Annotated in this window: 47 protein-coding genes (1 of these 47 running past the window's edge); 17 read left to right on the top strand and 30 right to left on the bottom strand. The window is 65.8% G+C overall.

Translation table 11 applies throughout. The features are described 5' to 3' along the window. The 11 genes from ispG to surE all read right to left on the bottom strand — a co-directional run. Positions 1 to 59, bottom strand: partial view of a flavodoxin-dependent (E)-4-hydroxy-3-methylbut-2-enyl-diphosphate synthase gene (ispG, locus tag ASE52_RS15020; protein ID WP_057227288.1) — the beginning only. 1,204 nt of this gene lie to the left of the window's left edge; 59 of the gene's 1,263 nt are visible here — the first part of the coding sequence; the start codon lies at positions 57 to 59; its stop codon lies beyond the left edge, outside the window. Between the two features lie 20 nt (positions 60 to 79). Beyond that, positions 80 to 994 carry a helix-turn-helix domain-containing protein gene (locus ASE52_RS15015; protein WP_057227125.1) on the bottom strand — a complete coding sequence of 305 codons (915 nt, stop codon included), beginning with the start codon at positions 992 to 994 and terminating at the stop codon, positions 80 to 82. After that, a complete protein-coding gene (gene pilW / locus ASE52_RS15010; RefSeq protein ID WP_057227124.1) occupies positions 987 to 1,823 on the bottom strand; it encodes a type IV pilus biogenesis/stability protein PilW in 837 nt (278 codons plus the stop codon). The genes ASE52_RS15015 and pilW overlap by 8 nt, the downstream gene beginning before the upstream one ends. Before the next feature lie 36 nt (positions 1,824 to 1,859). Next, complete coding sequence (gene rlmN, locus ASE52_RS15005) at positions 1,860 to 2,984, bottom strand: 23S rRNA (adenine(2503)-C(2))-methyltransferase RlmN (RefSeq protein ID WP_057227122.1); 1,125 nt, start codon at positions 2,982 to 2,984, stop codon at positions 1,860 to 1,862. An 87-nt stretch (positions 2,985 to 3,071) separates the two neighbouring features. Next, a complete protein-coding gene (gene ndk / locus ASE52_RS15000) occupies positions 3,072 to 3,497 on the bottom strand; it encodes a nucleoside-diphosphate kinase (RefSeq protein ID WP_010464162.1) in 426 nt (141 codons plus the stop codon). 90 nt (positions 3,498 to 3,587) lie between these two features. Next, positions 3,588 to 5,165, bottom strand: a complete 1,578-nt coding sequence (locus tag ASE52_RS14995; protein ID WP_057227121.1) for a pseudouridine synthase — start codon at positions 5,163 to 5,165, stop codon at positions 3,588 to 3,590. After that, positions 5,165 to 5,902, bottom strand: coding sequence for an SMC-Scp complex subunit ScpB (gene scpB, locus ASE52_RS14990; protein ID WP_057227119.1), 738 nt, complete (start codon positions 5,900 to 5,902; stop codon positions 5,165 to 5,167). The genes ASE52_RS14995 and scpB overlap by 1 nt, the downstream gene beginning before the upstream one ends. A 150-nt stretch (positions 5,903 to 6,052) precedes the next feature. Then, on the bottom strand, positions 6,053 to 7,036 hold the full coding sequence (locus tag ASE52_RS14985) for an RluA family pseudouridine synthase (RefSeq protein ID WP_241777016.1): 984 nt from the start codon (positions 7,034 to 7,036) through the stop codon (positions 6,053 to 6,055). A 65-nt stretch (positions 7,037 to 7,101) separates the two neighbouring features. Continuing rightward, positions 7,102 to 8,016, bottom strand: a complete 915-nt coding sequence (locus tag ASE52_RS14980; RefSeq protein ID WP_010464155.1) for a peptidoglycan DD-metalloendopeptidase family protein — start codon at positions 8,014 to 8,016, stop codon at positions 7,102 to 7,104. A 12-nt stretch (positions 8,017 to 8,028) separates the two neighbouring features. Further along, positions 8,029 to 8,799: a protein-L-isoaspartate(D-aspartate) O-methyltransferase gene (locus ASE52_RS14975; RefSeq protein WP_057227114.1), complete on the bottom strand. Its 771-nt coding sequence runs from the start codon at positions 8,797 to 8,799 to the stop codon at positions 8,029 to 8,031. Continuing rightward, positions 8,799 to 9,587, bottom strand: coding sequence for a 5'/3'-nucleotidase SurE (surE, locus tag ASE52_RS14970; RefSeq protein WP_010464148.1), 789 nt, complete (start codon positions 9,585 to 9,587; stop codon positions 8,799 to 8,801). Before surE ends, ASE52_RS14975 begins: the two co-directional genes overlap by 1 nt. A 138-nt stretch (positions 9,588 to 9,725) precedes the next feature. On the opposite strand from surE, the gene ASE52_RS14965 reads away from it, so the two are divergent. From ASE52_RS14965 to ASE52_RS14950, 4 genes are all read left to right on the top strand, one after another. Continuing rightward, entirely contained in the window at positions 9,726 to 10,700 is a 975-nt protein-coding gene (locus ASE52_RS14965; protein WP_057227112.1) for an NADPH:quinone oxidoreductase family protein, read from the top strand. Positions 10,701 to 10,892: 192 nt separating this feature from the next. Next, positions 10,893 to 12,440, top strand: coding sequence for a GGDEF domain-containing protein (locus tag ASE52_RS14960; protein WP_010464145.1), 1,548 nt, complete (start codon positions 10,893 to 10,895; stop codon positions 12,438 to 12,440). A gap of 152 nt (positions 12,441 to 12,592) precedes the next feature. Further along, positions 12,593 to 14,176 (top strand): alkaline phosphatase D family protein, encoded by a 1,584-nt coding sequence (locus ASE52_RS14955; RefSeq protein ID WP_057227110.1) that lies wholly within the window; start codon positions 12,593 to 12,595, stop codon positions 14,174 to 14,176. 172 nt (positions 14,177 to 14,348) lie between these two features. Next, entirely contained in the window at positions 14,349 to 16,202 is a 1,854-nt protein-coding gene (locus tag ASE52_RS14950) for a gamma-glutamyltransferase family protein (RefSeq protein WP_198928109.1), read from the top strand. Positions 16,203 to 16,349: 147 nt separating this feature from the next. Here the strand turns inward: ASE52_RS14950 and ASE52_RS14945 are convergent, their stop codons facing one another. Both ASE52_RS14945 and ASE52_RS14940 read right to left on the bottom strand, forming a co-directional pair. Further along, positions 16,350 to 16,790: a cupin domain-containing protein gene (locus tag ASE52_RS14945; protein WP_241777009.1), complete on the bottom strand. Its 441-nt coding sequence runs from the start codon at positions 16,788 to 16,790 to the stop codon at positions 16,350 to 16,352. A gap of 535 nt (positions 16,791 to 17,325) precedes the next feature. Further along, the gene (locus ASE52_RS14940; RefSeq protein WP_010464131.1) at positions 17,326 to 18,081 is read right to left on the bottom strand and encodes a sulfite exporter TauE/SafE family protein; all 756 of its coding nucleotides are present in this window, start codon (positions 18,079 to 18,081) and stop codon (positions 17,326 to 17,328) included. Positions 18,082 to 18,184: 103 nt separating this feature from the next. Here ASE52_RS14940 and ASE52_RS14935 point away from each other — a divergent pair, with 103 nt between their 5' ends. Continuing rightward, a complete protein-coding gene (locus ASE52_RS14935; RefSeq protein WP_057227108.1) occupies positions 18,185 to 19,162 on the top strand; it encodes a LysR substrate-binding domain-containing protein in 978 nt (325 codons plus the stop codon). Positions 19,163 to 19,459: 297 nt separating this feature from the next. Here ASE52_RS14935 and ASE52_RS14930 read toward each other — a convergent pair whose 3' ends face one another. Both ASE52_RS14930 and ASE52_RS14925 read right to left on the bottom strand, forming a co-directional pair. Beyond that, the gene (locus ASE52_RS14930) at positions 19,460 to 20,089 is read right to left on the bottom strand and encodes a pyridoxamine 5'-phosphate oxidase family protein (RefSeq protein WP_057227106.1); all 630 of its coding nucleotides are present in this window, start codon (positions 20,087 to 20,089) and stop codon (positions 19,460 to 19,462) included. A gap of 229 nt (positions 20,090 to 20,318) precedes the next feature. Beyond that, the gene (locus ASE52_RS14925) at positions 20,319 to 20,885 is read right to left on the bottom strand and encodes a peroxidase-related enzyme (protein WP_057227104.1); all 567 of its coding nucleotides are present in this window, start codon (positions 20,883 to 20,885) and stop codon (positions 20,319 to 20,321) included. Between the two features lie 149 nt (positions 20,886 to 21,034). Between ASE52_RS14925 and ASE52_RS14920 the strand changes: the two genes are divergently transcribed. From ASE52_RS14920 to ASE52_RS14910, 3 genes are all read left to right on the top strand, one after another. Then, positions 21,035 to 21,940, top strand: coding sequence for an AraC family transcriptional regulator (locus tag ASE52_RS14920; protein WP_057227102.1), 906 nt, complete (start codon positions 21,035 to 21,037; stop codon positions 21,938 to 21,940). Between the two features lie 190 nt (positions 21,941 to 22,130). After that, the gene (locus ASE52_RS14915; protein WP_057227285.1) at positions 22,131 to 22,628 is read left to right on the top strand and encodes a hypothetical protein; all 498 of its coding nucleotides are present in this window, start codon (positions 22,131 to 22,133) and stop codon (positions 22,626 to 22,628) included. After that, positions 22,625 to 22,888 carry a hypothetical protein gene (locus tag ASE52_RS14910; protein WP_057227100.1) on the top strand — a complete coding sequence of 88 codons (264 nt, stop codon included), beginning with the start codon at positions 22,625 to 22,627 and terminating at the stop codon, positions 22,886 to 22,888. Before ASE52_RS14915 ends, ASE52_RS14910 begins: the two co-directional genes overlap by 4 nt. A 9-nt stretch (positions 22,889 to 22,897) precedes the next feature. Here ASE52_RS14910 and ASE52_RS14905 read toward each other — a convergent pair whose 3' ends face one another. The 3 genes from ASE52_RS14905 to ASE52_RS14895 are packed head-to-tail and all read right to left on the bottom strand — an operon-like array spanning position 22,898 to position 27,383. After that, entirely contained in the window at positions 22,898 to 24,556 is a 1,659-nt protein-coding gene (locus ASE52_RS14905) for an acyl-CoA synthetase (protein ID WP_057227098.1), read from the bottom strand. Positions 24,557 to 24,605: 49 nt separating this feature from the next. Then, positions 24,606 to 26,276: a diguanylate cyclase gene (locus ASE52_RS14900; protein WP_241777008.1), complete on the bottom strand. Its 1,671-nt coding sequence runs from the start codon at positions 26,274 to 26,276 to the stop codon at positions 24,606 to 24,608. A 3-nt stretch (positions 26,277 to 26,279) separates the two neighbouring features. Next, positions 26,280 to 27,383, bottom strand: coding sequence for an extracellular solute-binding protein (locus ASE52_RS14895; RefSeq protein ID WP_082606885.1), 1,104 nt, complete (start codon positions 27,381 to 27,383; stop codon positions 26,280 to 26,282). Positions 27,384 to 27,443: 60 nt separating this feature from the next. On the opposite strand from ASE52_RS14895, the gene dnaG reads away from it, so the two are divergent. From dnaG to ASE52_RS14875, 4 genes are all read left to right on the top strand, one after another. Next, a complete protein-coding gene (dnaG, locus tag ASE52_RS14890) occupies positions 27,444 to 29,513 on the top strand; it encodes a DNA primase (RefSeq protein ID WP_057227097.1) in 2,070 nt (689 codons plus the stop codon). 258 nt (positions 29,514 to 29,771) lie between these two features. Next, entirely contained in the window at positions 29,772 to 32,147 is a 2,376-nt protein-coding gene (gene rpoD, locus ASE52_RS14885) for an RNA polymerase sigma factor RpoD (protein ID WP_057227095.1), read from the top strand. Positions 32,148 to 32,638: 491 nt separating this feature from the next. Continuing rightward, on the top strand, positions 32,639 to 33,658 hold the full coding sequence (locus ASE52_RS14880) for a tripartite tricarboxylate transporter substrate binding protein (protein WP_057227093.1): 1,020 nt from the start codon (positions 32,639 to 32,641) through the stop codon (positions 33,656 to 33,658). A gap of 72 nt (positions 33,659 to 33,730) precedes the next feature. After that, on the top strand, positions 33,731 to 35,311 hold the full coding sequence (locus ASE52_RS14875) for a methyl-accepting chemotaxis protein (protein WP_057227090.1): 1,581 nt from the start codon (positions 33,731 to 33,733) through the stop codon (positions 35,309 to 35,311). Positions 35,312 to 35,554: 243 nt separating this feature from the next. On the opposite strand, the gene ASE52_RS14870 is transcribed toward ASE52_RS14875, so the two are convergent. The 3 genes from ASE52_RS14870 to ASE52_RS14860 form a co-directional block, all read right to left on the bottom strand. Further along, entirely contained in the window at positions 35,555 to 36,589 is a 1,035-nt protein-coding gene (locus tag ASE52_RS14870) for a tripartite tricarboxylate transporter substrate binding protein (RefSeq protein WP_057227088.1), read from the bottom strand. Positions 36,590 to 36,671: 82 nt separating this feature from the next. Beyond that, entirely contained in the window at positions 36,672 to 37,886 is a 1,215-nt protein-coding gene (locus ASE52_RS14865) for a CaiB/BaiF CoA-transferase family protein (RefSeq protein ID WP_057227086.1), read from the bottom strand. Between the two features lie 22 nt (positions 37,887 to 37,908). Next, positions 37,909 to 38,835, bottom strand: a complete 927-nt coding sequence (locus ASE52_RS14860) for a hydroxymethylglutaryl-CoA lyase (protein WP_140426248.1) — start codon at positions 38,833 to 38,835, stop codon at positions 37,909 to 37,911. 190 nt (positions 38,836 to 39,025) lie between these two features. Between ASE52_RS14860 and ASE52_RS14855 the strand changes: the two genes are divergently transcribed. The 3 genes from ASE52_RS14855 to ASE52_RS14845 all read left to right on the top strand — a co-directional run bounded on the left by ASE52_RS14855 (position 39,026) and on the right by ASE52_RS14845 (position 40,947). Then, on the top strand, positions 39,026 to 39,931 hold the full coding sequence (locus ASE52_RS14855) for a LysR family transcriptional regulator (protein ID WP_057227082.1): 906 nt from the start codon (positions 39,026 to 39,028) through the stop codon (positions 39,929 to 39,931). A gap of 202 nt (positions 39,932 to 40,133) precedes the next feature. Continuing rightward, positions 40,134 to 40,442 carry a winged helix-turn-helix transcriptional regulator gene (locus ASE52_RS14850; RefSeq protein ID WP_010464095.1) on the top strand — a complete coding sequence of 103 codons (309 nt, stop codon included), beginning with the start codon at positions 40,134 to 40,136 and terminating at the stop codon, positions 40,440 to 40,442. 145 nt (positions 40,443 to 40,587) lie between these two features. Beyond that, complete coding sequence (locus ASE52_RS14845; protein ID WP_010464094.1) at positions 40,588 to 40,947, top strand: FKBP-type peptidyl-prolyl cis-trans isomerase; 360 nt, start codon at positions 40,588 to 40,590, stop codon at positions 40,945 to 40,947. Between the two features lie 119 nt (positions 40,948 to 41,066). Here the strand turns inward: ASE52_RS14845 and ASE52_RS14840 are convergent, their stop codons facing one another. The 4 genes from ASE52_RS14840 to ppsA all read right to left on the bottom strand — a co-directional run bounded on the left by ASE52_RS14840 (position 41,067) and on the right by ppsA (position 46,648). Further along, positions 41,067 to 41,579, bottom strand: coding sequence for a hypothetical protein (locus tag ASE52_RS14840; RefSeq protein ID WP_057227080.1), 513 nt, complete (start codon positions 41,577 to 41,579; stop codon positions 41,067 to 41,069). 175 nt (positions 41,580 to 41,754) lie between these two features. After that, positions 41,755 to 43,845 (bottom strand): VC_2705 family sodium/solute symporter, encoded by a 2,091-nt coding sequence (locus tag ASE52_RS14835; RefSeq protein ID WP_057227078.1) that lies wholly within the window; start codon positions 43,843 to 43,845, stop codon positions 41,755 to 41,757. Further along, positions 43,838 to 44,191 carry a DUF4212 domain-containing protein gene (locus tag ASE52_RS14830; RefSeq protein ID WP_010464087.1) on the bottom strand — a complete coding sequence of 118 codons (354 nt, stop codon included), beginning with the start codon at positions 44,189 to 44,191 and terminating at the stop codon, positions 43,838 to 43,840. Before ASE52_RS14830 ends, ASE52_RS14835 begins: the two co-directional genes overlap by 8 nt. A gap of 66 nt (positions 44,192 to 44,257) precedes the next feature. After that, a complete protein-coding gene (gene ppsA / locus ASE52_RS14825) occupies positions 44,258 to 46,648 on the bottom strand; it encodes a phosphoenolpyruvate synthase (RefSeq protein WP_057227076.1) in 2,391 nt (796 codons plus the stop codon). A 264-nt stretch (positions 46,649 to 46,912) separates the two neighbouring features. Between ppsA and ASE52_RS14820 the strand changes: the two genes are divergently transcribed. Both ASE52_RS14820 and ASE52_RS14815 read left to right on the top strand, forming a co-directional pair. After that, positions 46,913 to 47,734 (top strand): pyruvate, water dikinase regulatory protein, encoded by an 822-nt coding sequence (locus ASE52_RS14820; protein ID WP_010464085.1) that lies wholly within the window; start codon positions 46,913 to 46,915, stop codon positions 47,732 to 47,734. Positions 47,735 to 48,315: 581 nt separating this feature from the next. Further along, positions 48,316 to 48,537: a hypothetical protein gene (locus tag ASE52_RS14815; protein ID WP_241777007.1), complete on the top strand. Its 222-nt coding sequence runs from the start codon at positions 48,316 to 48,318 to the stop codon at positions 48,535 to 48,537. Positions 48,538 to 48,672: 135 nt separating this feature from the next. On the opposite strand, the gene ASE52_RS14810 is transcribed toward ASE52_RS14815, so the two are convergent. From ASE52_RS14810 to ASE52_RS14790, 5 genes are all read right to left on the bottom strand, one after another. Continuing rightward, on the bottom strand, positions 48,673 to 51,876 hold the full coding sequence (locus tag ASE52_RS14810; protein ID WP_057227072.1) for a hypothetical protein: 3,204 nt from the start codon (positions 51,874 to 51,876) through the stop codon (positions 48,673 to 48,675). Positions 51,877 to 52,398: 522 nt separating this feature from the next. Beyond that, positions 52,399 to 52,797 (bottom strand): hypothetical protein, encoded by a 399-nt coding sequence (locus tag ASE52_RS14805; protein WP_010464082.1) that lies wholly within the window; start codon positions 52,795 to 52,797, stop codon positions 52,399 to 52,401. A 47-nt stretch (positions 52,798 to 52,844) separates the two neighbouring features. Further along, a complete protein-coding gene (locus tag ASE52_RS14800) occupies positions 52,845 to 55,964 on the bottom strand; it encodes an efflux RND transporter permease subunit (protein WP_010464081.1) in 3,120 nt (1,039 codons plus the stop codon). A gap of 13 nt (positions 55,965 to 55,977) precedes the next feature. Beyond that, positions 55,978 to 57,099, bottom strand: coding sequence for an HlyD family efflux transporter periplasmic adaptor subunit (locus ASE52_RS14795; protein WP_010464080.1), 1,122 nt, complete (start codon positions 57,097 to 57,099; stop codon positions 55,978 to 55,980). Further along, positions 57,096 to 57,671 (bottom strand): hypothetical protein (locus tag ASE52_RS14790; protein WP_347230961.1); only part of this gene is annotated, 576 nt, incomplete at its 5' end. The genes ASE52_RS14790 and ASE52_RS14795, both read right to left, overlap by 4 nt.

Here is a 57,671-nt window from a genome sequence, read left to right as displayed (position 1 = left end):
ACGATCCTGGCCTGGCGCGACCGCCGAGGCAAAGGGGACGCTATAGCAATGGGATCCATCTCACACGGTAGCTTTTCCACTATTTCACCTCGAAGCGAGCTACGTTTTCACGCGAAACCGTCGTCAAGTCAAAAGGTTTTCCACGCACGAACACCTCCGTTGCGTCTGCACGACCGATGACGACAGCAAAGGGCATCTGTCCAGCGACCGACACCGACTCACCTGCCGCCAGATTGCGCTGTAACGCCACAGCGCCTGCCGAGTCCCGTACCTGCACCCAGGATTCACTGCGCGCGCGCAACACCAACGCACCTGCCGGTGGGGTGGCCGCACTGGCGGCAACAACCGGGGCAGAGGCGACGTCGTTGGCAACCGGAGCAACGGCGGCGGGGCGTGTCAGTTCCGGGCGCCCCACTGCCGGCGATTGAGGACTTTCGGGCACACGCTCCGCAACCGCGGATACTGCACCCGAAGCACCCCCTACGGGGGGGATCGCCTGCTGCTCGACGACATGAACGGCAGGGTTGGCGGGCGCAGATGCCGCAGACGGACTCGTTGCACCGTCCTGTGGCCGAGGGAAAAAGACCAGGACCAGCGCACCCGCCAGCAATGCCAAAACGACCACCGTCACAGACCGTGAGGTTGATCCCGACGAAAAGGACGCCGAGGAGGAAGACGACTTCCCAATACTCCCTTTTACCGGAGCATTCAGTCCTGCGCTGTCAGTTGCCAAGCGCGGGCTTTTACTTTGCGGCAACAGTGACAGAATCGGCGCGGGATCCAGCTTAAGCGTCCTGCACATGCTGGAAGCAAGCGCGCGCACAAACACCGTATCGGGCAAGGCTTCGTAGTTATCCGCCTCCAGCGCCTCCAGCTTGCTGACAGGTACCTTCAGCGCCACAGCCAGGGCAGCGATGTGCATACCAGATGCTTGCCGCGCCTCTCTCAGCAACCCACCCGCGGTGGCCCCGTCACTCTCCAAAACCTCACTCATTGAAAGCCCCACGCTCGAATGCACCCAATTCCCGCGAATCCGGGAAACGCTTGCGCAACTGGTCCGCCAGTTGCTTCATGGCCACGGAGTCGCCCAAAGTGCGCTCCACCTTGATTCCCAACCACAACGACTCGGAGTTGGCAAACTGGCTATTGTTGAGGCGCCGGATATAGAACTGCGCCCGGGTCAATTCATTGCGCCGCAACAAAAGCGCCGCCAAGTGGTAACCCACCACAGGATTCGCCGCATCCAGCTCATAGGCCTTCAGCATGGACTGCTCAGCCTCCGCGAACTGACCAGCACCCGACTGGCAAAGTCCTCGGGCCATCAACGTCTTGCTGCGCGCCGTGTAAGACGGACTGGTGAGGGCCCGAGCAAAATGCTGATCCGCTTCCGCATATTTTTGCTGCTGGCACAACAACCATCCATAGTTGTGCAGCAGATTGGGATCTCCCCCGCGCAAAGCCAATGCTCTGCGAAAACTATCGTCAGCCTGGACAAGGTCGCCCAACCGCATGTAAATGAGACCGCGGAGATTGAAAGCATCGGCATACGTGGGATCGGCCACCAACGCCTGTTTGACTTCGTCGAGCGCTACGGCCGTCTGGCCATTCTCGAAGTAGTTGGAAGCAAGCTCCAGGCGTATGCGGGCGCGGCGCCTCGTTTCTGGCTCGTCGGACGGAGTAATCAATCCGGCATTGGTATCGGCGGCAGGCATCCCATTATTGGTGGTAGCACACCCCTGAAGTGCCGCCACACAGGCCGCCACACTACATGCCGTGAGCGTCCAGCGGCCCCATTGCTGCCAGCGTCCAATCAATCCCACCATGTAGAGCCTCCTTGAAGTATGCCGATTGCTTGCTGATCAAGTCACCGGTTTGAGCACGATTGTCCGCTGCTTTGCCATGCGCTCAGCAGCCCGCGTGCGGTCCTTGACATCCCCCGCGAGTTGGCCACAAGCAGCGTCGATATCATCCCCGCGAGTCTTGCGCACGGTCGTGACAATACCCGCTTCGCTCAAGACTTTGGCAAAGGCCAACACCTGGCTCTGCGGCGAACGCAAAAGCCCCGATGCAGGAAAAGGATTAAAAGGGATGAGGTTGAATTTGCAGCGCACCCCTTCCCCTCGGGCCGGCCTGACCAATTCGATCAACTGCCGCGCATGCTCCACCTGATCATTGACCCCGTCGAGCATGCAGTACTCAAATGTGATGAAGTCACGCGGCGCATGCGCTAGATAGCGATTGCAGGCAGCCAACAATTCGTCAATAGGGTACTTGCGATTCAGCGGCACCAGGTTATCGCGCAGCGGATCGTTCGGTGCGTGCAGCGACACTGCCAGAGCCACAGGACAATCCTGGGAAAGGCGATCCATCATTGGAACCACGCCCGACGTGGACACGGTCACCCGCCGACGCGACAAACCATACCCGTGGTCATCCAACATGGTGCGCAAGGCAGGCACGAGAGCCGAGTAGTTTTGCAGAGGCTCGCCCATCCCCATCATCACCACGTTCGATATGACGCGGTCCTCGGACTTGAGGCGTTGACGCAAGGAATGTTCAGCAAACCAAAGCTGGGCGATGATCTCACCCGTGGTCAGATTCCTGCTGAAACCCTGGTGCCCCGTGGAGCAAAAACGACACCCCACAGCACAGCCGGCCTGCGAGGAAATGCACAGGGTTCCCCGGTCATCCTCAGGAATGAAAACAGCCTCGACCGCATTCCCATCTCCCACGTCAAACAGCCACTTCACCGTGCCGTCCGAGGAAACATGTTCGGAGACGACGGGTAGGGCTTCGACACGAGCGCAGCCTTTGAGCTTGTCGCGCAAGGCCTTGGCCAGGTCGCTCATGGCGTCAAAGTCACTGGCGCCGCGCTGATGAATCCAGCGGAACAGCTGGGTGGCGCGAAACCGCTTTTCACCCAACTGCTGGCAGAAGGCCGCCAGACCGTCGAGGTCAAATTCCAATAGGTTGGTGGTCGTCACTGCGCTCCCCCCTGGGTGGGCCGAACGCAGTCGTCCCCATGGCGCAGGTCTCCCACGTTTGCGGGAACAGGCATGGGGACACCCATATCAGCGCGAGTAGATGTTCAGGCCTGGGAAGAAGAAAGCCACTTCTGCCTGGGCCGTTTCAGCCGCGTCGGAGCCATGCACTGCGTTGGCATCGATGCTGTCAGCGAAGTCGGCGCGGATGGTGCCAGCTTCTGCCTTCTTGGGGTCCGTAGCACCCATGAGTTCGCGATTCTTCAGAATCGCGTTTTCGCCTTCCAGGGCCTGGATCATCACAGGGCCGGAGATCATGAAGTCCACCAGGTCCTTGAAGAAAGGACGCGCTTTATGCACTGCGTAGAACTGCTCGGCTTCCAGGCGCGACAGGTGGGCCATGCGCGCTGCTACAACCTTGAGGCCAGCCGCTTCAAAGCGTGCATAGATCTGACCGATAACATTCTTGGCCACTGCGTCGGGCTTGATGATGGAGAGAGTGCGTTCGATTGCCATAGTAATTTCCTGAATTGATGTTGCTGTATTTTCGTTTGCCCACCGGACAAAGCCCTCGATTCTAACCGGGGAGACCTGCGCTACGCGCGCTTAGCGCCCGCCTCCGCGACGAGGGCCTCCCCCACCGGGGCGTCGCTTGTCCTGGCGGTGCCGCGAGAGACTGTCCATGCCGATATAGCCTACCGATGTTTTCATCGGGTCGGGTTGTGCGGCTCCGCGCTGGCGGTCACCACCACCGCTACCACGGTCGGAACCCTGCCCTCCGTCGCGGCGCGGTTTCTGACCACGGGGACCACCCGATGCCCCCTGCGACATGTCGCGGCGCGGACCATCACCCACACGAGGGCCACTGCGCCCACGGTTGCGCTTGTTGCCACCTCCCCGCCCGCCGGCAGCATCCGAACCTTCGTCCGGACGGCCTTCAACAGCCTCCGGGCGCCCCGCACCAGCCGCCTGTACTAGGGCACGGATATCACCCTCGTCAAGCTCCAGCCAGGCGCCACGCTTGAGTCCACGCGGCAGAACCATGGCACCGTAACGGATACGGATCAGTCGGCTGACCGCGTGACCCACAGATTCGAGCATGCGACGCACCTCACGATTGCGCCCTTCGGAAATGGTGACCCTGTACCAGCAGTTGGACCCTTCGCCGCCACCGTCCTCGATAGAACCAAACGACGCCATGCCATCGTCCAGCCGCACACCATCCAGCAACTTCTGCTTCTCCTCGTTGCTGAGGGCGCCGAGCACACGCACGGCGTATTCGCGCTCCAGCCCGAAACGGGGATGCATCAGCTTGTTGGCCAGCTCGCCCGAACTGGTAAACAGCAGCAGGCCTTCGGTATTCAGATCCAGACGTCCAACCGACTGCCACTTGCCCTGCATGAGCCGGGGAAGCTTGCGAAAGACGGTGGGCCGGTTCTGCGGATCGTCGTGGGTCACCACTTCGCCCACAGGCTTGTGGTACGCAATCACGCGCGCAGGAGGAGGGTCGATGCGGTAGCGGATGGGTTTGCCATTGACCTTGACCTGGTCGCCGAACTGGATGCGCTGCCCGATATGGGCAGGCTCATTGTTCACCGAGATGCGACCTTCCAGAATGAGCTGCTCCATCTCCAGACGCGAGCCCAACCCCGCCTGGGCCAGCACCTTGTGGAGCTTCGGAGTTTCCACCTGGGGCAACAGCACGCGCTTGGCGGGAACCGTCTCTGCAGAGGCATCGTCCTCGTCAAAGCGGCCCGACACCACATCTTCAAACTCATAACCCTGCACAGCGGGCACAACGGCTTTGCGCTTGTCCCGAGCAACCCCTTCAGCGCGTGGTTGCCGCCCCCTGGCGTCCCCACGGTGCTGGCGCTCGCCTTGCCCTGGCGCGTTCATCGCGTCAGGAACACCTGCCTGAACCGTTGCAGGCTCGGCCACAACCAGTGCATCCACAGGCACATTCTGCTGAAGAGACCGGGACAGCAACTCGACGCCCGGGGCTGGTGCCGTGGCAGCATCCCGCCGATCCGCAACAGCGCCGCCCTCGGCTTCCACGTTGTCCACTGGCTCGGCCTTCTTCTTGCGCGGAGCACGTTTGGCAGCGACCTTTTTGGGCGCTGCGGCAGCCGCTGAAGGATCAGCCTCCGGCAGATCAGCCGGAATTTCGGGGGTCGAGTCGTTCATCAAGTATTTCCCTGGATACCACCCGGGGTATCGGCATCGTCATCGCGGAGATCCGTCTCCACATTCTGAAAAAAATCGTCCACCTGCGGCCACTGCCCACTGGCAGCAACAGTCTCTGAAGACTCAAGTGACTGGGCATCTGAGCCCATCGCCACCAGCTCAGCCTCTGGCTCTATCACTCCCTGCGCAGCAGCAGCCATTGCCTCCAACACGTTCGCATTGCCTGAGGGGTCGTCGAGCACCGGCAGTTGATCCAGCGACTGCAATCCCATGTCATCCAGGAACTGCCGGGTGGTTGCAAACAGCGCCGGGCGCCCCACCGTTTCCCGGTGCCCGATGACCTCGACCCAGCCACGGTCTTCCAACTGCTTGACGATCAGGCTATTGACCGTCACCCCCCGGATGTCCTCAATGTCGCCCCGTGTTACGGGCTGGCGATACGCAATGATCGCCAGTGTCTCCATGGTGGCCCTCGAATAGCGCGGAGGCTTTTCGGGGTGCAACCGGTCAAGGTATTCACGCATTTCGGGACGGCTCTGGAAGCGCCACCCTGTGGCCACCTGAACCAGCTCTACACCCCGCTGCGCCCATTCCAGCTGCAACTCCTGCAGCAGCACCTTGAGCGTGTCCGACCCCAATGCATCATTAAAAAGCACTCGCAGCTCGCGCAGGGGCACAGGCTGCTGCGCGCAGATCAGCGCAGTTTCGAGGACCCGTTTGGCATCCACCGTGTTCATGGTTCAGCGATTCCTGGAAAAGTGCCACGCGTTGCAACGGGTGGCACATCAACAGCAGGGGGCAATCAATGGCGCGCTGTGCAAGGGCGCTGGCGCGACGCAAGAGCCCGGCGGGATTCCGTCTACGGGCTGGGGGGGCCAGTCTGGCCGTCAGGGCGCATTGTAGCCCAGCCCCCACAAGGAGAGTGCCTGGCGCATGTCTTCGGGCACGGGCGCATGGAATTCCAGCGCCTCGCCCGTGACGGGATGCACAAAAGCCAGGCGGTAGGCGTGAAGGGCCTGCCGCTGCATCGCGCCAACCGGCGCGCCCCCATAGAGGCTGTCCCCCACCAGCGGGTGCTTCAGGGATGCCATGTGCACCCGTATCTGGTGGGTACGCCCGGTGTGCAGCGTGCATTGCACCCAACAGCCTTCGTCCGAACCAGCCAACCAGCGCACGTCGGTCCGCGCCAGCTTGCCCGCATGGAGCGCCAGGTCCACCACAGCCATGCGCAGGCGGTTGCGTGGATCTCGGCCGACGGGAGCATCCACCGTGCGGCTCTTGGGACCTGACCATGCGCCGTGGGCCAGGGCCAGGTACTGGCGCTGCACCTTGCGCTCCGCGATCAGTGCGACCAGCGCGTCCATGGTGGAGCGATCCCGTGCCACCACCATCAAGCCGCTCGTGTCCTTGTCGAGCCGGTGGACGATGCCGGCACGCGGCACGGTCAGTGCTTTTTCGTCGCGGGCGAGCAGGCCGTTGAGCAAGGTGCCACTCCAGTTCCCGGGCGCTGGATGGACCACCAGGCCCGCTGGTTTGTTCACTACCAGCAGATGCGCGTCCTCATGGACGACCTCGATCTCCATGGGCTCGGGTCGGAAAGCCTGGCTTTGCAGGGTGGGCCGCATTTCCAGCACCACCTGATCGCCCACCTTTACGCGGGTAGCGACCTTGGTGACCGGCTTGCCGTTGAGGCTCACCAGGCCCTGCGCCAGCAACTGCTGCAGATAGCTGCGCGAGAACTCGGGAACCAGATCGGCGAGCGCCCGGTCCAGCCGGGCGGCATGTTGCCCGGCGCCGATCTGCGCGGAGCGAAGCTCGCTCCCCGATTCTTCCGCAAGCCCCTCCGACTCTTCGTTCAGCAGGTCATCCACGGTTCGGACCGGGTCCTGCACATCACCGGTTGCACCCACGGACGGTAGCGCCACAACAGCGGGATTCAACGGGGAGGCAGGTAACGCGACGGATCGACAGGCTTGCCCTGGCGACGAATCTCGAAGTGCAGCTTGACCCGGTCGGCGTCAGTGCTACCCATCTCGGCAATTTTTTGCCCCTTGCGCACAGCCTGATCCTCCTTGACAAGCAGGGTCTGGTTGTGGGCGTACGCCGTCAAAAACGTGTTGTTGTGCTTGAGGATGACAAGATTGCCATATCCGCGCAGCCCCGCCCCTGAATACACCACACGGCCATCGGCAGCGGCCAGGACCGGGTCCCCCGCCTTGCCAGCAATGTCATACCCCTTGTTGCGCGCCTCGTCAAAACCGGCAATCAACGAACCTGGGGCTGGCCAGATAAACGCCATGTCATCTTCTGCTGCAGCCTGGGGAGCCGCAGGCGTGGCGGGTGCCACTGCCACCACGGGGCCAGAGGCCGCCGAAGTGGCAGGCTTGGCCGCGCTGGCAGCGGGCGCTGGTGTGCTGGCAGGTGCTGCAGGCGTCACGGTGGAGGACGTGACAGGCCGCGTTACCACGCCACTGTCCGAGGCGACTGCCTGCGAAGCAGCTACCGGCGGCGCCACGCGCAGCACCTGGCCGACTTCGATCAGATTTGCATTGTCGAGGCTGTTCCAGCGCGCAATGTCTTTCCAGCTCTGGCCAGATTCCAGCCCGATGCGGATAAGGGTATCTCCTGGCTTGACCGTGTAATAGCCTGGTTTGCCAGCGTTCTCGGCGCCAGGCAGCGGCTTGACGGGGGCGCCAACCACCACACCGGGTTGTGCGGAAGAAGAAGGTGTGGAGGAGGATGTGCCTCGGTCTTCCACTGGAGCCTTGTTCAGCCGGGTACCGCAGCCGGTGAGCGCAAAACCCGCCAGTGCCACAGTCAACCCAACCACAAGACCACGCGATACGAACATAAGCAATTCCCTTCAGGCAATCCCCGATTTTAGAGGGACAAAATGCACAGGCTCCAGCACGCTTTGTTTCAATCCGTGCGGAGTTTTGTCGATCACAAGCAACATCTGCTGCCCACCCGCCAGTGCCATGGGTGCAACCAGCCTGCCGCCAACGGCCAATTGATCGCACCAAGCCTGGGGCACGGCATCGCCACCAGCTGCGGCAATGATGGCTGCATAGGGTGCGCCCTTGGCGTAGCCCAACATGCCGTCACCAAACAGCAAATGAACATTGGCCAGGCGAAACGGGCGCAGATTGTGGCGCGCCTTGTCATGCAGGCCACGCAGGCGCTCCAGCGTGTAGACCTCGCGTGCCAGGTGGCTCAGCACGGCGGCCTGGTAGCCGCAGCCCGTGCCGATCTCCAGCACGCGCCCCAACCCACCGGTGCGCGCACCTTCAGCCCCCAAAAGCAATTCACACATGCGGGCAACGACATTGGGTTTGGAGATGGTCTGCCCGAGGCCAATCGGCAGGCTTGTGTCCTCGTACGCCTGATTGACCAGGGCACTGTCCACAAAACGATGGCGCTCCACAGTGCCCATGGCCTGCAACACCGCCGCCGACGTGATACCACCAGCCGCCAGTTTCTGCACCATGCGCGCGCGGACCGCCGCAGAGTCCAACCCGATGCCTACCGGGGCTGCCGCCACTGGATTGCGGGCGGGCGTCGCCACCGGCGCGGTCCGGGCTGGAGCATGTCCAGACCCCGGCAACCGGGCTGGAAATCCTGGGCGGCGCTGCATCAGAGCTCAGGGGCGCCAGCCGCCCCTGCCGCAAGCCGGGACGCCGTTTGCGCCCAGTAGCCAAGGTTGTCGTGGTCGGTCAGATCCACCTTCAGCGGCGTGATGGACACATGGCCCTGCGCCGTGGCATGGAAATCCGTGCCCTCCGCGTCATCCTTGGCTGCCCCTGCGCCACCGATCCAGTACATCGCCTCGCCCCGGGGGCTTTCCTGCACGATCACACGCTCGGCCGCGTGGCGGCGCCCCAGGCGGCACAGCTTGAGGGGCTTCAGCGCGTCGAGGGGCATGTTGGGAATGTTCACGTTCAGCAGCCACGGTGTTTCGTTCACGAGCTTCTGCGCCAGCATCTGCGCAACGATTTCGCGCGCCTTGGCCGCAGCGGCCTCGATCTCGCCCCACCCCTTGTCCACCTGGGAGAAGGCAATGGCAGGAATGCCAAACAGATAGCCCTCCATGGCCGCGCCCACCGTGCCCGAATAGATGGTGTCATCGCCCATGTTGGCGCCATTGTTGATACCCGACACCACCAGATCGGGCCGGTAGCCCAGCAGCCCCGTCAGGGCGATGTGCACGCAGTCGGCTGGCGTTCCGTTCACATAGCGAAAACCGTTGAAGGCCTTGTGCACATACAGCGGCGAGTGCAGCGTCAACGCATTGGACTTGGCGCTGTTGTTGTGCTCGGGCGCGACCACTTCCACCTCCACCCCATCAAGGGTTTTCAAGGCATCGTGCAGCGCAACGATGCCCGGAGCCTGGTAGCCGTCGTCGTTGGAAATCAGAATTTTCATGGGTTGCGGTGGAGCTTGCAACGGATTGTAGGTGGGGCGTCCGGCCTTGGCCCCACGGCCAGCCCCCGTCGCTCGTGGGACATCGCGCGCCCGGTTGCCCCGCCTATCATGCAGCCCACATTGACAGGAGACTTTTCCATGCACGCTTGGCTTTGCACCAACCCCACCGGCGTTGACGCCCTGGCCTGGACCGAACTGCCCACGCCCTCGCCCAAGGCGGGCGAGGTGCTCATCGAGATCAAGGCCGCCAGCCTGAACTTCCCGGACCTGCTGATCGTGCAGAACAAGTACCAGATGAAACCGCCGCTGCCCTTCGTGCCCGGCTCTGAATACGCAGGCGTGGTCGCGGCGGTAGGCGATGGGGTCACCCACCTCAAGGTCGGCCAAAACGTGGCCTGCCTGTCGGGCACCGGTGGTTTTGGCACCCACACCCTTGCCCCGGCGGCCCTGTGCATGCCACTGCCCGACGGTTTTTCGCATGTGGACGCCGCCGCGTTCATCATGATCTACGCCACATCCCACCATGCGCTGGTAGACCGTGCACAGCTCAAGGCCGGCGAAACCGTGCTGGTGCTGGGCGCTGCCGGGGGCGTGGGCACAGCAGCCATCCAGATTGCCAAGGCGATGGGCGCGCGCGTGATTGCAGCAGCCTCCAGCGACGAAAAGTGTGCGCTGTGCACCTCCATCGGCGCGGACGCCACCATCAACTACAGCAAAGACAACCTGCGCGACGCCATCAAAACACTCACCGACGGCAAGGGCCCCGACGTGATTTATGACCCCGTGGGCGGCGACTTTGCCGAGCCCGCCTTCCGCTCCATCGCCTGGCGTGGCCGCTACCTGGTGGTGGGTTTTGCGTCCGGCCCCATCCCGGCCCTGCCCTTCAACCTGGCACTGCTCAAGGGTGCCTCCATCGTGGGTGTGTTCTGGGGCGACTTCGCCAAGCGCGAGCCCAAGGCCAACGCCGCCATGATGGGCGAGCTGGCGCAGTGGTACGCCCAGGGCAAGATCAAGCCCGTGATCGACCGCACCATGCCCATGGCCGAACTGCCCGCCGCCTACGCCCACATGGGTTCGCGGGGGGTGATGGGCAAGCTCGTGATGGTGAACTAGGAATCCCCTGCAGCGGCTGCGGCGTCATCCCCGGGGGACGCCAGTAGCCAGGCCAGGCCCATTCCACGGCGCCTGCAGGTCTGCCGCCGCGCCAGTGCGATCCACAGCGCCCCCCACCAATAGGTGGGGCAATGTGCGAGCCGCTGTGTCACACTCGTGCCTCCTGATTTCCCCCGACACTGGTGTCCGTACATGGCCGACCGACCACCTTCCGAAATTGCGCGCGAGACGCTCAAGCAGCTGACCGCCCGCCGTCTGCCCCCGACGCCCGACAACTACCTGGCGCTGTACGACGAGATCTCAGGAACCCGCAGCCCCCAGCCGTTCCCGGAAGGCCCGCTGCACCACATCCTGAGGGTGTTGCCAGGCCAAACCCCCGCACAAAAGCGACTGCTGGGGCAATTTGAGCGCGCCGTCAACAACAAAGACTGGACTTCGCTACAAAGTGTGCTGGTCGGCTACGCCAACCTGGGGCTGAACCCGGCGGCGGCGGCGGCCACCCCAGTAGAGACAGCGGCAGATGCCCCGGGCACCGCCAACCCTGGCGTCCTGCCGGACGAGTTTGCGCAGATGCTGGCCCGCCTCATCGACAACACGATGCCCGCGCTGGGCGAGGACGATGCCCGCGTGATCGAGATGGCGGAAAAGCTCATCGCCTTTCTGAAAGAACCCGCACCGCCCATCTCCACCGTCCAGCTCATGCTGGGCAACTTCACCTACCGGCTGTCGTTTGCCACCGAAGACCAGGCCGCCATCCGCTCCAGCCTGCTGGAGTTGCTGCACATGGTGTTCGAGAACATCGCCGTGCTCAGCGTGGAAGACCGCTGGCTGCACGGCCAGGCCGAGGCACTGATGGCCGCCTCCACCCCGCCGCTCACGCTGCGCCGCCTGGACGATGTGCAGCGCCGGCTCAAGGACGTGATCTTCAAGCAGACCGAGGCCAAGGCCCGCACGGTCGAGGCGCAGGAGCAGATGAAGGACATGCTGGCCACGTTCATCGAACGCCTGGCCAAGATCACCGCATCCAGCACCACCTACCAGGGCACGATGGCCCGTTGCGCCGACCTGATCGGCAAGGCCAACACCCTCGAAGAAATCGCCCCCGTGCTGCAGGAAGTGATGACCGCCACCCGCTCGATGGCGCTGGACAGCCGCGTGGCGCACGACGAACTGCACGACCTGCGCGAACGCACCGAAGCCAAGCGCGCCGAAGTCGCCAGACTGCAAGAAGAGCTGGACCGCGCCAGCGCCCAGGCCCGGCACGACCCGCTCACGGGCTCGCTCAACCGCAAGGGCCTGGACGAAGCCATGGAGCGAGAAATTGCCCGCGCACGCCGCCTGGGCTCGCCGCTGTGCCTGGCGCTGCTGGACGTGGACAATTTCAAGACCATCAACGACCGCCTGGGCCACTCGGGCGGGGACGCCGCGCTGGTGCACCTGGCCCAGGTCACGCGCGAGGTCATGCGGCCACAGGATCTGCTGGCGCGCTATGGCGGCGAGGAATTCGTGCTGGTGCTACCCGACACCCCGGCGGAAAGCGGCGTGGCCGCCATGACGCGGCTGCAACGCGAGCTGACCACACGCTTTTTCCTGCAGGGCAGCGAGAAGGTGCTCATCACCTTCAGCGCCGGGGTCGCCCAGCTGCACGACAGCGAAGACAGCGCCGATGCCATCCGCCGTGCCGACCAGGCGATGTACCTGGCCAAACGATCGGGCAAAAACCGCGTCATGGCCGCATAGGGTGATGAAACACCCCCTGAGTCGCCTTCGGCGCCTTCCCCCTCTCCTTCGGGAGGGGGACGCCACCAGCGCGGCGGGGTGGCCCTTGCGCGGTGGCCGCTGGCCTGGACTGCGCCCGTTTTAAGCGCAGCGCATATATCCAGCCCGCCGCAATGACACAAGAGCAGCGACGAATCTTTTTGCGGCACGCCGCCTGGGCTGCCGCTGCCGTCACCTTGCCCCGCTGGGCGTGGAGCAACCCGCCGTCGCTACACGCCAACCCGTTCGCGTTGGGCGTGGCCAGTGGAGACCCGGCGCCCGACGGTGTGGTGCTGTGGACGCGGCTGGTGCTGGCCGACCCGGCGCAGATGCAGGCCACCCACACCGTGCGGTGGGAGGTGGCGCACGATGTGCGTTTTGCGCAGATCGTGCAAAAAGGCGAAGCCACCGCCCTGCCCACGCTCGGCCACAGCGTGCATGTGGAGCTGCAGGGCCTAGCACCAGGCCGCTGGTACCACTACCGCTTCATGCTGGGCGATGCCATCAGCACGGTGGGCCGCACGCGCACGGCCCCGGCACCCGGTGACCTGCCAGACGCGCTGCGCCTGGCGTTTGCATCCTGCCAGCGCTGGGAACACGGCCACTACGCCGCGTGGCGCCATCTGGTGGCCGACCAGCCCGACCTGGTGCTGTTCCTGGGCGACTACATCTACGAGTACGCCACGCCCAAGAACACCACCGACCTGGCCCGTACCCACAGCCTGCGCCTGGCCAGCACGCTGGCCGACTTCCGTGACCGCTACGCCCTGCACAAAAGCGACCTCGCCCTGCAGGCCGCCCACGCCGCCTGCCCCTGGGCCGTGACCTGGGACGACCACGAGGTGCAAAACGACTACGCCGCCAGCACAGGGCATGCGGGCCGGGGCGACGACGCCAGCTTCCTGGCGCTGCGCGGTGCCGCCTGGCAGGCCTTTTACGAAAACATGCCGCTGCGCGCCGCCAGCCTGAACCGGCCATCCCCCGACACCCGCTGGGATGCCCTGCAGGTGTACCGCCGACTGCGCTGGGGGCGTCTGGCCCACATCCACCTGCTGGACAGCCGCCAGTACCGCAGCTGGCAGGCCTGCCGCTCGCCCCAATCCGCCAGCGCCGGTGCCGTGCGCGCCGCCGACTGCGCCGACCTGGCCAGCCCCGCCCGGACACTGCTGGGCACGGCGCAAGAGCAGTGGCTGCACGCGGGCCTGGCCACAGACGCCCGCGACCAGAACACCACGCGCTGGAGCGTGCTGGCGCAGCAAACCCTGTTTTCGCCACGCCACTACCCCTCGGGCGTCACGTCCACCGACAGCTGGGACGGCTACCCCACCGCCCGCGCACGCCTGCTGCAGGCCGTGGGCCAGCATGCTCCGCGCAACACCGTGCTGCTGGGCGGCGACATCCACCAGAACTATGTGTGCCGCGTGCACGCCGATCCCGACCGCCCCGATTCGTCCGTCATCGCCAGCGAGTTCTGCGGCACCTCCATCAGCTCGCGCTCGGGCACCACGCAGGACAAGGTGGATGCCATCGTCCGGCACAACCCGCACGTGCTGCTGGCCCGCTGCGACCAGCGCGGCTATGGCCTGGCCGACATCACGCCCGCGCGTTGGACCACCACCCTGCGCGTGCTGGATGACCCGCTGCGCGTGGACAGCACCGCCACCACGCTCGCCCAGTTTGTGGTGGAAGACAAGCGGCCTGGCCCTGTACGTGTCTAAGCGCACGCCCGCAGCGCAATTACTCCTGTTTTAATAGCTTCCAGCGCTTTTCCATCAAGCGCTAGAGGCCAAAAACATTCATATTTTCAAAGCCTGTAGCGTGATGTAACGCTGCGGCGCCCCGCAGCGAAGGCGACTTACCATGGCCGCTTCTTGCACCGAAGGAGCCGCCATGTCAAAAGCACCCACGCCCAGAACGCTCGCCACGCCCTCTCCCCGCGCATTCAACAGAACACGGCTCGCCACTGCGGCCCTCACCACCCTGGTCGCCATCGCAGGCTGCGCCAGCGCCCCCTCACAGTTCGCCTACACCGTGCCGGCCCAGCCCGAAGGCTCATCGGGCTACACCGAAAAGCCCGGCTGGGCCACCGAGAAGTTCGCCGTGGCGGCCGCCAACCCGCTGGCGACCGATGCGGGCTACCAGATCCTCAAGGCCGGGGGCTCGGCCATCGATGCCGCCATCGCGGTGCAGATGGTGCTGACGCTGGTGGAGCCCCAGTCAAGCGGCATCGGTGGCGGCGCCTTCCTGCTGCACAGCACCGGAAAAACCGTGGAGGCCTATGACGGCCGCGAGACCGCGCCCGCTGCCGCAGACGAGAAACTCTTCCTCGGCGCCGACGGCAAACCCGTGCCGTTCTACGACGGCGTGGTGGGCGGCCGCTCGGTCGGCGTGCCCGGCACCGTTCTCATGCTGGAGCTGGCGCACAAGCAGCACGGCAAGCTGCCCTGGGCCACGCTGTTCCAGCCCGCCATCACCCTGGCCGAGGGCGGATTCAAGATCAGCGCGCGGCTCAACACCCTGGTGGCGGCGGACCCGCACCTCAAAAAGGACCCGGTGGCCGCCGCCTACTTCTACAAGGCCGATGGCGATGCCCGCGACGTGGGCGTGAACCTGCGCAACCCCGAGCTGGCCGCCGTGCTGCGCAAGATTGCCGCCGAAGGCAGCAAGGCCCTGCACGAAGGCGAGATCGCCCAGGCCATCGTCGACAAGGTGCAAAAACACCCCACCAACCCCGGCAAGCTCAGCATGGCCGACCTGGCCGGCTACCAGCCCAAGAAGCGCGAGGCGCTGTGCCACGACTACCAGGTGGCCAGCAAAGACTTCCGCGTGTGCGGCTTTCCGCCGCCCAGCTCGGGTGCCATTGCCATCGGACAGATCCTGGGCATCCTCAAGAACACCGACGCCGCCGCCAAGCCGCTGCAGGACGGCCTCCCCTCGGCCGACTGGCTGCACCTGTACACCGAAGCCGCCCGCCTGGCCTTTGCCGACCGCGCGCAGTACGTGGGCGACCCCGACTTCGTACAGCCGCCTGCCGGCAGCTGGAGCAGCCTGCTCGCCCCGGCCTACCTGGCCGAGCGTGCCAAGCTCATCGGCGCGCAGAGCATGAAGGCGGCGCAGCCCGGCAACCCCGGCGCTGTGAAAACCAGCTATGCGCCCATGCCCGACCAGCCCGAGTACGGCACCAGCCACATCAGCATCGTCGACGCGTTCGGCAATGCCGTGGCCATGACGACCACCATCGAAGACCAGTTCGGCGCGCGGCAGATGGTCAAAGGGTTTTTGCTCAACAACGAGCTCACCGACTTCAGCTTTGCCCCCGCCGACGCCCAAGGCCAGCCAATCGCCAACCGCGTGCAGCCCGGCAAGCGCCCGCGCTCGTCCATGGCACCCACGCTCGTGTTCGACAAGGCCACAGGCGAGTTGCTGATGAGCGGCGGCAGCCCCGGCGGCGCGGCCATCATCCACTACACCGCCAAGACGCTGTACGGCGTGCTCAACTGGGGCCTGATGCCGCAGCAGGCCATCAACCTGCCCAACTTCGGCTCCATGAACGGGCCCACGCTGCTGGAGGAAAAACGCTTCCCGCCCGCCACGGTGGAAGCCCTGCGCGCGCGTGGCGCCGAGGTGCGTGAGATGAATATGACGAGCGGGTTGCAGGCCATCACGCTGGGCAACGCCCATGGCAAGAAGCTGTGGATGGGCGGCGCCGACCCGCGGCGTGAGGGTGTGGTGATGGGCGACTGAGACAACCTATTTTTGCAGCAAAGAGGCCGACAACGCTCTTCCATAAAGCGCAAATAGCTATCAAAAAAAAGCGTTCTGCGGGCACGGCCGCAGAACGCCTTTGTGGCCTTCGGACTCAACGCCGCCGCGGGATCCCGCAGGCGTCGCTCACTGCTCGGCGATCACATCCACGAACACCAGCGGCTCCGTGCCGGTGTTCACGAGCCCATGCGACTCGCCCTTGCGCACGATGGTCACGTCGCCCGGCTTCACGGCCACGTCCTTGCCATCCTTGTCGCGGAAAGTGCCCCGACCCGAGACGATGATGTAGGTGTCTTCGTTGGTCGTGTGCTTGTGGTAGCCGATGGAGTCGCCCGGCTGCAGCGTGAGCCAGCTGATCTCCTTGATGGCGTGGTCCTTGAGCGCCTTGTCGCGGGTGAAGGCGTACTCACCGATCAGCGTGCCCTTGCCTCCGCCGGCCGCTTCCTTGTTGGCCTTGATCAGCTCTTCCTTGGTGAACACCTCGGCCAGCGCCGGCGCGGCGGCCAACGCCAGGGCCATGGCGGCGCCCGCAGTGCGGACCAGGGTCTTGTTATGTGTTGTTGTCATGAAGTCTCCTCGGTGGATGAAGCCGCAGCTGCGCCGTGCAGCCTGGTGCGGCAGCCACGCCCGCGTGCAACAGGGCGTGTGCCGGGGAGCATGTTAGGGCTTCGGGCGGCGTCGCGCGCCACCGCCTGCGCTCCTCGCGGCGGCGTACCCGCAAATGTGCCCGCAGCTGCTGCAAAGAAAGGACGCGCGACGAAGGCGCGACATGTACAGCCACGAAACGCCAGAGGGAACAATGATGGCCCAAGCCACACATAGAACCACGACAGCGTCCGCAACAAGGCCGACGATGGCCCCCAGGCTCACAACAAGCCAGGCGAGGGGTTCTCCGCACAAGAAGACTCCCAGGCTTTGCGCCGGTGTCAGATCTTCCCGCATCTGGCGGAGCCGATGTCCGCAATGTTCGCAATGTTCGCAGCGGAGCTTCGGCCAGACCACCGGATCGGTAACGTATTCCATCTGCATGTAGCGCCTCGCGTGAATGAGAGCAGGAATCCATGAACAGGGCCGGCACAAAAGCGGACGGCCCATTGTGGACTTATGTCAGCCGCGCCAGCACCCGGGGCACGCTCGCCACCAGCATCGCCACGCCCGACAGCGTGAGCATGCCCAGCACGATCTGCCGGAACCGCGCGTCGCTGATGCCGTGGTACAGCCGGGCGCCCAGCAGCGTGGGCACCAGCATGGCGGGGACCACGATGGCCAGCAGGGGCAGGGCCTCGCGGGTGATGAGGCCCGTGGCCGCGTAGGTGCCGAAGGTCACCAGCAGCATCGCCAGGTTGAAGTTCTGGATGATGGCGCGCTGCACGTCCTTGTCCATGCCGCGCAGGGTGCACCACAGCGTGGGCAGCACCCCCGTGAAGCCGCCCAGGCCCCCCATCATCCCGCCGGCCATCCCGACCACCGCATCGGCCACGCGGCCGCCGCGGGTGATGCGCGGCAGTTGCTTGGCCATGAGCATCGCCGGGCACCACAGCACCAGCAGTGTGCCCAGCACCAGCTTGAAGGCGTCCATGTCCAGACGCGGCAGCACGGCCACCCCCAGCGGAATGCCCGCCAGCCCGCCCAGCACGAAGGGCAGCAGCCGCGCCTTGTCAAAACCCCGGCGCACCGAGAACGCCGCCACCAGCTGGCCGGTGAGCGCGCCGCACACCGTCAGCACCGCGCCCAGGCGCGGCTCCAGCGTCCAGGCCCAGAACGACATGGCCACCATGCCAAAGCCAAAGCCCGACAGGCCCTGCACAAAGCCCGCCGCCACCGCCCCGAGGGCCACCACCCAAAGCACTGAGTCCATCGCCTTCCCCTCCGTTGTTGCCGTGCATTGTGGAGACTTCCCATAAGCAAAGCATCAGCAATTAATATCAAGCCATATTGATTTTCTAATGCCTTGAACCGCCATGCCTGCGCCCTTGCCCCTTGATTCCGACGCTGTCCAGGCCCGCCTGCTCTCGCGCCTGAAGGTGCGCCACCTGGTGTTGCTGCAGCAGATCGAGGCGCATGGCACGCTCACCCGCGTGGCGCACCACATGGCCACGAGCCAGCCGGCCATCACGCATGCGCTGGCCGAGCTGGAAGCGATCTTCGGCGCGCCGCTGTTCGAGCGGTCCACGCGCGGCATGGTGCCCACGGCGCTGGGCACCGTGGCGCTGGCCCGTGCGCGCACCCTGCTGCAAGACCTGGGCCACTGGGCGCGCGACATGGAGGCCGCCAGCGCAGGCCGCGCGGCGCACCTGCAGGTCGGCGTGATCCCGTTCGTGCCGGGGCGCCTGCTGGCTGCGGCCATCGGCCAGACGCGGCCCCGCGGCCTGCGCGCCACGGTCAGCATCCACGAAGGCACCAGCGACCACCTGCTGCAGCGCCTGCGCGGGCACGAACTCGACTGCGTGATCGGCCGCACCTCCGCCGTGCTCGACATGCACGGGCTGGTGCACGAGGTGCTCTACCACCAGGAGCCGCGCCTCATCGCCCACCGCCGCCTGTCGGCGCGCCTGGCCCGCAAGCCCCTGGCCTGGGCCGAGCTGGCGGACCTGGACTGGGTGCTGGGCGCGCGGCAGACGCCCATGCGAGAGCAGATCACCGACTTTTTCCTGCGCGCTGGCGTGGTGCCGCCGCAGCCATATGTGGAAAGCCTGTCGTCCAAGGTCATCGGCGAACTGGTGGCGGCCAGCGAACGGGCCGTGTCCATCGTGCCGGCAGACATCGCTCAGGAGCTGGTGCGCATCGCCGGCGTGGCCATCGTGCCGCACCGCTTCGGCTGGACGCTGCCGCCCATCACGCTGTTCCAGCGCCAGCGGGACGCGCAGCATGCCGAGGTGGCGCAGTTTGCGCAGGCGCTGCGCGAGGCGGCTGCGGCTTTCACGGCCGAGCAGGCCTGAGGGTTCGAGCCCCTCCGGCCGATCCTCTCAGAACCTGTTCAATATCTTTTCGAGGATCGCATGGGAGTGCAATCGGGATGAGTGGATGCTTCGGATGCGCAGCATGGGCTCGTGCCCATGCAAGCGGCCGGGGCGTCCAATCGCCCGATTTCACGCCAACCCTTCGGGCAAGTGCCTTGCCGGACGGTCTGCGGCGTTGCGGCGCTTGTGGATAGCTGAGCTATCCACAAGCGCCGCACCTTGCACCCCATCCCGGCAAGGTACTTGTGCGACCCCGAAAAGATATTGAACAGGTTCTCAATACAACGTCGCCTGCTGCCGCGCTGGCAGCTCCTTGTCATACGCCGCGCCATCGAATGCACCGTGCGTGATGGACGCAAGGATAGCGCCGGGGGTGGGCACCGGGCGCGGGGTGCCAGGCGGCACGGCATCCCACAGGCGCGAGCGCTGGATGGCGCGGGCGCACTGAAAGAACACCGTCTCCACATCGACCACGACCACGCACTTGGGCAGCTGCCCGTTCACGACGAAGCGCGCGAGCAGATCGGGCGCCACGCTGATGCGGGCGCGGCCGTTCACGCGCAGGGTTTCACCCACGCCGGGCATGAGAAAGAGCAGCGCCACGCGCGGATCGGCCACGATGTTGCGCAGGCTGTCGGCGCGGTTGTTGCCCCGACGCTCGGGCAGCAGCAGGGTTTTATCGTCCTGCAGCTGGACAAAGCCCGGAGGGTCGCCACGCGGCGATGCATCGAGCCCACCCGGGCCGGTGGTGGCCAGCACCGCGAACGGCGAGGCCTCGATCATGGCGCGGTAGGCCGGGTGCACGTAGGGCACCTCCTTGTGCAGGGAGGCATCGCTGAGGGCCCCCAGCAGTGCATCCAGGCGCGCAAGGGTGTCAATGGCGTACTCGTCGCAGGGCGTAGTCATGGCTGTTTCTCTTTCGGGGGAGGACAAGGGACAGGCCATGGTGCGGCACGGCTGCCGCACTGACAAACGACATTCCCGCCCGGCATGCGTGACAAAACCGCACGCATGCAGCCCTGCAAGCCCCAGAATCTGCCCCGCTCCCTGTCCCAGGGGTTTTCGCGGCAGTTGCGGCGGATGCAGGCCACGTCGCGGGGCCGGCGGTACCTTGAACTGCGCGCAGCCCCGCAGGTCAGCGCGCGGGGCGCAGCTTGACGCCAGGGAAATCCACCGACACCGCGAGCGCCACGTTCACGTAGTTGGTGAACAGATTGAGCGCCACATGGGCGACGATCTCGACGATGTGCTCGTCGCTCAAGCCGTGGCCTCGCAGCGCCTGCACGTCGGCGGCATCGACCTGGCCGCGTCCGTTGACCAGTTGGAGCGCAAAGCGCAGCACGGCAGCGGTGCGCGGGTCGGCCGATTCGCCCGACTGCGCGGCGGCCAGGTCATCGCCGCTCACGCCCGCCTTGCGGCCCAGCGCCGTGTGGGCGGCCAGGCAGTAGTCGCAGGCATTGCGGTTGGCCACGGCCACGGCGATCTGCTCGCCCAGCGCAGCGCCAATCACGCCGCCACCCAGCGCGCCAAAGGCGGACCACATGCTTTGCAGCGCGGCGGGCGAGTTGGCCACCGCGCGAAACATGTGGGGCGTGGCGCCGAAGGCGCCGTGGATCTGGTCGAGCACCGTGCGCACCGGGCCGGTGGCGGTGGAGCGGTCCACAAGGGCAACGCGGGCAGTGGAGAGGGCGGTAGCGGACATGGTGTTTTCCTTGAAAGTGTTGGCAGGTTGGGTGACCGGCGCCGTTGTGAAGGCCGGGTGCTAAAACACAGCACCTCTGCAGTGTCTTGGGTGGCGTCGCACAATATGGCATTAATAATCCATAATTCATACCAAATCATCCAAACACCATGAATACCTCAGACCACTGCACCACGCCCTTGCCAACACCGGCGCCAGCACCCGTGCCGTTTGACCGGTTGTCGTCGCTGCTGGAGCGCTTTCGGGTGCGCGCCCATCTGTTCCACAGTGGGCCGCTGTGCGGCGTCACGCACTTTGCGGCGGCGCCCGGGCGTGGCTTTCTGCATGTGCTGCGGCACGGGGAAATGGTGGTCACCCACCAGCCCCAGGCGGGCCCACCGGAGCGGCTGGAGGTGCGCGAGCCCAGCCTGCTCTTCTATGCCCGGCCGCTGGAGCACTTCTTCCACAACGCGCCCACCGAGGGCTCGGACTTCGCCTGCGCCGCACTGGACTTTGACGGCGGCGCCAGCCACCCGCTGGCCCGCGCCCTGCCCCCGCTGGTGTTGCTGCCCCTGGGCAAGGTGGACGGGCTGCAGCAGTCCCTGGACTTGCTGTTTGCCGAAACCGACCGCCTGCGCTGCGGGCACCGTGTGCTGGCCGACCGGCTCTTTGAAGTGGTGCTGCTGCAGCTGTTGCGCTGGCTGCTGGACCACCCCCAGGAGGCTGCCATGCCACCGGGCCTGCTCACGGGCCTGGCCGACCCGCCCCTGGCCCGCGCCCTCACCGCCCTGCACGATGCCCCGGGCCAGCCCTGGAGCCTGGCGCAGATGGCGGCGCAGGCGGGCATGTCGCGCAGCGCGTTTGCGGCGCGCTTCAAGGCGGTGGTGGGCGACACCCCCGCCGACTACCTGGCGCACTGGCGGCTGACGCTGGCGCAGGCCCATCTGCGCAACGGCCGGTCGTTGAAGTCGATTGCCAACGAGCTGGGTTATGCCAACCCCTCGGCGCTGTCGCGCGTGTTTGCGCAGAAGCTGGGCATGTCGCCCCGGGTCTGGCTGGAGGGCCTTGCCGCATAGCCAGCGGGCAAAGCCGATCCCCCTGCCCACCTCGACGCGGAGACCACGGGCCGCCACAATGTCCTGCGCCTGCCGCAAAGCACTTTTTTAGGAAAAAACAGGCCCTGGCGCTTGTACTGATTGCGCAAGAAGCTATTTAATTGATAGCAAAAATCCGCAAATGGATCAGCTGCCGGAAAGGATGCACGCCATGAACGCCGCTCTCACCCAACTGGCTGCCGACTGTGGGCTGGCCAGCGACGCCCAGACCCCGCTGCGCCTCGCGTTTGGCCTGGTCTGTGTGCAGCGCGTGCGCCACCTGCTGGAAGACCCGGAGGCGATCGCGGGCCTGGACACCCTGGCCGCGTTCACGGCAGGCGCGGTGGATGCTGCCACGTTGGCCAACGCAGCCGCCCGGCTCAAGGAAGTGGCCTCGCACCACCGGGGCTCGCAGTCGCTGGACGGATCGGCCCATGCCGCCGTGTCTGCCACCTACGCCGTGGCCAACGCGCTGGCGGGCCGGGCGCTGGAGGCCGCCAGCTACGCGGCCTATGCCACGGTGTATGCGTATGGGGGGTATGCGGTGCAAGACCTCTCGGCCTTCGAGCCGGAGCACCGGTGGCAGGTGCTGGCCCTGCAGCGGCTGCTGGGCGATGCACCGCCCGAACAGTCGCCAAAGCCCGTTGCCGCCAGCCAGCCCCGCGCATGAGCCGCCAGCAGATTCCCGCCGCCCTGGCCGCCCCGCTGCGCGTGATCCTGGAGGCCGAGCTGGCGCGGGGCAACACCATCGACGAAGTGGCGGACTGGCCGCCCCAGTGCGAGCTGCTCGTCATCCTGCGCCGCCCGTTCGCAGCAGCCTACCCGACCAGGCCTGGCGTGGAATTCACCGCCATCGAAGACCGGCACTACTGGAAGTCCGAATACAACCTGGATGGCGGCCGGCAGACGCTGGCGTGCGGTTTTGGCTGAGCCGGATGATCAGACGTCGATGGCCGCCGCCGACCCCGCCAGCTTGCGCAGCTCGAACTTCTGGATCTTGCCCGTGCTGGTCTTGGGCAGATCGCCAAACACCACGGCGCGGGGCACCTTGAAGCCTGCGAGGTGCTTCTTGCAGTGGGCCACGATGTCTTCGGGCGTGGTCTGGGCACCGGCCTTCAGCTCGACAAACGCACACGGCGTCTCGCCCCACTTGGCATCGGGCTTGGCCACCACGGCGGCGGCCAGCACGTCGGGGTGGCGGTAGAGCACGTCTTCGACCTCGATGGACGAGATGTTCTCGCCGCCCGAGATGATGATGTCCTTGCTGCGGTCCTTGATCTTGATGTAGCCGTCGGGGTACTGCACGGCCAGGTCGCCGCTGTGGAACCAGCCGCCTGCAAAGGCCTCTTCGGTGGCCTTGGGGTTCTTGAGGTAGCCCTTCATGGCGATGTTGCCCTTGAACATGATCTCGCCCATGGTTTCACCGTCCTGCGGCACGGGCAACATGGTCTCGGGGTTCAGCACGCGCACGTCGCGCTCCAGGTGGTAGCGCACGCCCTGGCGGGCATTGAGGCGGGCGCGTTCGCCGATGTCGAGCGCGTCCCAGGCCTCGTGTTTGGCGCACACGGTGGCGGGGCCGTAGACCTCGGTCAGGCCGTACACGTGGGTCAGGTCGAACCCCATCTTCTCCATGCCCTCGATCATCGAGGCCGGGGGCGCTGCACCGGCCACCATGGCCTTGACGCCCCCTTGTGCGAGGTTCTGCACACCGGACTTCATTGCATCCGGCGCATTGACCAGCAGGCCGTGCACGATGGGCGCGCCGCAGTAGTGCGTCACGCCATGCTGGCGGATCGCGTCGAAGATGGCCTGGGCGTCCACACGCCGCAGGCAGACGTTGACGCCCGCGCGGGCCGCGATGGTCCAGGGAAAGCACCAGCCGTTGCAGTGGAACATGGGCAAGGTCCACAGGTACACGGCGTGCTTGGGCATGTCCCACTCCAGCACGTTGCTGATGGCGTTGCTGGCCGCGCCCCGGTGGTGGTAGACCACGCCCTTGGGGTTGCCCGTGGTGCCGGATGTGTAGTTGAGCGCAATCGCGTCCCACTCGTCAGCGGGCAGGCTCCAGGCAAAAGTCGGGTCACCCGTGGCGACAAAGGCTTCGTAGTCCGTGCCGCCCAGGCTCTGCGCGGCAGGGCCGTACAGCACGTCCTGCACCTCGATCACGCGGATGGGCGTGGTGCAAGTGCGCAGGGCCAGCGCCTGGGCCATGGTGCCGGTGAACTCGGGGTCCACGATGACGGCCTTGGCCTCGCCGTGGTCGAGCATGAAGGCAATGGCCTCCGGGTCCAGCCGGGTGTTGAGCGCATTGAGCACGGCGCCTGCCATGGGCACGCCAAAGTGTGCCTCCACCATGGGTGGGGTGTTGGGCAGCATGACGGCCACCGTGTCGTTCTTGCCGATGCCCGCCTGCACCAGGGCACTGGCCAGCTGGCGGCAGCGCGCGTAGGTTGCCCCCCAGGTCTGGCGCAGCGGGCCATGCACGATGGCCAGGCGGTCGGGGTAGACCTCGGCCGTGCGCTCGATGAACGACAGGGGGGACAAGGCAGCGAAGTTGGCTTCGGTGCGAGGCAGGTGCTGGTCAAAGATGGAGGTCATGGGTGGCGGATGTGGGTGAACAGATCACAGACTACCTCCCCAGGCTGACTCAAACCCTTCGGCGGCGACTCTGCTTGACACGGTACATCGCCGCGTCGGCGCTGGCCAGCAGCGTGTGCGCATCCTGGGCATCGCGCGGGAACAGGCCCACGCCAATGCTGGCACGCATGGGCAGCGGCTGGCCTTCGATCTGCAGTGGGGCCTCGAAAGCAAGCTCCAGCTTGGCGGCGACCTGCAAAGCGGCGTCCTCGGAATCCACGTTTTCGCACAGCACGGTGAACTCGTCGCCCGCGAGCCGGGCCACGGTGTCGGCCTGACGCACGGCACCCACGATGGTGCGGGCCACGGCCTGCAGCACCAGATCGCCCACGGCATGGCCCCATGCGTCGTTGACGGCCTTGAAATCGTCCAGATCCACAAACAGCAGGGCACAGTCCCGTCCGCTGCGGCGCGACAGCTCCAGCGCCTGCGCCAGGCGCTGCTCGAACATGCGGCGATTGGGCAGGCCGGTGAGCGCATCGTGGTGCGCCAGATGGGCCATGGCATCGCGGCTGGCGTTGAGCTCCGTCATCTGGCGGCTGATCTGCTGCTCCATGTCCTGAAAGCTGCGCGCCAGCTCGCCCACCTCATCCTTGCGCTGCACGGGCAGCACACCGTGCGACCGACCCTGCGTCAGAGCCTGCGTGGCCCGCACCATGGTCTTGAGCGGCTGCGTGACCACGCGCGACACCCACCCCGCCAGTACCACGCCTACAGCGCTCAACACGAGCAGCATCTTGAGGATGCTGTTGCCCAGATTCACCACCTCCCCCTGCACCGCAGCCAGCGGCTGCGAGAGCCCCACCACCATGAACCGCTCTTCCCCCTGGCGCCCGAAAGGCATGCGTACGAACGAGAAGACACGGGCCTCGTCGTCGTCAGTGCCGGGCTGGCTGAGGACCACCTCTTCCTGGCTGCCCTCGACCAGTGCAGCCACGGGCGCAAAGCTGTCCTGGATCAGGATCCGTTGGCCCCGGTCGAACCCGAAGGCCTGGCTGGCGTCCGGGTGCACCAGAAAGTCGCCCCAGCGGTTGCTGAGGAAGAAGCCATAGGGCGCGGGCAATGCCGTGTTGAAATTGCGCAAAAACTGCTGCGCCGCCACACGCACCACCACCACACCACGCACCTGCCCCCCCCGCACCACGGGCGAGGCCATGCTGAACACGGGCAACGGCTCGGCATCGGCAGCGCCTTCGTGGTTGATGCCGAACTCCGACACGTAGACCTCGCCCGGCGCCAGCGCCAGGGTTTCAAACACAAAGGGGAAGTGGGCCTTCTCCTGCAGTTCTTCCTCGCTGGCACGTATCCAGGCATCACCCCTGCGGTCAATACGCACCAGCTCCAGGCCAAAGTCCTGCACACCGATGAAGCGGATCTGCTGGTAGCTCGGGTGGGTGATCAGGCTGGCCCGGAATACATCGGCCAGCACGTTCTTGTCCTGCTCGATGGCCGCCACACTGGCCAGAAAGGCCGTATCGCGCGACACGGTGCCGAAACCGGCCTGCATGTGGCGCGCCAGCACCTGCGTGGTGGCCAGCAGCGACTGTTCGGCCCGCCCCTGCAGGCGTACCCGGCTGGAATCAAAGGTGTAGTAGCCCGCCAGAACGGCCGCAAAGACACTGAAGGACGCGAGCAGCACCCCCAGCCGCAGCGCAATGCCCCATTTCATGCGGGTTTTCATGGTTCAGAACCGGTTCGGTCGGTCGCCCGACAGGATGCGCTGCCACAGTTGTGCACGGCGGGCCTCATCTTCTACGGGCTCCAGCCACACGATGGCGCCCGCAGGGGCATCGTCCGACAGCGCGGGCGGTTCGTCGAGGGTGTTGGCCAGCCCCTGGCGCCGGGTCAACTCGCGGCTGACGGAAGGATCGAGCATGTAGTTGATCCACTCGGTGGCCAGCGCCACCTGGGTGGACCGGCGGGTAATGGCCCAGCAGTCCAGCCAGGCCAGCGCGCCTTCGCGCGGCACCACATAACCCACATCCAGCCCCGCATCCCGCAATTGCTTGAGCTGCTGCTGGCCGTAGTTGGCATGCATGACCGCGATGCGGTGTTTGCGAAACAGCTCCAGCGACTCTTCGGGCAGGCTGTAAAACGAGCGCACGTTGCGGCGCAAGGCCACCAGGTCCTTCGCCAGAGGTCCAAACTGCGCAGCGGGGATCTGGAACGGCGGGAGCCCCCGGTGCATCGCCGCCAGGGAAAAGCCATGGCTGCTGCCATCAAACGCCAGCACGCGGCCCCGCCAGCGGGGGTCCCACAGCACGGCGATGGAGTTGGGCGGCGTGCTGATCTGCTGGCGGTCGTAGATGAGCCCCATCTCGGAATAGGTGTAGGGCATCGCGTACACGTCCGTGCCCTGGGCGATGCCCGCGATGGCATGCAGTTGCCGAAAGCGTGGCAGCTGGCGCCCGGTGTTTGGAATGTGGTGTATGGGCAACGGTGCAAGCAGGCGGCGGGCCACCAGCCGCGAAATTTCGGCCGTGTTGGCGGCCACCAGGTCAAAACCGGCCCCCTGCGGGTTGGCCAGCTTGGCACGCAACACGTCGTCAGAAGCGACAGTGGTGATCTCCACCTTGGCGCCATGGCGCTTCTCGAACACCGCCACGATATCGGGGTCGGCATACCCAGGCCAGGACAGCACACGCAGCACCGGCGCCGCCTGCGCGGCCGTTGGCCACAGGCCTGCCGCCGCCAGCGGCAGCAGCACAGCCACATCCCGGCGCCGCAGCATGTGCTGCGCCGAAGTGCCCGTCCCACCCATCGCCTGCTGCCGCCACGTGACTGCCATGCCGAAAGCCCCGCTTCTGCAATATCTGGTAACAAATAGTTTACGCGGACAATAGGCGGTGTGACGATCCCACAGTCTTTCATTCAGGAACTGCTCGCCCGCGTCGACGTGGTCGACATCGTGGGCCGCTACGTGCAGTTGAAGAAAGGCGGCGCCAATTTCATGGGGCTATGCCCCTTCCACGGCGAAAAATCTCCGTCCTTCAGCGTCAGCCCCGCCAAGCAGTTCTATCACTGCTTTGGCTGCGGCAAGAACGGTAACGCCATCAGCTTCTTGATGGAGCACGCGGGCATGGGGTTCGTCGAGGCGGTGCAGGACCTGGCCCAGCAAGTGGGCCTGCAGGTGCCCGACGACGACATCTCTCCCCAGGAGAAAGAGCGCGCCGCCGCCGCGCGCCAGAAGCAGGCCACGCTGACCGATGTGCTGGAGAAGGCGGGCGATGCCTACCGCCGCCAGTTGCGCGAGTCGCAGCGCGCCATCGCGTACTTCAAGGGCCGTGGCGTCTCGGGTGCGGTGGCCAAGCGCTACGGCCTGGGCTATGCCCCCGAAGGCTGGCGCAGCCTGGCCAGCGTGTTCCCGCACTACGACGACCCGCTGCTGGAAGAAAGCGGCCTGGTCATCGTGGGCGAAGACGGGCAGGACAAGCGCTATGACCGATTCCGCGACCGGGTGATGTTCCCCATCCGCAACATCAAGGGCGAATGCATCGGCTTTGGCGGCCGCGTGCTGGGCGACGACAAGCCTAAATACCTGAACTCTCCCGAAACCCCGGTGTTCCACAAGGGGCGCGAGCTGTACGGCCTGTTCGAGGCCCGTACTCCCATCCGCGAACACGGCTACGCGCTGGTCACCGAGGGCTACATGGACGTGGTGGCCCTGGCGCAGCTCGGGTTTCCGAACGCGGTGGCCACGCTGGGCACGGCCTGCACGCCCGAGCATGTACAAAAACTGCTGCGCTTTACCGAATCGGTGGTGTTCAGCTTCGACGGAGACGCCGCCGGCCGGCGCGCCGCGCGCAAGGCGCTGGACGGCGCCCTGCCCCACGCCACCGACACGCGCAGCATCAAGTTTCTGTTTCTGCCGGCCGAGCACGACCCGGACAGCTTCATCCGCGAGCACGGCACCGATGCCTTTGCCCGGCACGTGAGCGAGGCTGTGCCGCTCAGCCGCTTCCTGGTCGAATCGGCAAGCGACGGCTGCGACCTGGCCACGGCCGAGGGCCGCGCCCACATGGCCAGCAACGCGCGCCCGTTGTGGTCAGCCCTGCCCGACGGCATCTTGAAGCGCCAGGTGCTGGGCGAACTGGCGGACCTGACCCAGCTCAAGGCGCAGGACCTGGCAGACCTGTGGGGCCAGGCCACGGCGCGCGAGGCACCGCGGTCCTCCTACTCCGGCCACATCAGCGCAGGTAGTGCGCCAGCCCGGCAGGCCCCCGCTGCCTATGATCACGAGCCGCCATCCTGGGACGCCCCGCCCGACGCCGGCACATGGCCGCCGCAGGGGGGACCGAGCGGAGGATATGACGGCGGATACCAAGGCGGCTACGGCGGCGGTGGCAACGGGAGCGGTGGCCATGGCAGCAGCTACGGCAACAAGCCCCCGTTCCGCAAGGGCGGCGACTGGAAGAGCAACTGGAAAAAACGGGACAAGGACGCCCCCTGGCCACCCCAGCCCCGCCTGCCACGCACGCCCACCGCCAGCCGCACCGACCATGCCGCGCGCCTGCTGCTGTCGCATATGGCGTTTCTGGAAGAGCTGACCCACGACGACCACGCCACCCTGTGTGCGCTGCAGCCGCCCCATGGCCCGCTTTTTGGCTGGCTGGAGGCGCAGTTTCACGAACACGGCCCCCTGGCCTGGGCCGTGCTGCGCGAGAGCCTGCGCGAGCACGAGTGCGAGGCGCTGGCCGTGAAGGTGATGACGGGCTCGCACGCCCAGACCGAAGGCGACCTGCAGGAGCTGCGCACGGAACTGCGGGACCTGCTCAGCCGCATGCAGATCGAAGACATCGAGGAGCAGCAAAAACTGCTGATGCTGCAAGCCGCCACGGACCCGACCGCCCTGGAGCGCTACCGTGCGCTGGAACAAAAACGCAGGGTTTTGCTGGGAGTGGCTGTCAAGGCCGCTTGAAATCCCGCCAAGCGGTATAATGTAGGGTTAGTTAGCGGCAAGAGCGACAGCAGCACCTCCGAACCGGGCCACCGTGACAAACGCGCACAACCAGCCCAACCATCGCAAGGACTGCACACCAAATGATCGCCCAGACATCTTGCCCCTGAGGGCCTCCCCTCAAAGCGCGAAGCCCTTGTAGCTTTGCGTTGCCACCCGCGCCGGGACCTGAGGCGCTTGCGTTTTCTTTGTGTCCGTTTTTGATCCTGAGGTTGTTCCATGCCCGCTCAAAAGTCCGCGAAGCCATCCAAGTCTGCTCCAGGCCCTGCCGCAAAGGCTGTCTCCAAAACCGCTGCCAAAGCCCCGGCCAAGGCTGCTCCGAAAAAAGCCGCCGCCGCGCCCGCCCCGGTTGCCAAGAAAGTGAAAACTGTGCCTGTGAAAAGTTCTGCCGAGCTGACAAAAGCTGCTGATGAATTGCTGAAGAAGAAGCCCGCAACCGCCAAGGCGGCCGCATCGGACGACGACGAGACCCCCAAGAAGCGCCCCGGCCGTCCTGCCAAGGCCGCAGGTGCCGCAGAAGCCAAGGCTGCCCCCGCCAAACGTGGCCGCAAGCCCAAGGCTGCGGCTGCTGGTGGTGACGAAGGCGGCGACGATACCGATCTGTCCGACATCGAAGCCGACCTGGAAGGTGAAGTCGAAGAGACCACCGAAACCGCAGCCACGGTCGAGAAGGTCAAGCCCCTGCGCATGAAGATCAGCAAGGCGAAGGAACGCGCCTTGATGAAGGAATTTGGCCTGGACGAGACCGTCCTGTCCGAAGAAGACATGGCCAAGCGCCGTGCGCGCCTGAAGGCACTGATCAAGCTGGGCAAGACCCGCGGCTACCTCACGCACGTTGAAATCAACGACCACTTGCCCGACAAGCTGGTCGACGCCGAAACCCTCGAAGCCGTCATCACCACGCTGAACGACCTGGGCGTGGCGGTGTACGAGCAGACGCCCGACGCCGAAGCGCTGATCATCACGGACAACGCCCCCGCCGGCGCCACCGAGGAAGAAGCCGAAGAAGCCGCCGAAGCCGCCCTGTCCACCGTGGACTCGGAATTCGGCCGCACCACCGACCCGGTTCGCATGTACATGCGTGAAATGGGCACCGTGGAGCTGCTGACCCGCGAAGGCGAAATCGAGATCGCCAAGCGCATCGAAGGCGGGCTGATGGCCATGATGGAGGCGATCAGCGCATCGCCCGCCACCATCGCCGAGATCCTGAACATGGGCGAAGACATCCGCGAGGGAAAGGTCGTCATCTCGACCATCGTGGACGGCTTCTCCAACCCCAACGAGGCCGACGACTATGTGGCCGAAGAAGACTTCGACGAATTCGACGAAGCCGATGACGACGACGGCAAGGGCGGCTCCAAGGCGCTGACCAAGAAGCTCGAAGAACTCAAGAAGCAGGCGCTGGAGCGCTTTGACAAGCTGCGCGAGCTGTTCGAAAAAGTGCACAAGGTGTACGACAAGGAAGGCTACGGCACGCCCGCCTACGTCAAGGCGCAAGCCGCTTTGTCCGCCGAGCTGATGACCATCCGCTTCACCGCCAAGACCATCGAGAAGCTGTGCGACATGGTGCGCGGCCAGGTGGACGACGTGCGCAAGAAGGAGCGCGAGCTGCGCCGCATCATCGTGGACAAGTGCGGCATGCCGCAGGAAACCTTCATCAAGGACTTCCCGCCCAACCTCTTGAACCTGCAGTGGGTCGAGAAGCAGGCCAACGCCGGCAAGCCCTGGTCGTCCATCATTGCGCGCAACATCCCGCCCATCCAGGACCTGCAGCAAAAGCTGATGGACCTGCAGTCGCGCGTGGTGGTGCCGCTGACCGAGCTCAAGGGCATCAACAAGCGCATGAACGAAGGTGAAGCCACCTCGCGCGATGCCAAGAAGGAAATGATCGAGGCCAACCTGCGCCTCGTGATCTCCATCGCCAAGAAGTACACGAACCGCGGCCTGCAGTTCCTCGATCTGATCCAGGAAGGCAACATCGGCCTGATGAAGGCCGTGGACAAGTTCGAATACCGCCGCGGCTACAAGTTCTCGACCTACGCCACGTGGTGGATCCGCCAGGCCATCACCCGCTCGATCGCCGACCAGGCGCGCACCATCCGTATCCCGGTGCACATGATCGAGACGATCAACAAGATGAACCGCATCAGCCGCCAGCACTTGCAAGAGTTCGGCTTCGAGCCCGATGCGTCCATCCTGGCGGCCAAGATGGAGATCCCGGAAGACAAGATCCGCAAGATCATGAAGATCGCCAAGGAGCCGATCTCCATGGAAACGCCGATCGGCGACGACGACGACAGCCACCTGGGCGACTTCATCGAGGACGGTGCCAATACCGCCCCCATCGAAGCCGCCATGCAGGCCGGCCTGCGCGACGTGGTCAAGGACATCCTGGATGGCCTCACGCCCCGCGAAGCCAAGGTGCTGCGCATGCGCTTCGGTATCGAGATGACCAGCGACCACACGCTGGAAGAAGTGGGCAAGCAGTTTGACGTGACCCGCGAACGCATCCGCCAGATTGAAGCCAAGGCGCTGCGCAAATTGAAGCACCCCTCGCGCTCGGACAAGCTGCGCAGCTTCATCGACTCGCTGTAATTCCGGCGCTGCCCACGACACGCTGAATCCATACAGCCGTTCAGCCCGACGCCCTGCCCCGCCATTGCGGAGCAGGGCGTTTTTCATGGCGGGCCACGCGGGCCGGGCGTGTTTACCCTGATACTCTCGACAGCAGACTGACAGCTTGGATGGTGACCATTGCCATCACATTCCATCAAGAATGGGGAGACTTCCATGCAGCAGTATCCACCGCCCCTTCTGGGAGTCTGTCGGACTTGGAGTGTCGAACGCGAAAACCGTAGGTTTCACCAAAATTGGCCCCAGCGAGGACAGTTTTTGCCGGATTTGCAGCCCCATAGCCCGGCTATGGGGCAAAAAGACGGTGGAAAAATGGACCGCTGCGGTCAATTTTCAGCCGACGATTTCCAAGTCCGACAGGCTCCTGAAAACGGTTGCGCAACGAAGTCGGCCGTGCTGTCCGGTTGCGTGAAGGACATGCTTCCCATCCCTGTGTTTTCACGAGGTACACCATGACCCCCATTGACCGCCGCAAGGCACTCGCCCACGCTGTGCTCGCAGCAACGGCGTGGACCACATTCACCCCAGCCGCCTGGTCACAAGCCAACACCACGGCAGGCCGTGCCGCACCAGCCAAGCCCCCCAAACTGGCGGGCACCCTGCGCATCGTGATCCCCGCCAACCCGGGCGGTGGCTGGGACCAGACGGGCCGGGCGCTGGGCGCAGCCCTCGCCGCCGTGGGTGCGGCGGACCAGATTGAGTACGAAAACATCGGCGGCAAAGGCGGAACCATTGGCCTGGCCAAGTACGCCGAGAAATACGGCAACGATGCCAACACCCTGCTGATGGGCGGCATGGTGATGGTGGGCGCAGTGGCACTGCAAAAGCCCGCTGTGGACATGACCCACATACAACCCCTGGCACGGCTCACCAGTGACTACCTGGTGGCAGCCGTGGCAGCCAAGTCCCCCATCAAGAACACCAAGGATCTGGCCAACGCCATGCGCGCCGACCTGCGCGCCCTGCCGGTGGCCGGCGGCTCGGCTGGCGGGGTGGACCACATCTTCGCCGGGGTGCTGGCCCGAGCATCCAAGGCCAAGCCAGAAGACCTGGTCTACAAGCCTTTCCCCGGCGGCTCCGAAGTGGTGGATGCCCTGGTGTCTGGCAGTGCGGCCATGGGGCTGTCGGGCTACAGCGAATTCAGCGATGCGATTGCGGCGGGCAAGCTGCGCGCCATCGGGGTGTCGTCCCGCCGCAGCGCCTTCGGCCTGCCCTCCTTTCGCGAGCAGGGGCTGGACGCCACCATGGCCAACTGGCGGGGCGTGTTCACCGGCAAGGGGGTGCCAGCCTCCCGCATGGCCGAGATACTGGCCGCCGTGGAGGCCGCCACCGCCCATGAATCCTGGCTGCGCACGCTCAAAAGCAATCGTTGGGAACCCTCTTGGCTGACGGGCAAGGATTTGGCAGAGTTCATGGAACTGGACCTCACCACGGCGCGCGTCATGGTGTACCTGCTCAAGCTGAAGGCTTGAACCACTCCCTGAGTCGCTTCGCGCTGCTGGGCTTGTTCACTCCAGGGGAATTCCGCCTCTAAGGAGCCGCTGATGAAAATGTCCAACTACTCCATCGGCGCACGCATGGCGACCGCGCTGGGCCTGGTGCTTGCGCTGCTGCTGGGCGCCGCGCTGTTCGGCATCGCGGCCCTGTACCGCAGCCTGGGGACCTACGAGACCACGGTGCAGGAGCGCGTAGCCCAGGAACGCGCGGTGAGCCGCATGGAAAATGAGTTCAAGACCCAGGTGCAGGAGTGGAAAAACACCCTGCTGCGGGGTGAGGATTCGCGCAAGCGCGAGCTGCACTGGGCGGCGTTCCAGGCCAGTGAGAAGCGCGTGGCCGACGCCGCCAAGGCGTTGGAGCCCCAACTGACCGACGCCCAGGAAAAGGCGGCGCTGCAGAAATTCACCCAGGCCCATGCGCAAATGGCGCAGGGCTACCGCAAGGGTTTTGAAGTGTTCCAGTCACTTGGTTTTGTGCCCTCTGCGGGTGACGCGGACGTGGCCGACATCGACCAGGGCCCTGCCAGGCTGCTCACCGCACTGAGCGAGCAGGTGGCCGCCAGCAGTGCGGCCATTGCCGAACAGGCGGCGCTGAATGCGCGGCGTGCACTCATCAGCAGCCTGGTGGCGCTGGCACTGGTCACCGCCCTGGGCGGCTGCGCGGGCTGGCTGCTCACGCGGTCGGTGGTGCGCCCGCTGCGGGTAGCGGTCTCGGTGGCCAACAAGGTGGCGGCGGGCGATCTGACCACGACCATTCTGGTCGACGGCAAGGACGAACCCGCGCGGCTGCTGGAAGCCCTGCGCACCATGCAAGAGAACCTGGAAAACGTGGTGTCGGGCGTGCGCAGCAACGCTGAGGGCGTGGCGAGCGCCAGCGCCGAGATCGCACAGGGCAATGTGGACCTGAGCATGCGCACAGAAGAGCAGGCATCGTCGCTGGACGAAACCACGTCTTCGATGCAGCAGCTGCAGGCCACCGTGCAGCAGAACGCCTCCAACGCCCAGCGCGCCAGCGAGCTGGCCCGCAATGGCGCATCGGTGGCCCAGCGCGGGGGCGACGTGGTGACGCAGATGGTGACGGTGGTCCAGGGTATCCAGGACAGCTCGCGCCGCATTTCCGACATCATTGGCGTTATCGACAGCATCGCGTTTCAGACCAACATCCTGGCGCTCAACGCCGCCGTAGAGGCCGCGCGCGCCGGCGAGCAGGGGCGCGGCTTTGCCGTGGTGGCCAGCGAGGTGCGCAACCTGGCCACCCGCAGCGCCAGCGCCGCGCGCGAGATCAAGGCGCTGATCCAGACGAGTGTGGAGCGCGTGCAGGCCGGCTCTGACCTGGCCCGCAATGCGGGCAGCACCATGGGTGAAGTCGTTTCCTCGATCCAGGGCGTGAGCACGCTCATGGACGAGATCAGCCAGGCCAGTGCTGCCCAGACCTCCGACATGCTGCGCGTCACCCAGGCCATTGTGCGCATGGACGAAACCACCCAGCAAAACGCCGCGCTGGTGGAAGAAAGTGCTGCCGCAGCCGGCAGCCTGAGCGGCCAGGCCCGCCAGCTGGTGGAGGCCGTGGAGGTGTTCCGCCTGCGCGGCAGCCACCGCACCCTGGCACTGCCACCTGCGGCACATTGAATGCGTACCAGGGATGTACAAACTTGATTGCTATATTTTGTATAGCAATAAAACGATACCCAATAAGCGCTGGGCACTAATTTTTTAGTTTTCCAGTGCTGAAACGGAGGATCTCTCCCATCCATGGACCTGGGCACCGCCGACGAAACTGGCGCAGCCCAGGCGCAGGACGCCCTGCCAGGGCCCCCGCAGCGAAGCGAGAGCGGGGAAAGGCGCGCAGCGCCCCAGATATGGGGATGTTCTCTAATCAATCTTGAGCCCGGACTGCTTGACCAGCTTGGCCATGCGCGCCACTTCGGTCCGAAAGAAGGCCGTGGTCGCCTCCGGGGTAGTGCCTTGCAGCTGGTAGCCCTGCGCCAGCAAGGCGTCTCGTGCCTCCGGCACCGCCAGGGTGGCCCGCACCGCCTGGTACACCCGTTCCGTTTCCGCCTTGGGCAAGCCCGCCGGCCCCACCACGGCCACCCAGCCGTCCAATGCGTACTGCGCCAGCCCCTGTTCGGCGATGGTGGGCAGGTCGGGCAACAGCGCTGAGCGCGTGGTGGACGACAGCCCGATGGCCTTGAGCGTGCCAGCCTTCACATGCGGCACGGCCACGGCCACCGCGATGAACGCCAGCTGGATCTGCCCGCCCAGTACATCGGCCGTCAGCGGCCCCATGCCTCGGTAGGGAATGTGCTTGATGTCCACCTGCGCTTCATGCACGAACATTTCCGCAGCAAGGTGCAGGATGGTCCCGTTGCCGGACGATCCATAGTTGAGCGCCCCGGGCTGCGCCTTGGCCAGCGCGATGAGTTCGCGCACGTTCCTCGAGGCCACCGAGGGATGTGCCACCAGCACGAAGGGCGTGGCGCCAATCACCGTGATGGGCGTGATGTCGTCCACCGCGTCGTAGGGAATGTTCTTGAACACGCTGGGGTTGACCACGTGGTTGTTGGACACCATGCCCAGCGCCGACCCGTCCTTGATACCCTTGACGATCATCGACGTACCAGTGATGCCCCCCGCGCCTGGAAAGTTCTCCACCACCACCGGGCGCCCCAGCGCCTTGCCCAGGCTGGGCCCCAAGGCGCGGGCCACGCCGTCCACCCCCGAGCCTGCGCTCACGGGCAGGATCATGCGGACCGGGCGGTCGGCTGCCTGGGCCCAGGCAGCCGAGGGCACTGTTGCACTACCGGCGAGGCTGGCCAGGGCAGCCAGCAGCGCGCTGCGCCGCCGCAGACCCGGGGGTTGCAACGGGCTTGCAGGGAGGAAGGCAGGGAGTGGGCTGTCGTGGTGCATGGCGTTTGTCTCCGTCGTTGTATTCATTCATCGAATGCCAGGCGCAGATCTCCACAGGGAGATGCCGGGTCCTTCAACCCGCTCAGGCCACGGCATGCTTTTGCTGCAGGGCCCGCACCTCTTCGGGTGTGTAGCCCAGCTCTTCCATCAGCGCTGCGGTGTGCTGCCCCAGCACCGGCGGCTGCAGGCGCACGCCCAGCCGCTTGCCATCCATGCGCAGCGGGAACAGCGTGGTGCGTGCGGTCTGCCCGGCCCGTTCGCCATCGGGCAGGGTGATGTCGGCCAGGCCCCCCGTGGCGTTCAGGTGCGGGTCGTCAAACAGCTGCTCGGGCCGTGAAATAGGTGCAAAGGGCAGCCCGTGTTTCTCAAAGACCGCCGCCAGCTCGGCAGCGCTGTAGGCAGCCAGGCGCTGGCGCAGGTCGGGCATCAGCGTGGCACGGGCGCGCACGCGGTCGTTGTTCGTGGCCAGTTGCGGGTGGGCCTTGAGGTCGGAAAACCCCATGGCGTCGCAAAAGGTGGTCCATTGCGCATCGCTCACCGCAGCCAGGAAAATCTGCTCGCCATCCTTCACGCTGAACACGTCGTACAGCGCCCACGACGAAATGCGGTCGGGCATGGGGGCCGCCGGTTTGCCGGTGACGGCGTACTGCATCATGTGCTGGCCGACCAGAAACACGTTGTTCTCGAACAGGGCGGAGTCCACCTCCTGCCCCCGCCCGGTGATGCCACGCTGCATCAAGGCCGCCATGGCACCGATGGCACCGAACATGCCGCCCATGATGTCGTTCACGCTGCTACCGGCGCGCAGCGGGTCGCCCGGCCGTCCCGTCATGTAGGCCAGGCCTCCCATCATCTGCACCACCTCGTCGAGCGCCGTGCGGTGCTCGTACGGGCCAGGCAGAAAACCGGTGTGGTTCACATAGATGAGGCGCGGGTTCAGCGGGCTCAGGGCTGCGTAGTCCAGCCCGTACTTGGTCATCACGCCGGGCTTGAAGTTCTGCGCCACCACGTCGGCCGAGGCGGCCAGCTTGCGCGCCACCTCCAGCCCCTCGAGGCTGCGCAGGTCGAGCGCAATGCTCTTCTTGTTGCGGTTGAACATGGGAAAGAAGCCCGCGCCCGCGCCCAGCAGGTGGCGCGTGCGGTCGCCGTCCACGGGCTCGACCTTGATGACCTCGGCGCCCAGGTCGGCCAGCACCATGCCGCAGGTGGGGCCCATGACCATGTGGGTGAACTCCACCACACGCAGGCCTTCGAGCGGCAGGCGGGGGGACGAGGGTGCGGGTGGTGTGTCGTTCATGTTCGGAGAATGGATAAGAAGATCAGGCCGTTGCTGCCTCTCGCAGCGCGGTGCGTGCGGCATTCTGCGGCAGCCCGGCCTGCCACAGCGTGCCGTGCAGGGTCTCACCCGACAGCCATCCGGCCACGCGCTGGCGCAGCGCCAGCAGCGCGGTCACGTCGATGCCGGTGGCAACGCCCATGCGCTCCAGCATGAACACCAGGTCCTCGGTGGTGACATTGCCGCTGGCGCCCGGCGCATGCGGGCAGCCGCCAATGCCGGCCAGGCAGGCGTCAAAACGCGTGATGCCCACCTGCCACGCGGCGTAGGCGTTGGCCAGCCCCATGCCACGGGTGTCGTGGAAATGCGCGCACCACAGGCGGTCGCCCACCAGCGCGCGGGCCTTCTCGAACAGGCGGGCCACCCAGGCCGGGTCGGCATAGCCCACGGTGTCGGCCAGGCTCACGCGGTCGGCCCCGGCATCCAGCAGGGCCTGCATCAGGCGCAGCACCTCACTCTGGGGCACCTCGCCCTGCAACGTGCAGCCAAAGGCCGTGCCCACGCCCCCCTCGATCAGGCAGCGGCTGCCGCTGGCGTCGCGCAGCGCGCGGATGCGGGCCACCTCGGCCACCACCGCATCGGGTGTCTTGCGCAGGTTGGCCAAGCTGTGGGCATGGCTGGCAGACAGGGGCACCACCATCAGGCCAGCACCACATTCGAGTGCACGCTCGGCGCCTTTGTAGTTGGGCACCAGCACTGAGGCCAGCAGGCCCGGCAGGGTTTTGGCATGCGCCAGCACTTCGGCGGTGTCCGCCAGCTGGGGCAACAGGCGGGCGGGCACGAAGGAGCCCACTTCGATCTCGCGCTGGCCTGCAGCGTAGGCAGCGTTGATCCATTCGATCTTGTGCGCGGTGGACACCAGGGTGGCGATGCTCTGCAGGCCATCGCGCAAGCCCACTTCGCGCACCACGGCCCGAGCGGAGGCGCCATCGGGCGCGGCGTGGGTCGCGGGAAAAACAGAGGGTGTGCTCACAGGTCGTCTCCGGCTGGGTGTGTTCTTGGGGTCATTCTAGAAATTCCCAGAAGAATCAGAAAATACATCTCGGAAGCCATATGATTCCCAAACGGAATATCACACCCATTCCATAGAAAGGAATGTCATGCGCGATCTCGACCTGCAAACCCTGCGGCTTTTTGCCGCCGTGTGCGAGCAGCGCAGCATTGCGCGCGTGGCCGAGCAGGAGTCCATCGTTGGCTCGGCCATCAGCAAGCGGCTGGCCCAGCTGGAGGACACGGTGGGCACAGCGCTGCTGGTGCGCAAACGGCGCGGCGTGGTTCCGACCCCGGCGGGGGAAACGCTCCTGGAGCACGCGCGCACCATGCTGGCCAGCGTGGGCCAGATCGAGCGCGACATGGCGGCCTATGCCACCGGCACCCGGGGCCATGTGCGCATGCTGGTCACGGCCTCGGTGATGGCCGAATCGCTGGCCGACGATGTGGCTGCTTTTCTGCAAGACCCGGCGCACCGCGACATCCAGGTGAGCCTGGAGGAGCGCGTGAGCCCGGACGTGGTGCAGGGCATCCGCGACGGCAGCGCCTCCATCGGCATCTGCTGGGACGCGGCCGACCTCACGGGCCTGGAAACCTGCGCCTACCGCACCGACCACCTGGCCGTGGTGGCCCATGCGCTGCACCCGGTGGCCCAGCACCAGAGCGTGCGTTTTGCCGACGTGCTGGACCATGAATTCGTCAGCATGCCCGCGCTGAGCGCGGTGCAGGTGCTGCTGGCGCGCGCTGCAGCCGTGGAGGGAAAAATGCTGGCGCACCGGGTGCTGGTGTCCAACTTCGACGCTGCCCTGCGGGTGGTGCGCGCCAACCTGGCCATCAGCGTCGTGCCGCGCGAAGTGGCCCTGCCCTTTGCGCAAACCGCCCCCGTTCGGGTGATTCCGCTGAGCGATCCATGGGCCCAGCGGCGTTTTGCCATCTGCTACCGCAGCGCCCAGATGCTGGCCCCCGCCGCACAGTTGCTGGTCAGCCACCTGGCGGGGCTGGGCCGCCAGGAATGACTGACTCCAACCGTGGCCCTGTTGCAACAGTTTGACTTGTAACACGGGTTTTTCGGGGCGTAGCGCATGTGTGGTGTGCGTTCTGAGCTACTAAACTTGTAGCAAAATGGGTTCCGCGCTATAGTCTCAGCGCATCAGCGGGCCCGGCATTCGCCCACCCGAATGAAAATTTGATCCAACACTTGCGCGAGGAGAAGCGTCCATGAGCTCCAAAGAAAATGCCGCCATCAACCAGTTGTTCGAGCGGCTCGAATGCCGTTACGCACTGCGCGTGCTGTGGGCCCTGAAGGACGGCCACCCCCAGACGTTCCGCCTGCTGCAGGACAGCGTGGGGGGCATCACCCCCAACACGCTCAACACCCGCATCAAGGAACTGCGCGAAGCCGGTTTTGTAGACCACGGCAGCGACGGTTACACCGTCACCCCTTCGGGCGCCGACCTGCTCAAGCGCCTCTCGGACGTGCAAGCCTTCGCCACCCGCTGGGTCGCTGGCCGCGCCAAAAAGGCCTGAAGCCACACCCCTGCTCCACCCTGGGAAAAGCCCCGCCGGACCTCCGAGCGGGGCTTTCGTTAAAATAGGGGTCAAAAATGCTTTTGACGCTTGTCTATCAAGCGCAGATAGCTATATTTTTAATAGCAAACAAGGAATTTCATCCATGGCATTGACCACCACCGCATCCGGCCTGCAATACGAAGACACCACCGTGGGCGAAGGAGCCGAAGCCACCAAGGGCCAGAACGTGTCGGTGCACTACACCGGCTGGCTGTACAACAACGGCGAGCAAGGTGCCAAGTTCGACTCCAGCCGCGACCGCAACGACCCCTTCGAGTTCTCGCTGGGCGGTGGCATGGTCATCAAGGGCTGGGACGAAGGCGTGCAGGGCATGAAGATCGGTGGCCAGCGCACCTTGATCATTCCTGCCGCCCTGGGCTACGGCGCACGCGGCGCGGGCGGCGTGATTCCACCGAACGCCACGCTCAAGTTCGATGTGGAACTCCTGAAGGTCGGCCGCTAAGGCCTGCAGCTCCGGCCAGTTTTGGCCAGGGGATCAAAAAAGGCGGCTACCAAGCCGCCTTTTTCATTGCTGTGCGGCGGTGGGAAGCCTCCTCCTCGCCAGCAATCGGCTCCCACGCATCAATCAAAAAGCGCCTTGTCGAGCCGTGCGAACTTCGCATCCCCCACGGCCTCCCGGATCTTCGGGGCCAGCGTCGCCAGGTCCTCGAAACTACCCGCCCCTTCCACGGCCAGATTCAACCGGAATCCCCGCAAGCCCATGCCCGCCGTCAATTCAGTGGCAATCGGATAGGCCGCTTCATAACGCTCTTTCGGTGTGCGCCCGGAACCCTCCACGGGAGATGCCACCGTGCCCAGATCCATGGCAGCCGCTGCCGATGCATCTGCCTCTGAAACGGGCTGGCTGGCCGCAGACGCAGGCAAGGAATGCCCCGACAGTGGCGCCAGCAACCCCTGGGCAATCATGGCCTGAACATCGTCCTGCGTGATGCCCATGGCGGCCGTGGCCGCCAGAATCTCGCCCGTGGAACGTTTTCCGTCAAAAAGAATGAAAGCCGAGCGCTGGCGCGAGCTGAGGCTGCCGCGCCGATCCTTGAGCGCTTCTTGCCCTGCCGGCGTTTTGACGAGAACCATGAATCTCCTTGAACTGAAACGGAACAACAGGGGAATGCCGCAGGACAACCCTACGGCCCGCGAGCCCCTGGAAGCCCAGATTCTCACGTTTGTACACCATTGGTCATCAGGGTTTACGCACAACCACGGCGACCCCGCGCGCAAGGCGCACGTTTATCACGCGATCTTGTGCCCGCTACATCTCGGACCGGATGCGCGGCAGATCCGGTGCGGGCCGCGTCAACCAGCTCACCACCACCGCCACCGCCAGCCCGGTCGGCACGCCAAACACGCCGGCCGAGATGGGCTGGATGCCAAGCCAGAGCCCGTCCGCCAGCATCCAGCTGGGCAGCGCGCGCATGGCGGACACATGCGAAAGCATGTAATACACGGCCACGCCAAGCCCTGCCACCATGCCGGCCACCGCGCCCTGCCGCGTGGTGCCGCGCCAGAAGATGCCCAGCACCATCACCGGCACAAAAGCCGATGCGGCCAGCGAGAACGACGCCGACACCATGGGCAGAATTTCGGAGGGTTTGAGCGCCGCGACAAAAGCCGCCGACAAGGCCACCGCCAGCAAGGCGAACTTGCTCAGAATCACACGCTGCTCGGGCGACGCCTCGCGTTTGGCATCCTGAAAATACAGATCGCGGACCAGGGCATTGCTGATGGTGAGCAAAAGCCCATCGGCGGTAGACAGCGCCGCCGCCAACCCTCCCGCCGCCACGAGGCCGGAGACCACATAGGGCAGCCCCCCCAGTTCTGGCGTGGCCAGCATGATGAGGTCGGCCCCCAGCCGGATCTCGCCAAACTGCACGATTCCGTCGCCATTCACATCTTCTACCGACAGCAGCGAGGCATCGACACGCGCCCACTGGGCCATCCAGTTGGGCAAGGCCTCGAAACTGCTGCCCACGAGGTTCTGCATGACCTCGAACTTCACCAGCACCGCCAGCGCCGGCGCGCTCAGGTACAACAAGGCGATGAAGAACAGCGACCATGCCACCGACGCGCGCGCCGCCGACACCGTGGGCGATGTGTAGTAGCGGGTGAGCAGGTGCGGCAGGCCCGCCGTGCCCACCATCAGACAGAACATGAGCGCCAGGAAATTGCGGCGCGTCAGCTCGTATTCGCGCTGTTCCTCGGGCGTGCCTTGCGGGTCGCCCACATACGCCTGGCTGTGCAAGGGCAAGCCGCCCAGGGGACGGGCGCGTTCGTAGTTCTCGCGCATCTCGCGGGTCCAGCGTTCGCGGGCCGCAGCAGCATCACGCGGCAGGGCCGCCAGCTCGCGGCTGGCCGAGACGATCAGGCCCACATCGGCGTTCTGGGTGCGCAGCGCACGAATGCGCTCGCGCCCTTTCTCGCGCTCACGCTCCAGGGCGCCCTCCACATCACGCAGCCGGGCCTCGAAATCCTGGGCGCGACGCAGGTAGGTCTGCACCACCTGGTGCTCTGCAGGGGAGTCGAGCAACTGCGCCTCCAGATCAGCGATCTTGCTGATCTGCTCGCCATAAACCAGCGGTGCCAGCGGGTTGCCAAGCTGCTTGTAGGCCAGCCAGGACACCGGGATCAGGAAGGCCAGCAGCAGCACCACATACTGCGCCACCTGTGTCCAGGTGATGGCGCGCATGCCCCCCAGAAACGAGCACAGCAGGACCCCGCCCAGGCCGAGCATGATGCCGATCTCGAACTGCACGCCAGTCAGGCGCGAGGCAATCAGCCCAACGCCATAGATCTGCGCCACCACATACGTGAAAGAACACAGCACGGCGGCCAGCGCAGCAATCATGCGCGGCCACCGGCCGCCAAAGCGCACATGGAAAAAATCGGGCACGGTGTACAGGCCCATGGCGCGCAAGTGCGGTGCAATCAGCATCGCCACCAGGCAGAAACCGCCCGTCCACCCCAGCAGATAGGCCAGCCCTCCGGCCTGCCCCGGCGTACCCGAGAAGCCCTGCAGGTAGAGCGCCCCCGACAGGCTGATGAACGACGCGGCACTCATCCAGTCTGCCGCCGCCGCCATACCGTTGTACATGGGCGGAATGCGCCGGCCAGCCACGTAGTATTCCTCCGGGTCGGTGGTGCGGCCATAAACGCCGATACCCGCGTAGACCATCACCGTGAGGAACAGGAAAATAGGGCCGATCCAGTGCCGCGAGAGCCCCTGGTGCTCCGCCCAGGTCATCAGTGCCAGGAAGGCCAGCACCCCCGCTACGTACAGCGCAAAGATGCGGTGCAGCCGCCACAGATAGGCCCGGTCTGCGCCGGAAGAACTGTGGTCAGCCATGGGAGCGAGACGCATCGCCCGGGACCACTTCAGCAGCGGCCGTGGCTGCACGGTGCTCTGCGTCCTGGCGCTCGAACCGGTTCATGGCCCAGCCATAAGCCACCACGATACCGATGAACACCAGCACTGCCCCCTGGGCCGCGATCCAGTAGCCCAAAGGCCAGCCCCCAAAAACCAGCACCTGCAGGTCTCTGGCGAAATAGGTGGCACCAAACGATACCAGCGCCCACAGCAGCAGCAAGCCGGCCTTGAGCTTCAGGTGCCGCACATCGTGCAGATCGGGCGGGAACGGGCCCGCCATTTCGGCATCTGCAGAACGTGGGGGCTGCTGCGTCGGCGCTTGCATCACGGGCACGGCATCACGGACGCTGTGGGAAGTGGTGCGGATGGCGCATGGCAGCCCCCGAGGGCATCAACCTGCCAGTTGCTGCCAGGTCGCGATCACGCTGTCCGGGTTGAGCGAGATCGAAGAGATCCCCTCCTTGGCCAGCCACTGTGCAAAGTCAGGGTGGTCGCTGGGGCCCTGGCCGCAGATGCCGATGTACTTGCCCTGGGCCAGGCAGGCCTTGATGGCCTGGTGGATCAGCGCCTGCACGGCGGGGTCACGCTCGTCGAAGTCCTGCGCCAGCAGCTCCAGGCCCGAATCGCGGTCCAGGCCCAGGGTGAGCTGGGTCAGGTCGTTGGAGCCGATGGAGAAGCCATCGAAGAACTCCAGGAAGCGATCCGCCAGGATGGCGTTGCTCGGCACCTCGCACATCATGATGACCTTGAGGTCGTCCTTGCCACGCGAGAGGCCGTGGGTGGCCAGCAGCTTGGTCACGCGCTCGGCCTGGCCCAGCGTGCGCACGAAGGGCACCATCACCTGCACGTTGGTCAGGCCCATGTCGTTGCGCACGCGCTTCAAGGCCTCGCATTCCATCGCAAAGGCTTCGCCGAAGTCTTCACTGATGTAGCGCGCCGCGCCGCGGAAGCCCAGCATCGGGTTCTCTTCCTCGGGCTCGTAGCGGCTGCCGCCAATCAGCTTGCGGTACTCGTTGGACTTGAAGTCCGAGAGGCGCACGATAACCGGCTTGGGCCAGAAGGCGGCAGCAATGGTGGCCACACCTTCGGCCACCTTGTCCACGTAAAAAGCGCGGGGGCTGGCGTGGCCACGGGCCACGGATTCGACGGCCTTTTTCAGATCGGCGTCGATCTGGGGATAGTCGAGGATGGCCTTGGGGTGCACACCAATGTTGTTGTTGATGATGAACTCCAGCCGCGCCAGGCCCACGCCTTCGTTGGGCAGCTGGCAGAAGTCGAAGGCCAGCTGCGGGTTGCCCACGTTCATCATGATCTTGGTCTTGATGGGGGGCATGGCACCGCGCTGCACTTCCGTCACTTCGGTCTCGAGCAGGCCGTCATAGATGCGACCCGTGTCGCCCTCGGAGCAGCTCACAGTGACCAGCGTGCCGTCCTTGAGCAGCTCGGTCGCGTCACCGCAGCCCACCACGGCCGGAATGCCCAGTTCGCGCGCAATGATGGCGGCGTGGCAGGTGCGGCCGCCGCGGTTGGTGACGATGGCGCTGGCGCGCTTCATCACGGGTTCCCAGTTGGGGTCGGTCATGTCGGTCACCAGCACATCGCCGGGCTGGACCTTGTCCATCTCGGAAATGTTGTGCACCAGGCGCACCGGGCCGGTGCCGATCTTCTGGCCAATGGCGCGGCCTTCGGCCAGCACGGCGCCCTGGCCCTTGAGCTTGTAGCGCAGCTCGGCCTGGCCCTTGGCCTGGCTCTTCACGGTTTCAGGGCGGGCCTGCAGGATGTAGAGCTGGCCGTCGGTGCCGTCCTTGCCCCACTCAATGTCCATGGGGCGGGCGTAGTGCTGCTCGATCACCAGGGCATAGCGCGCCAGCTGCTCCACGTCGGCATCGGTCAGCGAGTAGCGGTTGCGCTGTTCAGTGGGCACGTCCACCGTCTTGACGAGCTTGCCGCTGGCGGCCTTCTCTTCGGGCGTGGAGAACACCATCTGGATCAGCTTGCTACCCAGATTCCGGCGGATCAACGCCTTCTTGCCCGCCTGGAGCATGGGCTTGTGCACATAGAACTCGTCGGGGTTCACGGCGCCCTGCACCACCGTCTCGCCCAGGCCATAGCTGCTGGTGATGAAGACGACGTCTTCGAAGCCGGACTCGGTGTCGATGGTGAACATCACGCCCGCAGCGCCCAGGTCAGAGCGGACCATGCGCTGCACGCCGGCCGACAGGGCCACCACATCGTGTTCAAAACCCTTGTGCACGCGGTAGGAAATGGCGCGGTCGTTGTACAGCGACGCGAACACTTCCTTCATCTTGTGCATGACTTCGTCGATGCCCACCACGTTCAGGAAAGTCTCCTGCTGGCCAGCGAACGATGCATCGGGCAGATCCTCGGCCGTGGCGGACGAGCGCACGGCAAACGAGGCAGCGGGGTTGCCAGCGCTCAACTTGGCAAATTCGTCGGCAATGGCTTTTTGCAGGTCGGCCGGGAAAGGCTGGGCCTCGACCATGGCGCGGATCTCTGCGCCCACGGCGGCAAGCGCACGCACGTCTTCGGTGTCCAGGCTCTTGAGCTTGGCGCTGATCTTGTCAGCCAGGCCGTCGTAGGCCAGGAACTCGCGGAACGCGTGGGCGGTGGTGGCAAAGCCCGTGGGCACGCGCACGCCCTGCGGCAGCTGGGAGATCATCTCGCCGAGGCTGGCGTTTTTACCGCCAACCGCCTCGACATCGGTCATTCTCAGGTTTTCAAACGGTACGACCAGGGCGGTCGGGCTGAAAAGTGCAGACATGGGAAAGCTCCAGAAGTTGAAACCGGGTCTGCGCGCCCGCCCCCTTGGAGCGATGGGCGAGCGGCCATGCACAGGCTGCAGCTTTGTCGTTGTGGTTGTAGGCCGACGGTGTGCATGGTGAGAATTGGATAATTGTGACAATTGTAGGCCCGCGCATCTGGCAACGGGCTGACGCTTTCACGCGACTTACGCAAATGGGGCCATCACCACTTCTTTGTGGTGGCAACCCTGCTGGCGCAAGCCGCATCCAAAAAAAGGGGCTCCATGCACTCGCGCACCGTATTTTTCGTCTCTGACGGCACCGGCATCACTGCCGAAACCTTCGGCAACGCCATCCTGGCCCAGTTCGAAATGAAGCCGCGCCATGTGCGCCTGCCCTTTATCGACACCGTGGACAAGGCCCACCAGGCCGTGCGGCAGATCAACCACACCGGCGAGGTCGAGGGCAAAAAGCCTGTGGTCTTCACCACCCTGGTCAATATGGAGGTGCTCAAGGTCATCCAGGAAGGCTGCAAGGGCATGCTGCTCGATATGTTCGGCACCTTCGTCCACCCGCTGGAAGAAGAACTGGGCATCAAGTCGCACCACCGCGTGGGCCGCTTCAGCGATGTGAGCCGCAGCAAGGAATACACCGACCGCATCGAGGCCATCAACTTCAGCCTGGCCCACGACGATGGCCAGAGCAACCGCGACCTGGCCGGTGCCGACGTGATCCTGGTGGGGGTGAGCCGCAGTGGCAAGACGCCCACCAGCCTGTACCTGGCCATGCAATGTGGCCTGAAAGCCGCCAACTACCCGCTGATCCCCGAGGATTTCGAGCGCCGCCAGTTGCCGCCTGCGCTGGTGCCGTTCCGCAGCAAGATCTTTGGCCTGACCATCAGCCCCGACCGCCTGGCCGAAATCCGCGCCGAGCGCCGCCCCAACTCCCGCTACGCCAGCCTGGAGAACTGCCGCATGGAAGTCTCCGAAGCAGAGGCCATGATGCGGCGGGCGGGCATCCGGTGGTTGTCCACCACCACCAAGTCAATCGAAGAGATCGCCACCACCATCCTGCAGGAGATCCGGCCGGAGCGGCTGGTGTATTGAGGGCGGTGACGGTCGGTGCCTGCAGCAAGGTGACCGGTATTTTCAGGAAAAATGGCACCTTGCGCTCTATCTACGAGCATTTATAGCTATCAATAGCAGAGCAAAATCACTCCGTATTCGCTGCATCCAAGATGACTGATGAAGGGCGGAGGCTGACCGCCCGCAGTTCGTCATCATGGCCCCGAGCACAAGCCCAGGAAGCGCATGTGTGCTGCGCGCGCCGATTCGACGCGCAGGTGGTCACCCCCAGGGGAACCATCGCCGGTGGCGCTCGCGACCTGCGGCCCGCGGCGGGCGCCACAGCCGCCTGCCGGCGTTCCCCCATCGCAAGCCCTGGAAGCGTGGCGACCCCCAACACGTGCGACACTGCGTGCCCCGCAGGACCATGGACGTTTCTGGCCCATGGGGCTTTTCGCGGCCGAGCGAGTCTTTGAACAGGCTCCACCTCAGGCTCCCACCCGCACCTCGGCCGCGCCACATGGCGGCACGGCACACCCCCCTCTTTCATCGGGCCACCGCCCATCGCTCATCCCACCCGGAGTTTTCTTTTGAAAAAATCGCCAGCCCTCAAAGTTGTTTTAGTGACCTTGATAGCCGCCACGGTAGTGACCCTGTATGTCGGCAAGCGCTGGTATGACTATGTGAGCAAAGCGAAGTCGCCCTACGACGAGGTGGGCATCGAACTCAACTCCAGAGCACCGGAACCACTCAACCGCTGGGGCTGCGCCCAGTTGCAAGAACGCTTTGCCAACGCGGTACCGCCCTACGGGTGCGCTACCGGCAACGGCCGCCAGTGGAAATAGGGCAAAGTCGTAGCACGCACAGGCAGGTAAAAAAAGCCTGATCCAAAGACATTGAACCCCATCCGTGGCGTGCCCGCGTATGGCCGCACCAAGACTTGCTTGGTGCGGCCCAGCGGGCCACAGCCTGCCCGCAGATCACCAGCGCAGCGGCGCGGCTTCGGCGTCCCAGAAGATCCATCGGCGCAGCTCCACATAAGGCGAGTTGCCGACGGAATACCGATCCATCTCCGTCTCTGACCGCTGCAACAGCACCAGGTAGCCGCCGTAACTTCCCACCAGCAGCAGGCTGCCATCCGGCGATACCTCTACCGCGCTGATCGTGCTGCCGATGTGGTGGCGCCACAGCGCCTTGCCGGCGTCGTCGCGGGCATGCAGGTAGCCATGGGCATCGCCCACGATCACCATGCCCGGCAGGGTGGCCGATGCGTAGACGCGCCATTCTGAGTCGATCAGCGTGCCCTCGCTGTCCTGCGCATCGTCCACTCGGCTGGCCACGGTGCAGCCGTTGTAGAAATGGCAGGAGTTGGCCCACAGCAGCGCGCTGTCGTGCGAGAAGCGGGTGTGGTGCGGGTAGTCGTCGGTGAACAGCGCGCGCAGCACCTTGCCCTGGGCGTCGAGCAGGATGTGCCTGCTATCCTGGTCGCCCAGGGCAATGTGCCGTTCGTCGGGCGAGAGCGCCATGTGCAGCATGCACAGCGCCAGCTGGCGGGGGCCGGTGTTCTCCCTTTCGTCCTCGCCGCCGTCCCCATCGTCGTCTCCGTCCCCGTTCTCATCTTCGTTGTCGTCGCGCTCCCCCACCTCCTGCATCTGGTTCTTGGGCCAGCTGTAAGGGCCGTCCTCGTCGAACTCCTGCGGGTGGATGCGCTGCACGCTGGCGGGCGTGAGCAGGTACACCCCCGTGGGGTTGCGCAGCAGAGCGCGCTGGCCGTCGTTGAAGGGGATGACTTCATCGCAGCGCTGGCCCAGCTCGCCTGCGGCGAGGCCCAGCGATGCGGGCAGCCCTTCGTTGCCTTGCGGCAGCGGCAATCGCGCGATCTGTGGCCCGCCAAAGCCCTGGTGCGTGGTGATGTGCGTGCCGTCGCTCAGCGCAAAACAGCGCCCGTCGTGCGAGCGGCCCAGGCCCTTGAGCGCGGGCAGCGGCGTGAGCGCCGGGCCCTGCAACCGCACCCAGCGCGCGTCATCGCTGTGTTCCGCTCCGATGCGCGCCACCACACCATCGCCATCGGGCAGCCAGAACACCGGGCCGATGGACGGCCCCTGGTCGGCCGCCAGGTGCACATAGGCATGGGGGGCAAAGGCAAAGCGCTGGCGAAACCGTTCGGTAAGGGCCTCGTCCGCATGGCGGTTCACCACCCGGGCCAGCTGCAGCACGGTGGCGGCGCTGGCCTTGCGCGGGTCGCCGGGCAGTGTGCCGTTCGGGCCGTTCCGCCCGGCGCCTTCATCGTTGTCCCAACCTGGTGCCTGGTAGCCAGCCGCTTCGGCTGCAGCGGCGGCTACCTGCTCCGCGAGCTGGTAGCCGCGGATGGCCGCCACATAGGCTTGGCCGCCGGCCTGCCACTCCTCGGACAGTGCCAGCAATTCGGGCGGGAACACGGCCGCATCCGGCAAGCCATGGGCCAGTGGCGGCGTAGCCAGCAGGTGCACCGCAGCCTCTATGCGCCGGGCCTCGGCTTGCGCGGCGCGCTCCTGGGCCTGCTCGGCCAGTTGTTCGGCATACGCCTGCAGCAAGGGCGCCTCCACCATGCCATACAGGCGCAGCAATCGCGCAATGTGGTCGGCAGCGCCACACGGCAACGGCGGGCGGTTTTCGCTTTGCCGCTGGCTGTAGGTGAACTCCACCGGCTCCCGGCCCTCGCCCGGCCTGTCAATATCAATCTGGTAAGCGCCATGGGCGTCGTGCTCCGCGTCGCCGGGGGCATCCTCGCCGTTCTCCCAGCTCACATCGAGCGCGCGGCACCAGAACTCACCTTCATGCATGCCAGGCCGGCGCGCGCCCACCCACACGTCGTCAAACCAGGTGCCGCGCTTGTCGGCATCCCACCAGTCGTTGTACTCCTCCGTGAATACGGGCAACTGGGTGAAGCGCTCAATGCGCTTTGTTGTGATCTCTGCCTTCAATCGCCGGTACAGCGGGTAGCCCGCGCGCGACTGGCCCACGGCCCGGCGCACATAGTCGATCACGCCGCGCCAGGCCTGGGTGCAGGCCTCGTGCGCCTCTGGATCGGCGGCTTCGTCCAGCCCCCTCCAGTCGCCGGCCACGCCATCGTCGTAGGGGCGGTACAGCACAGACAGTCGCTCGGCCACTGGCACCGCTGGCACCACTGGCGCGGGGCGCTGCAGCTTGCCAGCCACCCGCCCTGGCCGCCGGGTTGGGGGCGCAGGTTCTTGAACGACCCCCATGTAGAAGTCCCAGGTCTTCCACACCGTCATGTACACCCTGTCGTCGTGCGGGTTTCCATCCCCGTCCACGTGGCGGCGGCACAGTGAAAAATGGGTCTGCCCAAACCAATCGCGGACATGGTGTTCCTCGGGCGCCAGCGCGTCAGAGTTCACCGCAGCCAGGATGTTGGCCACGCTGATGACCTCGTCCGCAAACAGATCGGAAGCCAGGGGCAGGTCGTTGTGGATGTCACTGCTGCTGCGCACAGGGCTCTCGCCGCTGCACACGGCGGCCACCACACGATCACGATCGAACAGCTCGGCCAAGCCGTCCTCTCCATCGTCGATGCCGTTGAAGAACCCTGGCGCAAACACCAGGCCCGCAGCCTCGCTCGAAAACTCCACGAGGCTGGGCACACCCCGCACCTCATCGAGCAAAAACTCCACGTCTTCCCCGCCAGCAAGGTGCAAGGCATAGGCTTCGGTGAAAAGCGCCACACGCGCCGACAACCCACCGTTCACCCGCAACTCCCCCGGCTCGCCATCGCCCCATAGCAACCCGTGGACCTGCAACGCACCCTGCACGTGTAGCAGCTGTCCCCCCACCACGGCGTGCGCCACCTGCACGTTGCCGAGCACGACGAGGTGGCTGGACCTGTAGGTGTCGCTGGAGGTCAGCGCACCATCGATCTGCAGGTTGCCCTCGATGAGGATCAGGCGCACACCACCGGGGGGTGGTCCTTTCGCGCCGGAGGTGGCCTGCGCCAGGGCCCGCATGGCACCGCCGGCTTGCAAGGGGGTGTCCAGCGACAGCTCGGACCAGCGCACGTCGCCCGTCACCCAGGCCACGGTGGCATCGGCCCAGGCATCTGGCTCCGAACTCAGGAGCTCGGCCATCGGACCGTCAACGGGAAGCAGATGGGCCACATCGGCCAAAGTGACAAAACGCAGGATGGGCATGGTGCAGAGAAGGCGTTGTGCGCCGAACAATCGTTGAAAAGGCCTTCACAGGAGGAAGGCCTTCGTTGGCGCCAGGCGCTGATGAATGGATGGAGCCCACAGAGTTTTTGTCACCCGCAACCGCCCGCACAGGCCCGCGGTCGGTTGTGTGGTCTCTGGGGCGAATGACCTGGCTTGGCTTAGCCTAACAGCGACCGTGTGTCTCACCTGTTGTTATTTCAGCGACCGACGCACATGGGGAGAATGCTCTCAGTCCGCCGTCCAGCGCTGGATCGTCCGGCGGTTGCCCCCACTGCGCGCCTCAACCGCCGAAGCCGGGGGTCGAGCCTTTCAAGACGGTGGCCCTGCAGGCTCCTTTCAAAATAGCATTTGCTTCAATTTTGATAGCTGCTATCGCATTCCTGATAAGCGCCAGGGTCGTATTTCTTCTAAAAAATTCAAGGACTACGGTGCGAGGCGCCCAGCGCAGCAGCAAAAACAGACACACACCGCCGCTGGCAGGCCCCTTTTCATCCGTTCCGCTTACTTCACCACAAACCGCACGTTGGCCGCCTTCTTGCCCGGCAGTGTGACCAGCGCCACCACCTTCGTGCCCGCCGCCACCTTGAACGCGCCCTTGCCTTCCAGTTTGCCCTCGCCTGTGGACACCAGCATGGCTTCGGATTTTTCGGTGCCGTTGAGCAAGGTGAGCTTGGCACTCACGCCTTCGGTCTTGGCCGGCTTTCCGTGGTCGCGCAGGTGCAGCGTGATCACGTCCGGCTTGGCCACCAGTTCGTAGTCCATGTCATTGGCTTCGACCACGATGCCGCCGTGCAGCGGCTTGTGTTCGTGGCCATGGGCGTGGTCGCCTGCGGCGAAGGCGGTGCTGGAAAGAGAAACCGTGAGCGCCAGGGCGGCGCAAAGACGGGTTGTGGTCTGCATGGTGAACCTTTCAAAGGGTGGATGGAAAACATGGAGGAATCGAAACATCAGAACGCCTCGGCGTTCTTCTCGTCGAGCAGCCGCTCGGCGTCGCGACGGCCGAACAGCCAGAACAGGGCCGGGGTCAGGAAGGTGTCGAGCAGGGTCGAACTGATCAGGCCCGAGAAGATCACCACCGCCACCGGGTGCAATATCTCGGTGCCGGGGCGCTCGGCCTCCAGCAGCAGCGGTGCCAGCGCGAAGGCGGTGACCAGGGCGGTCATGAGCACGGGGGACAGGCGTTCGAGCGAGCCGCGCACGATCATCGCGGTGTCGAAGTTCTCGCCCTCCACACGCATCAGGTTCAGGTAGTGGCTCACCTTCAGGATGCCGTTGCGCACCGAGACGCCCGCCAGCGTGATGAAGCCGATCAGCGCCGCCACCGACAGCGGCTGGCCCGATATCCACAGCCCCAGCACGGCGCCCACCAGCGCCAGCGGGATGTTGGCCATGATCAGCGCCGACAGCGTGGCCGAGCGGTAGCGCGTGTACAGCACCACGAACATCAGCACCAGCGAGACCACGGCCAGCATGCCCACCAGGCGGCTGGCCTCCTCCTGCGCCTGGAACTGGCCGCCCAGGGTGATGAAGTAGCCATCCGGCAGGCGCGTATCGCCCACCACCTTGCGGATGTCGGCCACCACGTCGGACAGCGCCCGGCCCTGCGCGTTGGCCGACAGCACGATGCGCCGCTTGCCATCGTCGCGGCTGATCTGGTTGGGGCCGTCGCCGTCTTCGATGCTGGCCAGGCGCGACAGCGGCACCCGCCCGCGCGGCGTCTCGATCATGATCTGCGCCAGGCCCTCGAGCGAGCGCGCGCTCTCGGGCAGGCGCACCACCAGCGCGAAGCGCCGGCTGCCTTCCACGATCTGCGTGACCTTTTCGCCCTCCACCAGGCCCTGCAGCGTGGCTAGCACCTGCGCGGCCGGCACGCCGTACTGGGCGGCTGCGGCATGGTCCACGCGCACGGTGATCTGCGGCGCCAGCACCTGCTTTTCCACCTCCAGGTCGGCCAGGCCGTCGATGCTGGCCAGGCGCGCGCGCAGCGCATCGGCCTGGCCGCGCAGGGTGTCCAGATCCTCGCCGAAGAGCTTGATCGCGATCTGCGAGCGCACGCCCGAGAGCATGTGGTCGATGCGGTGCGAGATGGGCTGGCCGATGGCGATGGCCGCCGGCATCTGCGCCAGGCGGCTGCGGATGTCGGCCTGCACTTCGGCCATGCTGCGCGTGAGCTCGGCCGCGGGCAGCAGGCCCACGTCGAGCTCGCTCACGTGCACGCCCTCGGCATGTTCGTCCAGCTCGGCCCGGCCGCTGCGCCGGCCCACGTGCGTGACCTCGGGCACCTGGCGCACCAGCACCTCGGCCTGGCTGGCCAGCTGGGCCGATTCGGCCAACGTCACGCCCGGGTTCAGGCGCATGCCGATGAGCAGCGTGCCCTCGTTGAACGGTGGTAAAAATGTGGTCGGAAAGAACGGCACCGCCGCGACCGACAGCACCACCGCCACCGCACTCACCGCCATGGCGACGCGCGGGTGCGCGAGCACCCGAGTGAGCCCGCCGCGGTAGCGCGCCTTGAGCCAGGCCACCACGCGCGTGTCGCCATGGTCCAGGTTCTTCATGCGCGGCAGCAGGTAGAACGCCAGCACCGGCGTGACCGTGACCGACACCAGCAGCGATGCCACGGTGGAGACGATGAAGGCGATGCCCAGTGGCACGAACAGCCGCCCCTCGATGCCCGGCAGGGCGAACAGCGGCAGGAACACCAGGACGATGATGGCCGTGGCGTAGAGGATGCCCGAGCGCACCTCCATCGACGCGAGCTTGACCACCTCGATGGGGTGCAGCCGGTGGTTCGGGTGCTTGGCCCGGTCCATCTTCAGGCGGCGCAGCACGTTCTCCACGTCCACCACCGCATCGTCCACCAGGCCGCCGATGGCAATCGCCAGGCCGCCCAGCGTCATGGTGTTGATCGACAGGCCGAAGTACTTGAACACCAGCGCCGTGATGAAGATCGACACCGGGATGGCCGTGAGCGCGATCACCGTGGGCCTGAGCGTGCCCAGGAACACGAACAAAATCACTGCCACGAACACCGAGGCGCCCATAAGCTTGCCCTGCAGCGTGGTGACCGAGGCCTCGATGAAGCTCGCCTGGCGGAAGGTGACGCGCGGCGCCTCCATGCCTTCGGGCAGCGACTTCTTCAAATCACCCAGCGCCGACTCGATGCTGCGCGTGAGCGCGATGGTGTCCGCCGTGGGCTGCTTCTGAATGCCCAGGATCACGGCCGGCTTGCCCTCGAAGCCCGCGTCCCCGCGCTTGAGGGCGGCGGCAAAGGTCACCTCGGCCACCTGGCGCAGCAGCACCGGCTGGCCGTTCTTCGCGGTAAGGGCCAGGTTCTGCAGATCTTCCAGACGCGAGGTGCGGCCCAGGTGGCGGATCAGGTACTCGCGCCCGTTGAGCTCCAGAAAGCCCCCCGAGGTGTTGCTGGAGAAGCCCTTGAGCGCCCCCGTGAGCTGGTCGTGCGTGATGCCCAGTTCGGCCATGCGCGCCGTCTGCGGCTGCACCTGGAACTGCCGCACCTCGCCGCCGATGGGGATCACCTGCGCCACGCCGGCAATCGCCAGCAGGCGCGGTCGCAGCACCCAGTCGGCATACTCGCGCACGGCCATGGGCGTGGTGCGCTGCACGTCGATGGGGATCGCCACCTGCATGATCTCGCCCATGATGGAGCTGATGGGCCCCATGCGCGGCGTGACGCCCGCGGGCAACCCCTCCTCCATGGACGCCAGGCGCTCGGACACCATCTGCCGGGCGCGGAAGATGTCCGTGCTCCAGTCGAAGGTGACGTAGATGAAGGACAGCCCCGCGCTCGAGGTGGAGCGCACGCTCTCCACACCGGGCAGGCCGTTCATGGTCGTCTCCAGCGGGAAGGTGATGAGCTGCTCCACCTCTTCGGCGGCCATGCCGCCGGCCTCGGTCATCAGCGTGACCGTGGGCTTGTTGAGGTCGGGGAACACGTCCACCGGCGTGCGCGAGAGCGTGAAGGCGCCATAGGCCATGAGCACGCCGGCCGCGATGAGCACCAGCAGCCGGTTGGTCAGGCTGTTTTCGAGGAGCCACTTGAACATTGCGTGGTTCCCTTCAGCGGACCTGGTTGATCAGCGTGGCGCCCTGCGTGGCCACGCGGTCACCGGCCTGGAGGCCCGAGGTCACGGCCACCGAGGCACCGTCGAGCGGCACATACGTGACCACGCGCGGCACAAAGCGCTCGGGCGACTCCTTGACCCAGACGATGGTCTGGTTGGCGGGGTTGCGCAGCAGCGAGGCCACCGGCACCTGCACGCCCGCGGCCTGCTCGGTGGATTGCACGAACACGCGCACCGGCTGGCCCAGGGCCAGGGTGCCAAGCACCGCCGAATCGCCGGCAAACTGCAGCGGCAGCGCCTGCTCGCGCAGGCTGCGCGCTGCCCCGAGGAAGCGCAGCGGCACGCGCTGCCCGCCCACGGCCAGCGCGGCACCGGCCACGCTGTGGGCCTGGGCCGTGTCGTAGGCCAGGGCCTCCACGCGCAGGCGCGCCGGGTCGACCACCTCGAACAGCAGCTCGCGCGCATCCACCACCTGGCCCGCCACGGCATTGGCCGAGGCGATCACACCCGAGACCGGTGCCACCAGCGCATCGCGCGTGGACAGGCCGGCACCCACCGCGCCCAGGCGCTGGGTGAAGCTATGCAGCTCGCTCTCGGCCGCCTCGATGTCCTTGCGCGGCACGGTGTCGGCCAGGTCCTTCAAACGCGCCACGCGCCGTGCCGCCAGGTCGCGCCCCGCGCGCAGCTCGGCCTGCTGGGCCAGTTGGTTGGAGCGCTCGATGGCACCCGCCGTCGGCACCACATAGGCCAGAACCTCGCCCTTGCGCACTGCCTGGCCCACGCCGGGCAGGCCTTTGGGGCCCGCCTCCAGCCGGCCGGCCAGCGCGGCCTGCACCTTGCCGCCGGCGTTGGGGTCCATCACCACCGTGCCAGCCAGCTCGAAGGCCTTGGGGTGCTGGCCTTCGGCGGCCACCAGCGTGCGCACGCCCAGCTGGCGCTGCGCGGGCTTGGGCAGGAACACGCTGCCATCGGGCTGGCGCTTGGGACCATTGCCGTCGGCAGCAGGTGGGGCATCGCCATGGTCATGGCCTTCGCCAGCGCGCGCCAGCAACGGGGCGCACAGCACAGCGGCCACCAACAGGGCTGCGACGGAATGGAGAGCGGTCAGCCGCTTCATGCTGCACCTCCCAGGCGCTGAGTGCGCGCGGTGCGGCCACGCCGCAAGCCCCATACCGCTGCCAGGGCCAGCAACACGACAGCCACGGCGCCGGCTACCAGCGCATTGCGCCGGCCCGTGGGCTCGGCGTGGGCATGCGCCGCAGCATGCACGTCGATCTCGCCGGCCAGCAGGTCGGTGTCGGTGCCGGCCACCACGGTGGCGGTGACGGGGCTTGCGCCCTCGGCCAGCGGAGCGGCCAACGCAGCCTGGAACTCGCCGTCCGCCACGCGGGTCACGGGCACGCGCGTGCCGGCAATGTCGAGCTCGAGCTGCGCCTCCTTCACCGGGCTGTTGTCGCCCGCATGGTCGAGGTAGAGCGCCAGCTTTTGCCCATCGAGCACTCCCACCAGCTCGAACAGGTCGGAGGTGGCGGCAAAGCGCGGCATCGCAGGGCCGGCTGCAGTGGCGGGGGCTTCGCCATGGTCATGCCCCGCATCGGCCAAGGCTGCCGGCGGCACGAGGCCCAACACCAGGGCCAGGCCCAGTGTGGAAAAGAGAGAGAGGAGTTGCATGGTGATCACAAAAATGGG

The organism is Acidovorax sp. Root275 (genome assembly GCF_001428965.1).
GTDB lineage: Bacteria > Pseudomonadota > Gammaproteobacteria > Burkholderiales > Burkholderiaceae_C > Acidovorax > Acidovorax radicis.
The sequence above is the reverse complement of the archived record's forward strand: the minus strand, read 5'-3'. Positions and strand labels throughout refer to the sequence as shown.

Bases quoted from the DNA above. Each gene is read 5' to 3' on its own strand.
- ASE52_RS15015 (WP_057227125.1), bottom strand. From the start codon at position 994: ATGAGTGAGGTTTTGGAGAGTGACGGGGCCACCGCGGGTGGGTTGCTG.
- pilW (WP_057227124.1), bottom strand. From the start codon at position 1,823: ATGGTGGGATTGATTGGACGCTGGCAGCAATGGGGCCGCTGGACGCTC.
- ndk (WP_010464162.1), bottom strand. From the start codon at position 3,497: ATGGCAATCGAACGCACTCTCTCCATCATCAAGCCCGACGCAGTGGCC.
- ASE52_RS14995 (WP_057227121.1), bottom strand. From the start codon at position 5,165: ATGAACGACTCGACCCCCGAAATTCCGGCTGATCTGCCGGAGGCTGAT.
- scpB (WP_057227119.1), bottom strand. From the start codon at position 5,902: ATGAACACGGTGGATGCCAAACGGGTCCTCGAAACTGCGCTGATCTGC.
- ASE52_RS14980 (WP_010464155.1), bottom strand. From the start codon at position 8,016: ATGTTCGTATCGCGTGGTCTTGTGGTTGGGTTGACTGTGGCACTGGCG.
- ASE52_RS14975 (WP_057227114.1), bottom strand. From the start codon at position 8,799: ATGCAGCGCCGCCCAGGATTTCCAGCCCGGTTGCCGGGGTCTGGACAT.
- surE (WP_010464148.1), bottom strand. From the start codon at position 9,587: ATGAAAATTCTGATTTCCAACGACGACGGCTACCAGGCTCCGGGCATC.
- ASE52_RS14965 (WP_057227112.1), top strand. From the start codon at position 9,726: ATGCACGCTTGGCTTTGCACCAACCCCACCGGCGTTGACGCCCTGGCC.
- ASE52_RS14960 (WP_010464145.1), top strand. From the start codon at position 10,893: ATGGCCGACCGACCACCTTCCGAAATTGCGCGCGAGACGCTCAAGCAG.
- ASE52_RS14955 (WP_057227110.1), top strand. From the start codon at position 12,593: ATGACACAAGAGCAGCGACGAATCTTTTTGCGGCACGCCGCCTGGGCT.
- ASE52_RS14950 (WP_198928109.1), top strand. From the start codon at position 14,349: ATGTCAAAAGCACCCACGCCCAGAACGCTCGCCACGCCCTCTCCCCGC.
- ASE52_RS14945 (WP_241777009.1), bottom strand. From the start codon at position 16,790: ATGACAACAACACATAACAAGACCCTGGTCCGCACTGCGGGCGCCGCC.
- ASE52_RS14940 (WP_010464131.1), bottom strand. From the start codon at position 18,081: ATGGACTCAGTGCTTTGGGTGGTGGCCCTCGGGGCGGTGGCGGCGGGC.
- ASE52_RS14935 (WP_057227108.1), top strand. From the start codon at position 18,185: ATGCCTGCGCCCTTGCCCCTTGATTCCGACGCTGTCCAGGCCCGCCTG.
- ASE52_RS14930 (WP_057227106.1), bottom strand. From the start codon at position 20,089: ATGACTACGCCCTGCGACGAGTACGCCATTGACACCCTTGCGCGCCTG.
- ASE52_RS14925 (WP_057227104.1), bottom strand. From the start codon at position 20,885: ATGTCCGCTACCGCCCTCTCCACTGCCCGCGTTGCCCTTGTGGACCGC.
- ASE52_RS14920 (WP_057227102.1), top strand. From the start codon at position 21,035: ATGAATACCTCAGACCACTGCACCACGCCCTTGCCAACACCGGCGCCA.
- ASE52_RS14915 (WP_057227285.1), top strand. From the start codon at position 22,131: ATGAACGCCGCTCTCACCCAACTGGCTGCCGACTGTGGGCTGGCCAGC.
- ASE52_RS14910 (WP_057227100.1), top strand. From the start codon at position 22,625: ATGAGCCGCCAGCAGATTCCCGCCGCCCTGGCCGCCCCGCTGCGCGTG.
- ASE52_RS14905 (WP_057227098.1), bottom strand. From the start codon at position 24,556: ATGACCTCCATCTTTGACCAGCACCTGCCTCGCACCGAAGCCAACTTC.
- ASE52_RS14900 (WP_241777008.1), bottom strand. From the start codon at position 26,276: ATGAAAACCCGCATGAAATGGGGCATTGCGCTGCGGCTGGGGGTGCTG.
- ASE52_RS14895 (WP_082606885.1), bottom strand. From the start codon at position 27,383: ATGGCAGTCACGTGGCGGCAGCAGGCGATGGGTGGGACGGGCACTTCG.
- rpoD (WP_057227095.1), top strand. From the start codon at position 29,772: ATGCCCGCTCAAAAGTCCGCGAAGCCATCCAAGTCTGCTCCAGGCCCT.
- ASE52_RS14880 (WP_057227093.1), top strand. From the start codon at position 32,639: ATGACCCCCATTGACCGCCGCAAGGCACTCGCCCACGCTGTGCTCGCA.
- ASE52_RS14875 (WP_057227090.1), top strand. From the start codon at position 33,731: ATGAAAATGTCCAACTACTCCATCGGCGCACGCATGGCGACCGCGCTG.
- ASE52_RS14870 (WP_057227088.1), bottom strand. From the start codon at position 36,589: ATGCACCACGACAGCCCACTCCCTGCCTTCCTCCCTGCAAGCCCGTTG.
- ASE52_RS14865 (WP_057227086.1), bottom strand. From the start codon at position 37,886: ATGAACGACACACCACCCGCACCCTCGTCCCCCCGCCTGCCGCTCGAA.
- ASE52_RS14855 (WP_057227082.1), top strand. From the start codon at position 39,026: ATGCGCGATCTCGACCTGCAAACCCTGCGGCTTTTTGCCGCCGTGTGC.
- ASE52_RS14850 (WP_010464095.1), top strand. From the start codon at position 40,134: ATGAGCTCCAAAGAAAATGCCGCCATCAACCAGTTGTTCGAGCGGCTC.
- ASE52_RS14845 (WP_010464094.1), top strand. From the start codon at position 40,588: ATGGCATTGACCACCACCGCATCCGGCCTGCAATACGAAGACACCACC.
- ASE52_RS14840 (WP_057227080.1), bottom strand. From the start codon at position 41,579: ATGGTTCTCGTCAAAACGCCGGCAGGGCAAGAAGCGCTCAAGGATCGG.
- ASE52_RS14835 (WP_057227078.1), bottom strand. From the start codon at position 43,845: ATGGCTGACCACAGTTCTTCCGGCGCAGACCGGGCCTATCTGTGGCGG.
- ASE52_RS14830 (WP_010464087.1), bottom strand. From the start codon at position 44,191: ATGCAAGCGCCGACGCAGCAGCCCCCACGTTCTGCAGATGCCGAAATG.
- ppsA (WP_057227076.1), bottom strand. From the start codon at position 46,648: ATGTCTGCACTTTTCAGCCCGACCGCCCTGGTCGTACCGTTTGAAAAC.
- ASE52_RS14820 (WP_010464085.1), top strand. From the start codon at position 46,913: ATGCACTCGCGCACCGTATTTTTCGTCTCTGACGGCACCGGCATCACT.
- ASE52_RS14810 (WP_057227072.1), bottom strand. From the start codon at position 51,876: ATGCCCATCCTGCGTTTTGTCACTTTGGCCGATGTGGCCCATCTGCTT.
- ASE52_RS14805 (WP_010464082.1), bottom strand. From the start codon at position 52,797: ATGCAGACCACAACCCGTCTTTGCGCCGCCCTGGCGCTCACGGTTTCT.
- ASE52_RS14800 (WP_010464081.1), bottom strand. From the start codon at position 55,964: ATGTTCAAGTGGCTCCTCGAAAACAGCCTGACCAACCGGCTGCTGGTG.
- ASE52_RS14795 (WP_010464080.1), bottom strand. From the start codon at position 57,099: ATGAAGCGGCTGACCGCTCTCCATTCCGTCGCAGCCCTGTTGGTGGCC.